The organism is Streptococcus sanguinis (assembly GCF_019928825.1).
Lineage (GTDB): Bacteria > Bacillota > Bacilli > Lactobacillales > Streptococcaceae > Streptococcus > Streptococcus sanguinis_L.
On record NZ_JAHZOP010000003.1, the window covers coordinates 57,672 to 115,342 of the forward strand.

A 57,671-nucleotide genomic window follows, 5' to 3' on the forward strand; every position below is an offset into this window, starting at 1 on the left:
TATTGTTTTGACCACCACCATAGATACCCGTCATAAAGTCGATCGCAATGTAACTAGAGTCGTAGTCAGCAGGGTTATAAGTTCGATTGTCAACCGCACGGTTAGACAGCAAACCTTGGTCAACCAAGTCCTCTACAGATGAAACTGACATGGCCGCTTTCTCTTCTGCCGTCAACTCTCTCACGACATCATATTGAGTCCGAGCATCTACAACCTTCGGCTCAACCTTCTTGAACCATTTAGCAGCTGCTGCATTTCCTTTATCCACAACTGCTTGACCTTCAAGGTAATCCAGCAGCATGAGAGTATCATTATAGCCCTTCATATAGTGGTCGATGTCTGCTCGGTTCTTGAAGAGACTTGGCGAGCTATTGAAAATGAGACTACCATTATTTGGACGATCAAAGGCCATATTGAGACCCAGAGCACCCCAGCCTGGCTGATCAGGAACAGGCGATTGGAGCATCCCTTGGGCATAGCCTTCTGGTCCAATCCCTTGTCGTCTGCCATGTCCGCCCAGATAAATATCTCTGTCATTGACGTGGGTAAGCTCGTGCGTGAAGACGGACACACCATATTCCGTCAAGAGGTCAAAGGCCTCGAAGTTCACACGGATTGAACCAGCAGCATGGGCGCCATAGCCATTTGACTTGTACCAGCCACCAGCTCTGCCACCAACTAGGTTAAAGAACTCGCGGGATGGTGCATAAGGATTGCCCTTATTATCATTTCCGTTGACATCAATCCAGCCACGTCCTTCTACATCAAAACCATCCCATACAGCCGTTACATTTTGCTTGACCATTCTGGACTTGATATCATCTGAGAGCAGTTTGTACCAAGTGTCTACGTGATTTCGATGCTGGGTCGCTACTTCCTTGATGCGCGCATTAAATCGTTCATCAGACCATGACCGGCGCTTGTCTCTGTTGACAAAGGCCATCGTGCTATAGTTTGACAGAATAGCTAAGCGCATATTTTTCAAGGTTAGCAGCGGAAGGATATAGTTGCTGAAATATTCAGAGTTGAGGTTATCAAAGACGCGATACTTAGCAGACTTGATCTCCTCGACTTCTGACTGGCGTTCTTCAAACTGAATAAAGCCTCGGGTTGCATCCTTGAACCATGAATCCATATCCGCAAAGTCAGTCAGCAGGCGACGGTTGTAATCCAAGTAAGCCACCAAATCACTAGACTTGGACTCAGCCTTCAACTGACGTGCAAACATATTGACATTATCTGCCCCTTTCAGTTGATTTTCTGTCGAACGACCAATCTTAATCAAGCGATCCAGCAATGGCACTTTTTCACCATAGAAGTCTGGTTTGAAGAGCACCAGCTCCTTGAGGTTGTAGTCGCCAAACTTGAGATCGTAATAACGGTTGAGATAGGTCAGACCGAGCATGATAGCCGTCTTATTCTCTTCGATTTTAGCTTTCAGAGCTTCGTTGGCTGCTGGATTGTCAGCATGGAATCTTGTCCATTCATTGGCCAGGAGCTTACCAAGCATATCCTGCAAGTTGGCTTTCACCTCAGCCAGAGATTCATCCAAGAAGAGACGCTTCACTTTGTTGACCTTGTCATTATCATTAGGCAAACCAACAGAACGATAGACTTCATCACTGTATAGTTCAAAACTCTTCAAGCTCTCAGTCAGCTGAGTCAGCAAGTCTTCTTTGACTGCGGTTGAGTGATTTGGAGTGTAGACCGTACCAAGCTCTGCAATTTGATATTCCGGCAGAGCAGTCTGTTCAAATCGTGCTTGATTTTGAAGATTGTAGATAGTCTTGCTTCCGTCTTCAAAATGGACTAAGATCTTATCTGCATCCGTTCCGCCAGCAACAAACTGATTGCCCTTCAGTGCTTGAACAGATAGGACTTTCTTGGTCAACAAGTCGCCCGCCTTACCAGCATCCACCAGCTTATTGGCTTCATGAATCAAGAACTCTTGATTGTAGAAAGGCATAAAGCGCTCTAAGTTCTGATAAAGCTGTTCATTTTCTGCCTTGTATCCTGGTTTATCTTGATAAGTACTTGTTCTCAGGATAGCAGCATTTAGCTTCTCAGTTGTTACTTCATTTGCGCTGGTTTGTTCAAGAGCCGTAATCCGATAGCTCTTGACTTTTTGCTCCGCTTCAGCTTCTGTCAAGCGGCGGAACTTGGCATCTTTTCCTGTCTTGGTTCCAGAGCTGTGTCCCTGAACACCAAAAAGGTTTTGGAGTTTTTGCCCCATCCAAGCGTCGGTAATCTCATTATCTGAGCTAAAGAGCTCTTTACCGTTTACTACTGTGGCATAGCTGACTGTGTCATTGATAGTTCCATACGGCCAAATGGAAGCAGCGATACCAGCCGCATTTCTTGAGCCTGCATCCTCCAACTTACCTTTGGCAACTGATTGCATCAATCTGCCCCAATTACCCCAGCCTGAACCTGAATAGTCAGTGAAGTTTTGAGCGACCAGCATACCTGCGTTTTGGCCACTCTTAACCCAAATATCCGCTTCAACGTAGGCACGTTTCACCAAGGACATGGCGTTGGTTCCAGCGATACCAGCTGTTACAGAATTTCCGCCTTTAGACTTAATCTGACCCTTAAAGGAGACATTTTCAACTCGAGATTGGCCTTCTATATTGTTAACCAGACCGGCAATATGGTCTCTTCCTTCCAAGTATCCTTGGACATTGACATTTTCGATTACTCCTTTATTCTTCAAGCGGGCAGCAATTGTCGCAATAGTATCGCCCGCTTGCGAATCTGGATAAACCATATTGACCCGCTTAAAGTCAATATCCTTGACCGTTCCGCCAGTAATCGTATCAAATAAAGGATGCGCCAGGTCTAAAATCGCATGGCGCTCGCCATTTTGACCGCCAATCAGCTGACCTTTGAACTCACCTGGCAGGTAAGACTTGCTGTTGGCCGGTTTGTCAATCAGCTTGGCACTGATACTGCGGCCCAGAATAAAGGTTCCCGAAGGATCTTCCTTGATGCCGTCCAAGAGGTCTTGGAAGTCATAGTAGACATTTCCTTCACGTTTCTTGGCCTTTTCCAGATAGAAATCAAAGCTGTTTTGAAGACCAGTTGCGCTTCTTTGCAGCAAGTCTGGCAGCTGAGCCTGGATCTTAAAGACAGGCTGGTTATCAACGACCACTTCCTCAATAGAGGTAACCGGCAGGACAGTGTCCTTGAACTGGTCGGATGTAAAGTGCAGGTAATATTGGTCCAGATTTGCTGGTTTCTCAGCCAGAGTAGGCATCAATTTTGTCTGGCCATTTTCAACCTTCATCAAAGCGACATTAGTGATGGACTTGAGTTCCACCTTCTTCAGATCAAGCTGGACTGTCTCTTGAGCTAATTCTTGACTTTCAGGGCCATTTCCTAAGTCATAGGACAGAGTCGTCTCAACCTTATACGGAGTATAATAGTCCAAACCACTGAAGCTAGCAGTCAGCTGGCCTGCCGCCAAGTTCTGCTCTGCTATCAGCTGGCCATCCTTCTTCAGACGAACATGAGCACTGGTAAAGGCTTGATCTCTGTCTGTCAGCTGGTATTGGACCTGAACTAACTTCTGCAATTCATCCTTCTTAACCGCTGAAACAGTCAGAGTTGGTGCTGCTTTAAGGGCCAATAAGTCGGCCAAAGCCTGCTTAAGTTGGTTGACACCCGCATCTACTTCATCTTGACTTGACGAAGTTTGATAAACCGTCGCAGCCATATTCTTAATTGCTTGCAGCTGCTGGTAGGATTGATTAGTGTAAACTCCTGGATCAACAGCCGCTGCTAAAGCTAGCTGCTTGCTCAATTCTTCTTTATTGATGCGAGCCTTGCTACCCCGAGTGACCACTGTATCAACTGCTTCATGCAAGATTCTTTCAGTTGTTTGTGGCTCCGATATGCGATTACCGTCCAAGACTTCATAGCTGGTTACAATTTCTTTTTGTCCTGGAGTTCCATCGACAGTGGTCTCTTCATCAAGGTACTTGCTATCATCTGTCTTGTTGACAACTTGAGGTTCAATCGTTTCTAGCTTGATGTCTGTATGCAGACTAGGCAGTTCTGGCTGAACTGTTGACTCACCATTAACGCCACCTGTGTATTCTGGCAATGCTGGCTCAACTGGAGCCACATCACTAACTGTAGCTACTGGAGCATCATAGACTGGATTGTCTGCTTGAACTGCCGATTCGCCGTTAACACCACCCGTGTATTCTGGCAAAGCGGGCTCAACTGGAACCGTGTCACTAACTGTAGCTACTGGAGCATCATAGACTGGATTGTCTGCTTGAACTAGCGATTCGCCGTTAACGCCGCCTGTATATTCTGGCAATGCTGGCTCAACCGGGGCTGTGTCTCCAACTGTACCAACTGGGGCAGTATAGACTGGAGTTTCCGCTTGAACTAGCGACTCACCGTTCACAGCACCGCTGTACTCTGGCGAGGCAGGTTCTTGTAAACTTTCCCCTTTTGACGTTTCTATAGGTGGATTTGACGGTTGAGAAGCTGGACTAGGATTTGGAACTGGAGTTGGGGTTGGAAGATTCCCTATCTGGCCAGAATCACTTTCATCAGGATTCAGCTGATACAGCAACCCTGCTTGAGCAGCTCGATCAATAGAATCAGAATCCTCTTTTGCAGCTTCTGACACTTCTGCTTGCGCTTGAGCTTCTTGACCAGCTGACAAAGAGGTTGGCTTGGTCTCTGTCAAAGTACGCAAATCAGAAGCTGTAAAGTAACCGATATAGTTATAGCCTGCAATAGTCACATCCGCTTCAGAAACTGCTGACGAAACCGCAACTTGACGGTTATAGGAAAGCAATTCCCGATTTTCTAGCGCAAACGCTTGAGGAGACTGTAATAGAGTCTGTCCCAAGCTGCCTAGCAAAAGCACTCCTAGTAACTTACCAGATTTCTTTCGTGAGAATACCAAGACAGCCAAAATAGCCGTTCCCGCAAATAAGCCGAGAAGCGGCTGACCGTTATTTCCTGTACTCGGCAAGACAGTTTGCCCATCTTGCTTCCGATAAATCAAGTAATAATTTTCCCCTGTTTGCAGATTTTCAGGCAGACCTTTCTTAATCAGACCTTTTTCCTGCTCTGTTAGCTCTTGCTCTTCAACATAAGTATAGTGAGCAGTCGCACCGCCTCCAACTTCATCCGCAGCAACAGTCGAACTGGACAAAGAGCTCCCAAAAATCAGAGCTGCAATGGCAACTGAGCCCACACCGACAGACAATTTGCGAATCGAATATTTCTGAATTCGCTCCTGCACTTTTTCAAAACGTTTCACTTTATAAATCCCCTTTTTCCTAAAATGTATAAAGTTAATCTCCCATTATCTTCCTAACCAACTCCCCAGCAGGCTAAAAAGATGCGTTTTATACATATAGTATTATCATATATCTTTTAGGAAATTTTTACAATAGATTTTACTTAAAAAAACAATTAATTTTTGTAAAAGTAAATAGAGAAAATCTCTTTACGCTTTTTATTGTGAATTTCTTTTAATTAAAAGGCTGATTAGAGCTGCTCTCTTACTTGACTACATTTGCCAAATGTCCTTCTAGAAAACATAAAAAGAACAGCATTAGGCTGCTCCTTTTTATATGATTACAAATCTTCCAAGGCATCTTTCATTTTGTCGAAGAAGCCTTTTTTCTTAGGATTGACCGAGATATTGCCAGCATCCGCAAATTCTTTGAGGGCCGCTTTTTGACGGTCGTTGAGGCCAGTCGGTGTCACAACATTGACAGTAACATACTGGTCACCCATGCTTCCACCACGCAGACTCGGTGCTCCCTTGCCACGCAGGCGGAAACGCTTGCCAGTCTGTGTTCCTTCTGGGATATTCAGCTCCACATCCCCGTGAACAGTTGGGATATCCACACTGTCACCAAGAGCCGCTTGGACAAAGTTGAGATTGAGCTTGTAGTAAATGGTAGAGCCATCTCGCTCAAACTTGTCACTCGGCTCAACTTGGACCACGACATAAAGGTCACCATAAGGACCGCCATTAAAGCCTGCTTCACCTTGACCAGACAGACGGACCTGCTGACCAGTTTCCACACCAGCAGGGATCTTCACCTTGACGCTGTGAGCCTGTTTTTCATGACCCGTTCCGTGACAGGTTTCACAAGGACTTTTGATTTCTTTTCCTCGGCCGTGACAGACATCACAGGTCACTTGCCGACGCATCATGCCAAGCGGCGTCTGGGTATCGACGTTGATGACACCTGAGCCATGACAGCGACCACAGGTAACAGGACTAGTTCCTGGCTTAGCACCAGACCCGTCACAGGTACGACAAGTCGCTTCGCGGTTATACTTGATTTCCTTCTCAGCTCCGAAAATCGCTTCTTCAAAGCGGAGATTCACACGATACTGAAGATCATCCCCTTGGCGCGGAGCATTAGGATTACGCGAAGCACCGCCACCAAAGAAGCTAGAGAAGATGTCTTCGAAACCGCCAAAGCCGGAGCCATCAAAGCCACCGAAGCCGCCTGCACCACCGCCAAAGCCACCATTAGCTCCCGCTGCACCGTATTGATCATAGGCTGCCCGCTTTTGCTCGTCGCTCAGCGTTTCATAAGCCTCTTGGACTTCTTTATATTTGTCCTCCGCCCCAACTTCCTTATTAATGTCGGGGTGGTACTTTTTAGATAATTTCCGATAGGCTCTCTTGATCTCATCCTGAGAAGCATTCTTAGAGACACCTAGACGGTCATAATATTCTGTATTGTTCATAATTCAAGATACAAAGGGCGTCAAACGGACACAGCCAAAATAGGAGTTTTGACGACGGACGTTTGCGTCCTAGAAAAAACTATCTTTTTGGCACAGTCCGTAGCCCGTGTTCAGTTGCGAACACTCATGTTCCTTTCTATTAATGTTGTGAAACGAACCTGTGATTTGGATCAGATTCTGTTTCTTTTGTTTTTTGAAAAAATTGAATTTTAGATTTTATCATTCAGATAAGTCAAATTCAATTCTTTAACTCCATAAGCTGATAAATTTATATATTTACCATTTTCACTTTCACAAGAAATAGTATCATTTTTAGATATATAAAAATCATATTGTAGATTTCCATTTTTACTATTACGAACAGGAACCTTTTTTATCAACCTTTTCAATTCTTTACCGCTAATTTCACAACCCTGATACAAAACACCGACTTTCGTAAAAAATATAATTCTATCATCGTCATTAATATCACTAAGCATGTTTTGCCTTAGAGTATACCAAGTTTTCCATTTTATTACTGAACTTGTCGAATGCACCCCATAATTTTTACTATAGCGAACAAATGAAGTACTTGTTTTCTCTTTTGAAGCAATTTTAGTCTTTATATCATAAATAGACGTCGAAGCAATTGCTTCTTTATAATCATCCTCAACTTCAGATTCTACTACATAATTATTTGAATCATCATTCTCAAATTTACTACTAACATACTCTAGATATGTGATTAAAAATTTGTTCGAGGAATTTTCAGTTTTCCCTCTCATATCCTCAATATGCAATTGACATTGCTTAATAATCTCAAGTTCATCCTCCCTATCTATATAAAATTCACGAATTTCATCAATATCCTTTAACATCTGTAAATTTTTTTCATACTCTATTTTCGATTTACTATGGCGCCACGAATAAATTCCCGCAATACCAGCCACTATAGCCACTAAGGTCTCTGAGGAAAAAATAACTTTGATTAAGGTTGGACTAGTTTCATTAATCTCGTTAAAACAGAACGTTAAGCCAATGAATATTATTAGTATAATAATCAGAACAGATAAAAGCAGTAACAAAAAATCTTGTCTTAGCCTTTGTATTGTTTTACAACACCACTTCTTAAACATTTTACTCCTATAAGAAACTAGAACAGCTTAAGCTGCTCTAGTTATTCAACTTTATTTCTCAGTAAACTCTCCGTCTACAACATCGTCGTCTGCTTTAGTTGAGCCTGCGTTTTCAGCTCCTTCCGCTCCTGCTTGGGCTTGTTGAGCCGCAGCAGCTTGTTCGTAGAGTTTCACTGCCAACGCTTGAGCTTTTTCGTTGAGAGCTTCCAATTTCGCTTTCATGTCGTCCAAGTTATTATCTTCTTGCGCTTTCTTAAGTTCATCAAGAGCAGCTTGGGCAGCGTTACGCTCTGCGTCGAAGCCTTTGCCTTCAGTTTCCTTGATAGTCTTTTCAGTCGCAAAGATAGCTTGGTCAACTTCATTACGAAGGTCAACTTCTTCCTTACGTTTCTTATCTGCTTCAGCGTTTGCTTCTGCATCCTTCATCATGCGGTCGATTTCTTCGTCAGTCAAGCCACTGTTAGATTGGATGACAATGTGTTGTTCTTTTTGAGTTCCAAGGTCTTTAGCCTTAACAGATACGATACCGTTCTTATCGATGTCAAAGGTTACTTCGATTTGAGGGATTCCACGAGGAGCAGCTGGGATATCTGTCAATTGGAAACGTCCCAGAGTCTTGTTATCTGCTGCCATTGGACGTTCACCTTGAAGAACATGGATATCAACGGCTGGTTGGTTGTCTGCTGCTGTAGAGAAGACTTGTGATTTAGACGTTGGAATTGTTGTGTTGCGGTCGATCAGCTTAGTGAAGACGCCACCCATTGTTTCGATACCAAGTGACAATGGTGTTACGTCAAGAAGGACAACGTCTTTAACATCACCAGTGATAACACCACCTTGGATAGCAGCACCCATAGCAACTACTTCATCAGGGTTCACTGATTTGTTTGGCTCTTTACCAGTTTCAGCCTTAACAGCTTCTACAACAGCTGGAATACGAGTTGAACCACCAACCAAGATCACTTCGTCGATTTCTGACAAGCTCAAACCTGCGTCAGAAAGAGCACGACGAACTGGTTCTTTAGTGCGCTCTACCAAGTCACGAGTCAAATCGTCGAATTTAGCACGAGTCAAAGTCATTTCCAAGTGGAGAGGTCCAGCGTCACCAGCTGTGATAAACGGCAAGCTGATTTGAGTAGAAGTCACACCTGAAAGGTCTTTCTTAGCCTTTTCAGCTGCATCTTTCAAGCGTTGAAGCGCCATCTTATCATTTGACAAGTCGATGCCGTTTTCTTTCTTGAACTCAGCTACCATGTGGTCGATAATCTTTTGGTCAAAGTCGTCACCACCGAGTTTGTTATCACCAGCAGTTGCCAATACATCAAAGACACCATCACCCAACTCAAGGATTGAAACGTCAAAGGTACCGCCACCTAAGTCAAAGACCAAGATCTTTTCTTCTTTATCTTGTTTGTCAAGACCGTAAGCAAGGGCTGCTGCAGTTGGTTCGTTAACGATACGTTCTACTTCAAGACCAGCGATTTTACCAGCATCTTTAGTCGCTTGACGTTGCGCATCGTTAAAGTAAGCTGGTACTGTGATAACTGCTTTGCTTACTTTTTCACCAAGGTACTCTTCTGCATAACCTTTCAAGTACTGCAGAATCATAGCTGAGATTTCTTGCGGAGTGTATTCTTTACCGTTAGCAGCTACTTTTTCAGATGTTCCCATTTTTGATTTGATGGAAATGATTGTATCTGGGTTTGTCACTGCTTGACGTTTTGCCGCATCACCAACGATGATTTCACCATTTTTGAATGACACTACAGATGGTGTTGTGCGATTTCCTTCTGGATTTGCAATGATTTTGCTTTCAGTTCCTTCAAGAACTGCAACTGCTGAGTTTGTTGTACCTAAGTCAATACCGATAATTTTAGACATATTTTTACCTCTTTTTACTTTAATTTATTTTCAATACTCTTTGGTTCGCTTCGCTCATTAAAAGCAAAGCTGAACGAATGTTTTCTTCCTTCATAGTTTATTGTCGTTTCGGACAAGATTTTTCAAGTTTTCTAGCCTAGTTATAGACCACTACCATTGCTGGGCGCAGGATACGGTCATGAAGTTTGTAGCCTTTTTGGAAGACCTGTGCGATAGTGTCAGCTGGGTGCTCATCGTCAGCTGGAACGGTTTGAATGGCCATGTGATAGTTATGGTCAAAAGCTCCGTCAGCTGGGATTTCTTCGATGCCCTCTTCTTTGAGAGCATGAATCAAACTTTCCTGCACCATTTCCAGTCCTTTTTTGACATCATCTGTCAGACCTTCAACGGCAAGCGCGCGCTCCAGATTATCTATCGAAGGCAAAATAGCTTTTGCCAAGTCCTGACTGCGGTATCTTTGCAGCTGCTGACGTTCTTCATTTGCTCGGCGCTGAATGTTCTGCATTTCTGCATGAGCGCGGAGATATTTGTTTTCAAAATCTTCTGCTCGCTCATTAGCTAGTTCTAATTCTGATTTTTCAGGGCTTGCTGATTCAGCTTGTTCAGCTGTTTCTACAGCTTCCTCTTTTACTTCCACATCTTCTGGATGTTCTTCTTGTTTATGTTTTGCCACAAGGCACCTCCTTTTTAGGAATATTTATACTATATTTAATGGACTTCATAGTGATTGCTGCTCAGATAGCGGTAGAAGTCGGTCAGTTTCATGGTCAGCACTCGGTTGACGACATTCATCTGACTGATCAGCCGTTGATAGTCAAGATTGACCGGACCAACAACTGCCAGAACTCCAAATCCTCGATAAGGAATCAGGAATTTGCTGGAAATCAGTGTCAAATCAGCTAAACAGCTTTCTCTACTGTCTGCCACGCGCACGCTTTGCATCTGATCTTCGGCCAAACTGTCGCGAATCTCAAAGGCTACTTTCTGCGGGTCATCAAAAAACTGATAAGCTGACAGATCTGAAAATTCCAAGAGCTGAACCTTGCCAGACAGAATCACATTTTCCTTGAAAATATCACCAAAGATATGCTCAAAGAGCTGGATGACATTGTCCGTCGTGGTGAAATAGCGCTGGATAATCTGCGGAATTTCCGTCCGAATCTTGTAATGGATATCCAGCACTGTCTGTCCCAAGAACCGCTCCCTTACTAAACCTTTAAGCCTATCCAGATCTTCTTTTAAGAAGTTACGCGGAATCATAAACTGACTGGTAATGGTATTGGACTCATCCAAGGTGAAGACCGCCAGAGCCGTGTGCTGACTGAGCACAACGATATCAAATGCTGTCAAGCGTTGCCGACTGGGTTCTACATCCAGTGCAACAACTGTGCATCCACTGAGCTTGGTCAAAAGATCTGCTGCCTGTTGAAGAATGTCCTCCAAGTTGAAAAACTCATGATCAAAGGCTTTGATAACCTCATAAAGTTCATTCTCAGCGAGACGATCAAAGGACAGAGAATGCTTGACAAAGTACTGAAAACCAGCCACGCTCGGCTTACGGCCGCTGGACGTATGCGCCTTTTCCAGAAGCCCCTGCTTTTCCAAAGCCGCCATATCGTTTCGGATGGTGGCACTGCTGGAATTGATAGAATCCTGCAGGGCTTTGGAGCCTACCGGCTCGTGGGTCTTGGTAAAGATATCAATAATTAAATTCAAAATCTCATTTTGACGCTCCGTGACCACGGCATCACCTCCAATCAAGATTCTGCTGTCGATTAGCACTCAACAACCTCGAGTGCTAACTCATGATTCTATTATACACTCTTCTACTCCAAAGTCAAGACAAAAACTCAAAAAATTAGCACTCTTTTTATCAGAGTGCTAAAAATCAGTCTAGCGACCTAGATTAGTCGTCCAAGATTTGCAAACGGCGCATCAAATAGAAAGAAATTCCTGCAAAAAGAAGCAACCAAACTACAAGAGCCAAAAATTCTCCGCTCCATAAATGGAAATGAGACCAATCTTTCATATAACTAGTAAAGAGGCCCATAAAGCTATAACGCAGCACCTTAAATAAATCCTCGCTCATATTTGAAAACATAGGGATAAATGCCGCCAAGAGCATGGCTGGAACACTAAGGGATTGTGCCATGACTTGATTTTTACAAAACAAGCCAACCATTAAAAAGAAGAAAATTAAGACCAGCATGGTCAATAAGAGAACCAAACCATAGCTGAATACCTGATTAGAAAGCTTAGCTCCTACCAAAATTGGAGTAATGACGATATAAAAAATCCCAATAATCGCTGGCCAGATTAAGGCAGAAAGAATGTATTGACCAGCTGTCACACCAGCCAAGCGTAAACTTTGCAAATTATGTTTTTCTCTCTCCTCAGCTAGGATGATGATAATAGGTGTTCCAACAGACATGGCTAGAGAAAAAGGCAGAGAGATAGTAAGCAACATAGTAGCTAGTTTTTCCGCTCCAATTTCCTTACCAGCTCCATTCAAAGAAAAAATAAATTTATAGAGAAAAATGAGGAAAATTGGCATGAAAACCTGCAATAGAATACTTTTATTAGCTAGCGTCACTTGACCTCTCAGCCAAATCATACCTTTTAATTTATTAGACATTTAAGGTACCTCCTGTCAACGTGATGAAAACATCTTCCAAAGTTGGTTCGCAGGAATGAATACTGATAACATTGGCCAAATCCATGCCTCCTTGCAGTTCTTCAAAAGCCACCGTCTTAGTCGTCAAATCTTCATATTCTAAACGAACCTTCTTATCTGTATTATACTTTTGGATTATCTCATGTGGACTGCCTACTTCGACTAGTTTTCCTTTACTTAGCAAGGCCAAGCGATCACACAAGAGGTTAGCTTCCTGCATATCATGGGTCGTCAGAAAAATAGTTGTCCCCTGCTCTTTTAGTTCCAGCAGCAATTCGTGAATGGTGCGAGAGGTTGACGGATCCAAGCCACTGGTCGGCTCATCCAAGAAGAGCAATTTGGGCTGATTAATCAGGGCGCGAACCAGTAGCATCCGTTGTTTCATACCCGTAGATAGTTTTTCCGCCACCTTGTTGCGACTATCATAGAGTCCCACTTTCCGGAGAAGTTCATCGACTTCTGTCATCTTAACACCAAAGAGCATAGCATAGGCCTTGAGATTCTTATAAAGTGACATCTTTTCATAAAAACCACTGCCATCGCTGACAATCCCAATCTGCTCCAGGACTTCTACCTTTAAATCCTCAACCGGAGCAGACAGCACATGAGCTGTCCCATCATCTGCAGACAGCTGACCAGTCAAGATATTGATAGTCGTCGTTTTACCAGATCCAGATGGTCCTAGGAAGCCAAAAATTTCTCCCTCTCGGATGGAAAAATCGATTCCTGCCAGGGCTTCTTGCTCCTTGAACTTCTTTTTCAAGCCTTGCACTTCAATAATGGTCTTGTTCATTGTTTTCCTCGCTTTCACAACAGTATTTAACAAAACTGCAATCAGTCTTTCAATTCCTGCCTCATTTTCCAAAAACGCAAGGCAATATGGACCAGTTGGCAAAACAGAATGAGCAATATAAGACAGTCTATTGCTAAGATTGATTTGAATAATAGACTTGCTTTCAAACTTTTCTGGGAAATATCTAGAATGAGATAGGTAGTGACACACAAAACCATGATGGCTGGTAAAAACCTCCATACAAGCAAACGCTTGACCATTTCTAGCTTAGACCAAGCATCATTATAGATTTCAAGATCGCTGTCTGCATCAAGCTGAGAAACTGGCTTGCGGAAATAAGAGAACTGATTAAAGTTTGTAATATGCTCCCAGCCACAATCCTCAAACAGTTGATAATAGGATTCTTGCTCCGTCTTCTTTATGGGGCGAAAATCTAATTGATAGGCCACTTCCTGAGGCGGACAGGCTTCAAATGTATAACGAACCGCAACAAGAAAGGGAGAATAACTTACTTTTTTCAATTTCCAGCCTTGGCTGTGCATTTTTTTAAAATAAGCTGCTTCTCTGTCATAGTCTGCAATGGTAAAGATTTTATAGACAATCTTCTTTTCCATCAAACTTCCTCCTTACTATTGCGGTAAAGGCGCTCAATCCGTTGTATTTCCAACTCTAAAATCTGCTTCCCAAGCTCCGTGATAGAATAGAGCTTTCTCTTTTCTTCCTCACGAACAAAGGCAATCAGACCATCTTTTTCCATCTTTGCCAAAGTTCCGTACATGGTTCCCGGGCTGATAGATAGTTGTCCTTCTGTCAGCTCCTTAACTTTTTGAGTAATACTGTAACCATGCCTCTCTTTCTGAAGACAGAAGAGGATATAAAAACCTGTCTCTGTCATTGGCACATAGACTCTCCTAAGCTTTTCTGTCAATCCACTCATCTTTTCATCTCACTTTCACCTCGATATATCGAATCTTGATATAAAAATTATATCGCAGTCCGATATAGTTGTCAAGGATTTATAAATATTTTTTACAGAAAGTGATTCATTTTTATCTATCAATGCTTCAGCTAAAGCTGCTTTAAGTCAGAAGCATAAGTGATTATAGACCTACATCCTGATAAATCAGCATAAAAAAAGCCAGGAACACCTGACTTACTTTTTTATTTCCCCGCTTCCTTGAGTAGGGCGATATATTCTTCCAGAACAAGATTATGCTTCTGCATATACTGGGCATTCTCCACACCGACATAGCGGTAATGCCAGTTCTCAAAGTCAACTCCAGTAATGTCGCTCTTGCCATCTGGATAGCGAAGGACAAAGCCATACTGCGGAGCTAGTTGGGCAATCTTAGCTGCCAATTCATCCTCCTGGCCTTCTGGAGCGCTCATATCAATAGCCAAGCCCGTTTGATGCTCGCTGGCTCCTGGAAGCTGCACCTGCTTCAGCACGATGCTGACTGCTTCTTCATTTGACAAGCCTTTGGCGACTTGCTCAGCAACTTTTTCGTTATAGAGTTCCTCCTGCTCAGCTCGGCTGCGATAGCCAGAGATTAAAGTTTCTTCAGGAGCTATCGCCTGGGCTGCAGCTAGGAATTGCCGAGTATTTTCAGCAATGCGGCTATCGACCTGGACCTCTCCGATCTGAGTCAGATCAGGCGTCTTTTCTTCTTGCTGGTTGTCACGATTGACCAAAATCAAATTCCAGTCAGTAGAAGACACCTTGGGCAAATCAGACTGTGAACTCTCTGAGCTAGAAGAGCCTTTCGTAGCAGAACTGCTAGATGAACCCGAAAACTGAATCTTTGCAAGCAGATCTTGTAACAAGGACGGACGGAAATAAATCGCCGTTCCTCCAGCTGCCAGACACAAGACGATTAACAACAAAAGTGTCACCCCAATCTTCTTAGACTTCGATTTTCTCTTTTCTTTGCGATGTTTAGCGCGCTTCAACTTCTTCCTCCATTACTTTGGCACCGGCCTCTCGATAAGACATGTCTCCGACGCAAGCTACTGTGAATTTACCGTCTTCATAGTCTACAACCGTCACACTACCATTGTCCAAACCATGAGGCCGAGTTCGATTGATTAGATAGACAAAGGTTCCGATGGTCATGCCGTGGCTGACGACCAGAGCATTGCCACCACCAGCATCAGCTATGGCTGAAAAGCCTTCCCAGATTCGGCCGCTGAGCTTTTCCCAGTTTTCCGCCCAGCCAGCTGTATCGACTTCTACAAGACCTTCTGCCAACTCAGCATAGCTAAGCTGATGAACATGCTCAATATTGAAAACCCGGGGCATCACACCCATAAAGAGTTCTCCATCATAACCACCATCAAAACTGCCAAAGCACCATTCGCGAATCCGTTTGTCAAAGGTATAAGGAATCTGTCCTGTCAGACCCAGCTCCTCTAGAATAATGCCCATGGTCTGAATAGTTCGGCCGCTGTCGCTGGAACGGGCCATTTTGAAATCAAGCCCAGCTTCTCTCAAGCCAATGCCCAACTCATGAATGCCACGTTCCCCAACTTCAGTCAATGGGGTATCAGACCAGCCTTGAGCCCGGCCGATAGTATTAAACATGGTTTTGCCATGACGAACCAAGTATAATCTTGTTTTTGCCATTTCATTTCCTCCGTTGTTCTTTTCATATTATACCATTTTATGAAGAAATTGGCGCCATCTGGCTTTCAAAGCAAAAAGCAGGAGTTTCAAAACTCCTACTCATTCTTGGTTTTCTCGGTCTAAGATGGCTGCGCCGACCTGACGGTAAGACACATCACCCAAGGCCTGGATGCTAAAGCGACCATCTTCATACTCCAGCACTGTGACACTGCCATTTTCGACATTAGGATTTTTCGTGATATTCTCATCAACCAGATAAGCCAAAGTACCAATGGTCATGCTGTGACTGACGACCAGAGCATTGCCACCACCTGAGGACTCTACTTCTCTAGCAATGGCTTCAAATCCTTCTAAAATCCGACCGCTAAGCTTATCCCAAGGCTCAGCCCAACCTGCCGAATCCACTTCTACCAGACCATTCGCCAAATCTGGCCAACTGAGTTCTTTGTAATTATCCGTCTTAAGAACTCGTGGGATAACACCATGAAAGAGCTCACCACCATAAGCACCATCAAAACTGCCAAAGCACCACTCCCGGATGCGCTTGTCATAGCGATAGGGAATCTGGCCAGTCAGGCCCAGCTCCTCTAGGATAATCCCCATGGTCTGAATGGTCCGGCCGCTATCACTAGAAAAAGCCTTGACAAAAGGCAAACCCGACTCTCGCAATCCGATACCCAGCTCACGAATACCGCGCTCACCTTTAGCAGTCAGCGGAGTATCAGACCAGCCCTGAGCCCGGCCGATAGTATTGAACATGGTCTTGCCATGACGGATAACATAGAGTCTTGTTTTTGACATAGTTTACCTCTTTTATTTTTGTTTGTTATAGTATATTTTGAAAAAGGCCTTCGAATTCTTTATGATAAAGAAGAGGGAGAACTCAGTTCTCCGCTATGATAGACAGCGGCTCGCTGTGAAGTTAGCATCTAATCAACTATAGAGACTTAATATGAACTTTGACGGCACTGACACATCCAAGAACAATGAACAGATAATGGAGCCAATAATTAATGCCAAACTGTCCGGATAAAGCGGCTTTATTAATAGCGATAACGGCTTGCAAAATATGGCCTTCCCCTTGGTAAAAAGAATTGACATAACCGATTTGAACAGCTACAAAGCTCATTGCTAAAGTAAAAAAGAAACTTGCTACAATTCCCAAAACAGAAATGCCTTTGACAAACTTTTCATAGCAAGCAATGCTAAATAGCAGTGTAAAACTTGATATAAAGCCCATGGCCAAGGATGCACCTGTCAGGAAGAAGACAAGGCATGCGCCAAGCAAGCTAGTCAAAAATGCTCCGAAAATCCCCAGGAAATAATGTATTTTCTGCGGACTTTGATGAGGAAGGGAGCGCTTTGTCACCTTATCCTGTGAGATGGAAACCATCCGCTCATAGCTAGATGGCGTGAGAAAGAGCCAATCTCCTTTGAACTGATACAGGTCGACCTCTCCGGTTTCACCGGTTTTCTCACAGGCGCTAACCAGCCCTTGTTCCTTAAAGTAGCGGGTGCAGTCTTCGATAGCCTCCTCCAAAATATCCGGCAGCAGATCTCGATCCTGATCAGCCAAAATCTGACAAGCCAGACAATAGCCTGCTCTCTCAAAATCAATCAAAACCTCAGAATCGTTAATCAACGCTTCCAAGGTATCTCGACCGATATAGCCCTGCTCACATTTGACTGAAAAGAAAATCGCAAATTCGTCGCCATCTGTTATGGTCTCTAGATAAAAAGCATAATCCCTTCTACGGCCATATATAATGCCGCTCTCCTTATCAAAATCCAAACCTAAATCAAGGGCCAGCTCAGCTAGCTCTCTTTTATTCATAACCTAAACAATCTCCTTATAATCCCCTATATTTCAAGCATCCAGCTAGATTCAATCCCGCAAACTCCTACTCAGAAACTGAATAGCTGTCCTTTACGATGCTTTCTTAAAAGCTGTTTCAAATCTAGCTTTTTAGTTTTTAAAACTGTGAATGGGTGCTGGAATTTGACCGCCCCGCGCGATAAAGGCGGCTGACGAAGCCTGATTGACCTTCATGACTGGAGCTGTTCCCAAGAGCCCGCCAAATTCAATCATATCGCCTTCCTTGCCTTTCGGAATAATCCGCACAGCTGTCGTCTTTTGATTGATGACGCCAATCGCCGCTTCATCCGCAATCATGGCCGCGATGGTTTCAGCCGGCGTCGCCTCTGGGATGGCAATCATATCCAAACCTACCGAGCAGATAGCCGTCATAGCTTCTAACTTTTCTAGATTGAGCGAGCCATTTTGCACAGCCGCAATCATGCCCTCGTCTTCAGAAACAGGAATGAATGCACCAGATAGTCCGCCCACCTGATTGCAGGCCATGACACCACCTTTTTTGACTTGGTCATTGAGCAGAGCAAGCGCCGCTGTCGTGCCATGAGTACCAACTGTTTCCAAGCCCATTTCTTCCAAGACACGAGCCACTGAATCCCCGACTGCCGGCGTTGGAGCCAGACTCAAGTCAACAATCCCGAACTTGACACCCAGACGCTCGCTAGCCATCTGACCGACCAACTGACCAATACGGGTGATTTTGAAAGCTGTTTTCTTGACCGTTTCAGCCACCACGTCAAAGCTCTCACCACGGACCTTTTCCAAGGCCCGTTTAACAACACCAGGCCCAGAAACTCCGACATTGATGACCACATCTGCTTCACCAACACCATGGAAGGCGCCTGCCATAAAAGGATTGTCCTCTACTGCATTAGCAAAGACGACCAGCTTGGCCGCCCCCATGTCAGAAAGCTGGGCTGTTTCCTTGACAATCCGCCCCATATCCGCAACTGCCGTCATATTGATGCCAGTCTTGGTTGAGCCGATATTGACAGAGGAGCAGACCTTGTCTGTCTCAGCCAAAGCACGTGGAATAGAATTAATGAGGATTTCATCGCCTTTTTGATAGCCCTTTTGAACCAAGGCCGAGAAACCACCGATAAAGTCAACACCGATTTCCTTGGCTGCCTTGTCTAAAGCCTTAGCCAGAGGCACGTAGTCTCTGCTATCTGTCGCTGCCCCAATCAGGGAAATCGGAGTCACGGAGACCCGCTTGTTGACGATAGGAATCCCGAGCTCTGCTGCAATTTCGTCCCCAACTGTCACCAGATCTTTCGCTTTGGTCGTGATTTTTTTGTAAATCTTCTCCGCTGCCCGATCAATATCTGTGTCGATACAGTCTAAGAGTGAAATACCCATGGTGATGGTCCGAATATCAAAATTCTGCTCCTCAATCATGGCAATGGTTTCTGTTACTTGTCTAATATCCATCCTTCACTCCTTAGATATTGTACATGGCATCAAAAATGGCTGCGCTTTGAATGTTGATTTTGACGTTGAGCTCTTGGCCGAAAGCTTCAAACTCATTGCGAAGGGCCGTAAAATCTTGCTTTTCATCACTGGACACCAAGGCCATCATGGTAAAATATTCCTCCAAAACGGTTTGGGAAATATCGTCAATATTCAGCCCCAGCTCCGCAATCTTAGTAGAAACTCCGGCTACAATCCCTGTTTTATCTTTTCCGACAACGGTAATAATTGCTTTCATGCTTGGCTCCAATCATTTTTAGTTTGTCTCATTGTAGCATAAATTCGAGGATTTTGTATACTATTTCAGAAAATAAAGACAGAAGGTTCGGATATTGCAAATAGCATTCGGAACAAGGAAGATCCCCCTATGCTCGGCAGAGAAACTATATTTATTTTTTGTATGTTTTTTCTACTTTTATTTGAAAGCGCTTTCGATATTTGTTATGCTAAATATAGAATATTTTACACAAAGGAGATTTCCTAATGAACGATTCATACAAGAAGCGTCTCTATACTCAGGCTTTGAGTTTATCAGCCGCTGTATTGATGGCTGTCTTAGCTCAGGGCAAGGCCGCAGCTGACCAGCAGAACAGCACTGAGTCACAGCCAGCTGCCAATCAGGTAGAGGCTGTCACTCCTGCGACAGAAGCTGCTCAAGCTGCTCCAAATCAGACAGGAGAAAAAGAACAGACTCCTGCTCCTGCAGCGGACAATCCAGCTGTCTCTGCAGCTGCTCAAACAAGAGCAGCTGCTTCTGAAGAAGCCAAGACACAGCTGGCTGACAGTACCGTTTATATGTCCGAGCCTGCAGAGCTCAAGGAAACAGTCCAGGGACAGGCTTCTCAGGCGAGCCAGCTGACCTGGACTCTGGACAATAAACCGATTGTTGACTGGAAAACCTGGAACATGGACACCGGCACCTTTACTGGGCAACCCTTTCTCACTATCGAGGAAAAAGCCGACGGAAATGACCTTCATCTGAATCTGCAGTTTAAGGAACTTTTCGGACAAGATCTCAGCCTGCGCTCTCCCAACAATATCCGCCGCACTTATCGGAACTTCATCGGCAGCCATGAACTGGTTGGTACGAGCCAGGACTTGAGCCTGACTATTCGCAAAAATATCGTCTTGCGCCCTTATGAAGACTTCCACAGCCATGAGGAGATGCTGGCATCTATTGAAAAGAGCAGACAGGATGCTAAAACGGACCGCTTGGTTCAGATTGAGAACATCGGAAAGAGCGCTCAGGGGCGTGATATCAAGCTAGGTATCATTAGTTCCGACCAAAAGAGCATTGACGACTACCTCAGCACAACTAATCCGCAGGCCTTGACCAAACCAGCAGAAATGCTAGCAGCTCTCAAAAATGGCAATCTGGACTACAAACTGCCTGTCCTCATCAACAATACCCACGCTGATGAACAGCCTGGGATTGATATTATCACAGGTCTCTTTAAAACTTTTGCAACTAAAGACCAAGTCAGCTTCAAAACAACCGCTGCCGATGGTTCTGAAAAACTTGTCACTCTCAACATCCAAGACTTGCTGAAGAAATTTATCTTCCTCTTTGACTTTACGGAAAACCCTGACGGCGATGTCCTCAACACACGGGCTCTGGCCAATGGCCTTGACCCTAACCGTGATACTGGCTACCAAGCCAATCCTGAAACCCGCACCGTTGCTGGATTGATTAACAAATGGAATCCGATTGCCCTCTATGATATTCACGGCTTTGTCAAAGAATTCCTGATTGAACCGGCAACCCCGCCTCACGATCCTAACTTTGAATATGACCTTTTAGCTGATCTCATGCTGGACAATGCCCATCATATGGGGCGGGCCGGCGTTGCGAACTCTGGCTACGACAAATACATCATTCCAAAACTGGACTGGGGAGACGGATGGGACGATTCCTTCTCAGGCTACACAGCTGTTTATGCCATGTACCATGGTATCCTGGGGCATACTATCGAAATCCCAGAGGGCAATCAAGAATCCTACAAGGCTGGATATTATGCAGTTCTAGGAGGCCTTGACTATCTAGCTCAGAACCCCGACAAGCTCATGGAGATGCGTCTCAACTTCTACCTGCGTGGCATCAATAAAGTCGAAGATCCTAAGGCAGAAAATGAACTTGTCGGACCTGATGGTCAGGTCGTAGGCCGGATAAAAAAAGGCCAAGAAAAATTCTTCCCAGACTACTATGTCATCCCAATGGGAGTGGACAAGGACAATGATTCCCAAGAAGCCTTTAATATGATTGACTATTTCAAGCGCAACGGTATCCTTGTCAAAGAACTCAAGGAAGACAGCGGCAACTATAAAAAAGGTGATCTGGTTGTCGATATGGCGCAAGCTAAGCGTGGCTATGCCAATCATGTCCTCTACAAAGGCTCAGATGAATCCAAGTGGGCAGCTATGTATGCAGAGTTAGTCGTCAATTTCCCTGATATGAAAGGCTTTAAAGCTCAGCCAGTCTTTGGCGACAAGCTCTTTGAAGGCAAGCTAGGAGAGGTGACAGCCCTCCGTGCTGCACGTACCAGTCAGGTTGACGAGAAAGCGCCTTATTACGTCATTGCCAATACGTCTGAAAGTGCCGTTAAGGCCGTCAATCAAGCTCTTGCAGAAGGCAAAAAGGTTTATCTGACAGACGACGGCTACATCGTTGATACGCCGACCTTTACCAGCCTCCTAGATCGTTATGCTATTTACGGTGACGCCCTTTATAAGATTCCACAGGGACCAACTCTGAAGCCTCTCAAGATCTACGCACCACCGCATCAATTTTCATGGGCAGGCGTGGACGCACCAGCTCATACTGCCTTAGCTCTGAAGAATATGGGCTTTGAAATCGTCAATCGTCCAGAAGATGCGGATGTCATCGTCCTTGAAAGCAACAACTATGACAAGTCTCTTGTCGGACTCAAGCCAAGCATCGTCGTCGGAGGCTCTGCTATGCAGCGCTTGGAAAAACTAGGAATCCTAGACGGCTTTGATGCTGAGCGCTTCAAGAACGGCAGTGACTATGAAGGACTGATGAAGGCTGTCATCCAAGACCAAGATCCGCTGACCAGCGGCTACAAGAAGGATGGACTCTTTTACTCCAACTCTGGTAACTGGATTGCTAAGATTCCTGCCAACTTTAGAACTCTTGCCAGCATTGCCGGAAGTGACTTCTATATCGCTGGCTGGTGGCCTGGCAATGAGCAACTAGCCAACAAAGTCGTAGCCATTGCTGGTACCTATAACGAGAAGCCTCTCTTTGTCTACGCTGGCAATCCGACTAACCGACTTCACCCTGTTTATTTCTACCGCTGGATTTCCAATGCTATCTTTGGCAGCCAGTTGGCCGAGCTGACTGACCTCCCGAGTCCTACGACACCTGATCCAACCTATCAAGCGCCAAGTCAGACTGTCCTTGACTGGAAACCTGCCACTGTCAATCCGCCGGCTCGGACAGTAGCCCTGACCTACAACAATCAGACTCTGCCAGAGACCGGAAGCCAAGAAACACGTGCTAGCTTCGTGCTAGCTGGACTTCTGGTTGCAGGAGCAGCTGGACTCTTCCTCTTAAAGAAAAAGGAAGACTAATACTTAAAAATACACCTCCCAATTGATGTGGGAGGTGTATTTTTAGTTATAAGCTCTGCTATTTTTCCACATAGGTATGAAGTGGATAGGTCGGATAGGCTAAGTCACGCGCCAACTCAGAGGTCACATAACCTGCCGGTGCGTCTAACACAGATGGGATACGATTGACAATGGTAGCACAGGTCAAGGCTACAGTATCAGGCTTGCTGACCGAGAAGACTAGATTTGGCTCACCAGTAATTTCCCAATCACACATGTCTCCGTCATTTTCACGATAGACCTTGCCAATGCACTCTACTTCTAACTCAATTCCCTGATGGGTATGAATGGTTGTCACAGCTGACATACCCGTTACTTGTCCCGCCGGAACTGTACGTCCCAGCGTTTCAGAATAAACATCTTCATCCAAAATGTAAGGAACGCTCTTTTGCGAAATATCCTGAATGGTCCAGTTCATCTTAGAGCAAATAGCTTCAGCAGCATTCCACATATAGGACGGCAGACTCTCAGCACTGGCAATTTCCTTTTCAAATCGCTCTGAATCGTAACCAGCACCATGCGCTTCTGCCAAAGCCAGACCATAATCTTCTACATTATAGCTGACAATCCCTTTCACCTTTTGAATGCGATTAAGGCCAGACATAGCCAAGCAAGGCATATTAATCCAGTAAATATCCTGCATGCCTGAGCCCATTACAGTGACACCATATTCTTTGGCCAGCTTGTCCAAGCGGTTTGTTTCAGATGGCGATGTCGTCCAAGGGTAGATAGCTTCCTCACAGGTCGTGATGATATTAACTCCATGCTTGATAGCTGTTTCAAAAAAATCATACATTTCCGGCATATAGGAAGCAATGGTGACAATGGCAATGTCTGCGTCACACTCTCCAAAGACACGTTCAGCATTATCAGAAATCAGGACACCAGTCTTATAGCCTAGCTCTGCAAAATCGCCAACATCCTGCCCTACAACAGCTGGATTGTTATCAATAGCTCCTACGATTTCTACACCGTGATCCAGTAGGTACTTGAAAATCACTTTAGACATCTTGCCGCAGCCATACTGGACAGCACGAATTTTTGTATTTCTCATGGCAAACCCTCCATTAATTGTTATTATTTTCACAATTATAGTATAATATCTCTAGTAACTAGAGAGTCAATAGAGGGTTTTAAAAAATGAAAAAAATTTTGCGCATCGGAGAGTTTTCCCAAATAAATCAGATTTCCATCCAAACTCTACGATTCTATGACCAAATCGGACTTTTAAAGCCCTATAAAGTCGATCCAGAAACCAACTATCGCTACTATCACATCAATCAATCTTCTCTGGTTGACTCCATCCAGTACCTGCGTCAACTGAATTTTTCTCTAGAAGACATCAAAGAAATCCTATCTGACAAGGACCATTTTCAACTGCACCAGCTTATCGAGGAACGCTATCAGCGCCTTCTAGAGGAAAAAGAGAATTTAGAAAAACAAATCCAAGAAATCGAAATCTTTCGGTCTGGTGCCCGTATCTATGGCGAAAAGCAGAGCGAGCAAGAGCTGGAAATCCTAACTTTTCCTGAACGGCAGCTGCTTACTTTTGAAATTAATCAAAATATTTATCAAATGAAAAGCGAGGAATACGAACTTGCTCTCCTCTGCTTCAAGCAAGAAATCCTGCGTTACAGTCCTTTTTTCACTCATTTCAGCCGTGTTGGCTCCATTATGAAACAAGAAGATTTCCAAAAAGAAAGATGGATTTCCAAACAACTCTGTCTCTTCCATCATACTCCCAATGAACTCCCTCACTTAAATCGAATGTTGCTGCCAGCAGGAAATTATGCTGTTGCTTACTGCTCTTCCTTTACAGATGAACTTAAAGCCCTGCCGCATTTTTACCAGGCTCTGACCCAAGCTGGATATACTCCTGTGGGCGATTATATCTGCGAGGTCATTCATGAACAACCACAAATTCAGGAGCAGCACCGCGATATGTTCATCCGGATGCAAGTTCGGATAGAGAATTAAAAAGCAAGCAGATGGATGTAGCGGAATTTCTTGCCAGATACTGCAGCATGCTCAGCTAAGAACTAATCACTTCACAAGCCTTATCTATATCAAAAAAGGATGGGAAAACACCCATCCTTTTTATGTGCAAATAACCATTGCTTAGCACCTTAGTCTTCTTGCTTCTTTCTTCCAGCTAGAAGCCCCATTCCCAGAAAAGCTAAACCAGCCAGAGTCAGAAACTTATCTTCTTGAGTGCCAGTCTTAGGCAGAGCTGAATCTGAATTTGGCTGCAATCTTGGCGACGGAATAACTTTCCCTTCCTCACCTTGCTTCAGAGTTTGAGGCTGGGTCCTTGTCAAAGGCTGTTTAGCACTTTCAGCCACCACCTTGCTTCCAACTTCTACTAGTTCGTCAACTGCTAGAGAGAGCACTTCCTGACCGAGGATGGTTCGCTGACCCTTCAAGACTTCTACAAAGACTCGCTTTTGACCTTTTTGGCCAGCTACAAGTATCCTCCTCTGTCCTCTTTCCAGTTCTGGATTTTCCTGTTCTCGAGTCTGATATGCAATCTCTTCCATTATGACTTCTAAGAAAGGCTTTTCTTCCACTAGGTCCTTTATCCCTTCTTCCGGAGTGACCTGATGACTTGGTTTCACAGCCAGAGCAGCAAGAGCTGTCTTCAGTTCCTGCTCTACTCTATCTAAATCCGCCTGCTCCGCTTTTTCATCTGCCAAGAGAGACTGGGCTCGAGCCAAGGCTGACTGGTAAGCCTGAACTGTCTCATCTGTGTAGAGGCTTGGATCTAGACTAGATGTACTGTCTACCACTTTCTGCAGAGAAGCCTTATTAACTGCTGGGGCATGAAGATTGGTCACAAAGAAATTGCGCGCTTCCAAGTCTCCATCCCAGAGTCCTAGACCGACGTAGGCATCATTATAATAAGGCTCAACCGTATCAAATTGGTGGTTCAGGTATTCTACACCGTCCACAGATACACTGACACCATTTTTAGTTTTCACTAGCTTAACATGGTGGAACTGTCCGTCATTAAGATGCTTGCCATTCATGCTACTTTCTGCAATCGTCTCTCCCATAAAGCGGTAAAGTCGAATCTTATCATTATCGCCAAATTGAATAGAATAAGCATTGCGAGGGTCAACATTTTCAGACGCATAGAAAATATTAATCAAGCCTTTTTGATACTTGAGATCCACATCCAAGTTATACTCAGGGAAAGGAATCTTCTGACCTCCCATATAATAATCATTGGCACTGGTATTCTGATTATAGAGACTTTCACCGTCGACATACCACTTACCAGAGACAGCTTTTAGATCTGGAACATTGGTCTTAAAGTCATTACGGCTGATATTGATGGTGAAGACCTTGGAAAGGCTTGGATTTTCCTTAGAGGTCGCCGTTACCTTGACCACACCCCTTTGCAGAGCAGTCACTCGCAGCTTATTGCCATCTTCCGTGACAGAGACCAAGTCTGGCTGATCCACACTCCAGCTGACCGCTTGAGAGACACTTGCTGGCATGATATATGCTTTCAAATCCAAAGTATCACCGACATAAATATTATTTGTTACAGGAGAAGCCTGCACTAGTTCCAGTGGTTTGGTCACTGCCTGCTTGTCTTCCCAGATGCCCTTCAGCGGATAAAGAGCAATGTCAGCCTTAGCAGCACCACCTTCTACAAAAACACTAGCCGCAAGGCTATTTGGCGCAGGGAAAATCTGATTGGCACCCGCTACAGTATATCCTTTGGCAAAGACTTCTAGACTGGAGCGATCTACGTAGAGATGCAGATCTATGCTGCCATCCGCATTGCGCTTGACAGACTGACTATCCACCTGAGCAAATTTATTACTGAGAATAATGCCGGACCGGCTGCGGTCAATAGAGAGAGTTTCCTTTTCTAAATCATAGGTAACTCTAGTCACTTCTCCATCTCCAACCCGTAGGTTAAAACCGACTTTCTTGGTCGTTTCACTCGGCCGGAAAGTAGAGACAATTTCATACTGATCACCGGAAAAATCTTTCAACAGCTCATTCTTCTCACTAACTTCCACGTCTTTATACAACACAGCCTTGTCTTCCTGACGCAGAGACTGATAAGCTGTAATTGGCGTCTGAGTCAGCCGATAGCTTCTGTCTTGCTTGATAAGGCCTAGTTTGAGGTTAAGATTGAAGGTGCCGTTGAACTTCTGACCGACGGTATCGGCTACCAGATTACAGTAATCTTCCCAGGTATTCATCCAGTTAGACGCGATAATGTCGGGTAGGGTTGGATTAGCCTTGCTGCCAAAGTCCTGAACGTAGTAAGTCATGGCCGCATAAGAGTCTTTACCAAAGTTCATGACCTGATCAGCCTGAGCAAACTCAGCATCTGGGACGAAAGTCCACTTGCCCGCCACCTGTCTAAAATCACCGACCTTATAGGAGCGCCCGCCACGAGACAGGACCCACTTAAGGCTGCCATCGTCTGCCAGTAGAGGATAGAGATCTGGGCACTCCGTATGGAGATCCGCATAAGTTGACTCCACCTTCCAATTACGCAGATTATCAGACGAATAAATTCTCAGCGGTCCGCCTGCAACGACCATAAACCATTTGCCCTCCCAACGGAAGACCTTGGGGTCACGGAAATCCTGAGACTGCAGTGGATCATCCGTCCAGTCAGCTGCAATTTGATCAAGCTTCGTCCAAGTCCGACCCTCATCCTTACTGTAGGCTAACTTGATGCGCTGACCGTTTCCATCGGCAGTAATCAGCGCGATTAAACCGCCCTGGTCATTGTCAAACAAACCAGAGGAATTAGTGGTATCTGCTACGATAGAGCCTGAGAACATAGCCCCATTAGCATCCGGATAAAAGGCAATCGGCTGTTCTTCCCAATGAATCAAATCCTTGCTGGTCGCATGGCCCCAGTGCATAGGCCCCCACTTGGTATCGTCATAAAACTGATAGAAGAAATGATAGACTCCCTTGTAATAAACCAGCCCGTTGGGATCATTGGCCCAACCGTCCTTGACCGAATAATGATACTGACCGCGATAGAGCTCATTGTAGTATACCTCATCTGCCTGCCGACGATGGACATTGAGCCGGTAAGTTAGGCTGACCTCCTGCCCATCCGCATCCGTCACAGTGCTGGTTACAGTCAGATAGTTTGCCCCCACTGCCAGCGGAATATTCTTCAAATCACTATAAACCCTACCTGCAGCATCGGTCACGCTTACCTTGGCAGCAGGATTTTTCGCTACGACAGTCAAGTTTACAGTCTCAGCATCATGCTTGACATACTGGATGGTAATAGGAGCACTAAACTGACCTTTCTGTTCCACTTTCCCAACCGAAGAAGTCACCCTTATATCCTCCAACTCGGGATTAGACTGAGGAGTGATTTCTTTATAAAAGGTATTTTGAAAAAGCAGCTCGCTGTTCCAGTTTAGTAAGCCAAAATAACCTTCTGACAGATAAGTATTCTGCCCCTTATCATCTCTCTGGAGCGTGTAATCTCCTGAGCTGGCTACTAGAATATCATTGACATAGTAGGATACCCAAGAGCCAATAGAAACGACCTTGAGTCGATATTTATTATCATCCGTAGGCTCGATATGCTTTTCATTGATAAACTGATAGTCACGTCCACCTTGCCAACGCCAAAACTTCACATTGTTGCTGCCACCATCAATATTAACTGCATAGCTGCTCTTGTCATCCGGATTATTATTACTGCGGAAAATGAGGGCTGCCGCCCCTTCCTTACTGAGGAAGGTTACATCCGTTGAGTAAACAAAATCCTTGCCCTGACTTTGAGAGTAAAGGAAACTATCACCTTTGCCTCTGGCATCACTATAAAGTCCTTGCTCTCGGACTTCCCAAACTCCATTTTTGTCTCCCTTGGCTTCTGCCAAATTAGTATTGAAGCCTGTCTGCTTATCCACAGTCTCTACGGCAGGGAGTTTTTCCGAAGCAACTTCCTTCGCTGCTGGCTGTTCGTCTTCTTCCTGTTTGGTCTCTTTAGCATTTGCTGTGACTTGATCTTCCTTATCAGACTTTTGGTTGGCTGACCCCACTGCTGCATCCTGACCACCCGCTTCCGTCGCTGCAGTTGCAGCAGTCTCCCCAGCTACAATGTTCTCTGTCTTATCGGCATTCCTTGTAGGAGCAGCTGTTTGCCCGCTCTCAGGCTCCGAGACAGCTGATGAATCAGCCTGCAAGACCTGAGTAGGAGCTGGATTAGCCTTACCCTCATCCGCATAAACCACTCCGCCGCCATCTAACAAGAAAGCTCCAAAAGCTAGCAAGGCACACCCAAAAACCCAACGCTTGCCGCTTTTTCTCATAAACCAATTTTTACACACTTTTTCCTGATGATTTTTCATGACACACCTCAATATTCTAAAAATAAAGTCAGACTCCTCACAACCAAATTACTGCTACATAACGCACTCCTTTCACCTTTTCTTGTTCAAAATGAACACCTCGTTTAGCACCTAACTCCTTTATAAAAAAGAAGCAATCTCAATAATCTAAATATAACAAATTTTTGTAAGCGCTTCACCTAACGTTTGTCACAAAAACAAAATGACAGATGTCATATTTTGGAAACGAAGTAAAAACAAAAAGCCTCCTAAACGGAAAGCTTTTGTTTGTTTTAAATTTATTCTGGATAGGATGCTGCCAGCTCGTTCTTTAGATATTCTGCCAAGTGCTGATGGGCAAAAATTCCTGCTTTTTCTTCTGCTGTCGGATTATAGTTGGTATTGGTGTTCACATCATAGACATAGATCTGACCTGCCTCCGACTCTACCCACTCAATAGCCGCCACATCAATACCAGCCTGAGCTAGAAATGTCTCGTAAGCCTGCCTTTGACTAGCAGGCAGCGGCTCCGTGATTTGAAACTTATCCGAGGTCTCTAGCTGAGCAGGCCTTTGTGCAATCTGACACCCATCTGCCGGGTAAAGCTGAAAGCCACATAACTACTTTTCTATCTTCAATATCTTTGCCCCCTCTTCATTACAACTAATAGATCTCTGCTAACATTACTTCAATTTCTATCGAAGAACTTGTTCTAAAAGCTTTAAAACAAAGAGATAAACAAAATCATTAAATTGACTCTTTTAATTTCTTATATGATATAATTATTTTAAATATCATATTAGTGAGAAATATTATGTCAAAGACAAAAGGTAACAAAAAAAGAAATTCTTCTAAAGTCAAATATATCTTAGGAAGCGGAGCTTTAATTTTAGCCTCTACAGTTCTTCTGCCTAGAGTATTGAAAAAAACTAGGAATTATGTATATAAAAAACAAGTAACACTAACCAATCATCTAAAAACTAGTTTTGATGGGAAGGACACGTTAGTTAAAAAATCTGACTATAACAAAGGTAGAAGATAATGCAAATCAATACAGATAATATTGCGCAGCAATGTCTCAACGCGATTAATGATAAAATTAATAATTTAAAAAGATTAAACATCATCGTCATTGGCAAATCAGGTGTTGGCAAAAGCACACTAATTAACAGTTTGTTTAGAGGGAATTTTGCTGATACTGGACTAGGCCGACCAGTAACTCAGGAAATTCGCAAAATTGAAAAAACCGGATATCCTTTGGCTATTTACGATACACCTGGCTTTGAATTGTCATATACCCAACAGGAGGGTGTCAAAGATGAAGTCATTAAACTAATTAACAACGGTTACTCTTCTAATGATATCAATGAGGCCATTCACTGCATTTGGTATTGTATTAACGTCGGTTCAAACCGTACTTTCGATAGTTCGGAAGTGGAATGGCTCAGAGAGTTTTCTGAGAAGAATAAACAGTCTAAGGTCCCAATCATCGTTGTCCTTACTCAATCTGTACCTAAGAAGAAAGCACTAGAAATGAAAGCTCATGTTGAGCAGGAAAACTTAGATGTTTGTAAAGTTGTGCCAATTTTAGCTCAAGATATGGATTTTGATGAGGAATATGTCGCTAAAGCTTTTGGATTAGATACTCTGATTGATGTTATGTCTGAAGTCTTGCCAACTGAACTACAGGATACACTGCAAAATATCCAAAAAGTATCTCTGGAATCTAAAAAAAAACATGCTAGGGCAGTCATTGCAACTGCAGTAGCAGCAAGTTTTGGTGAAGGTTTCGCACCAGTTCCATTTGCGGATGCCTTCATGCTTGTGCCGACCCAGATAAGCATGATTACTGGCATTACTGTAATATTTGGGCTTGATATAAATAAAACTTTTCTAACCGCCTTTGTATCCTCAACTTTAGGATCTGGGGGAGCAACATTCCTTGGAAAAACAATTGTCTCCAATATACTCAAATTTATTCCCGGAGTAGGAACAGCAGTTGGCGGAACGATTTCTGGAACTACTGCTGGATTAATTACAACTGCTTTAGGCGAGGCTTACCTATTTTTAATGGAACAAATATTTAAAGGAGAAATAAGCAAAGAAGCTCTAGGTACTGCTGCCGGACAAAAACAAATGACAAAACTTTTTAGAGAACAATTGTCTAAAAAAAGATAATACACCAAGATTTTGAATCTTGGTGTATTTTTAGATTAAATGACTTTTTACATCAAAAAAGACATCCAAGAGAAAATTCTTGAATGTCTGTAAAGGTTGATAACTCCATCAGTCCTATCAACAAACTGGGAATGATGATGTTATTGATTCGTTATCTCAAATACTGCTGTATGCACCCACTCATTATTAATCTGTAAATCATTTTCTATGATCCTAATAAAAGTGAAACCATTTTTCAAAAGCACTCTCTTAGAGGCCAGATTATCCGTTGCTGTTCCCGCAATGATTCTATTTAAACCATAAGTATGAAACGCCCTTTCTAAAACGAGTTTAACCGCTTCGCTTGCATAGCCTAAATTGGTGTAATTTTCTCCAATCCTATATCCAAGTTCTACTGTTTTTCTATCATTCCCTAAAACACTTAAATTGATTCTTCCGACCATAGCACCTTGCGAATCTCTAATAAGATGCATGTAGATGTCATGATTTGCTTGTTCCGTTAACAATTCCCTTGTAATTTCCTTAAAACTTTCTGGATCAAAATAGTTACCTGGTCTAGGAGGTAAATTCTGCTCAAAATACTCTTGATTTTCTTTTTCAAAAGTATATACATCTATACTATTTTCTTCAGACATCAACTCTAAACTTATCATTGCAAAACATCTCCCATCATTATCTACATTCAAATTTTCTCATCTTTACACAAAGTGAAATTTACAGAATTTAAACCAATACTTTTGTTTTGTCATATCTTTTCTACATTATAACACAAAAGAATATTAACAAAAGAATATTCAAGATTAAGGTAAAACTAAGGTGGATTTTGAGGTGAACTTTTTCAAAAAACACGAAAAAAGCACCCATGAGGTAAACTCTTGAGTGCTTTGAAATATCGATATAATCGTATTGATTAACGTTTTGAGAATTGTGACGCTTTACGAGCTTTCTTAAGACCTGGTTTGGAAAGTATGAATTTCAGTTGGACTAAAAACAGCGTAATATCAAGACTTTTCTCCGCTTTTATAAAAGCTTTTTTCCAATCAAATTCAACTAATTTTATCCGAATGGTGTGGATTTTACCCCCAAAATTACAGAGAATGGAGCTGATAAACACTAAACGTTCACACCATTAGTTAAATGATTTTTTGTTCATCATTTTTCTTAGATGATAGAACTTCTAATTTATTTCTTATTCAAGCAAAAACAACCTGCTATAAGTAAGAAAGAGGAAGATACAAGAAAAACACGGCGTAAAAACCGATTCAGTTCATTGTCCTCAATCCTTGTCTGCTTCATTTTCTTTTACGAGATCGTTTTGTGAATCTTTTTCAGAGAGTTTTTGATCAATATACTTGTCAATGTTTTCATAAAATTCCTTGGTCGCTTCACTATCTAATGTTGGCGAGTTCTGAACTTGATTCACTTTCAATTGAACAGATTGAATACCGTAAGAGGCTTGTTTTTGGTGGAGTGTTTCTAATTCTTCTTCTGAAATCGGATCTCCAACAACCGTCAAGACCAATTCATTGTTACTTGACTTGTAGACTTGATTAATAACCGTATAATTGGCGAACTCTTTTCCTACAAACTGTTTGATCCCTTCTTTGCGCGCTTGTTCTATTGTCAGAGTAACTGCCGAATAGCTAGCTGGAAGAATCAACAATACAATCAAAGATATCAAGCCAATTCTCATTTTAATGCTCAGCTCTTTAAATGAAGTTAAAGGAGATTTTCTCATCAAAATTCTTGTTCCAACAATGTTGGCTAGCATGATAAAGACACAGTTGATCAAGAAAAGATAGAGAGCCCCCAATAAAAATCGTACATTCCCATTAGCTAAACCATAGCCAGCAGTACAGATAGGCGGCATCAGAGCTGTAGCAATGGCTACTCCTGGCACGATATTGTTTGCTTCTTTTTTCCTTGAACCGATCACACCAGCAATCCCACCAGCAATAGCAATGAGGACATCCCAAATGGTTGGAGAGGTTCGTGCAATCAACTCGCTACTTGCATAAGACAAGGGAGAAATCCAGAAATACAGAGTCGAGACAAGCAAACTGACCAACACTTGAGTCAATAAAACCTCTAGAGATTGCTTGATTAAACGCGTATCAAAAATAGCTAAACCGAATCCCAGTCCAACAATCGGTGTCATGAGAGGTGAAATCAACATGGCTCCTATAATGACAGCTGTTGAATTCATATTTAGTCCGATAGAGGCAATAAAAATTGCACACATCAAAATCGCTGTATCTCTCAATCGAACATGAAGGTCATCGTATAATTTCTCACGGTATTCCCGTGTTGAATAATTGGCAGTCATTTGTCCTCTCCTCTTTCCTTATTTAAATTGGTATAATAATTAAAAATAACAGCTGATAAACAGCCAAAAAATATGAGCCCATAAATCGTCAAGAAGACACTGGTAATCCTTCCAATCAAGGTCACAGCTAGGAGATCCCCGTAGCCGACAGTCGTCGAAGTCACAAAAGCATACCAAAGACCGTCTCCGTAATTTGTGATAGCAGGTTCAACTAGGAAAAGCACGCCTCCTGACCCAAAAACAAAGGTCACAAAACTCAGAGCAAACCGAGTAAAACCCGTAACCTGCATAATATGCCATAACATTTTTAAACGTTTCATTTGTTCTCCTTATTCATACTAGCTCCTGACCGAGCCGTTTTTTTCCAATAATCAAAGTGAAGATAGGACATGATCTCCATCAGAGAAAGATAGACAAACTGATAGATCTGATTTAAGCTGATTATCAACTGATATTGTTTGAAAAATGACTGGAAGAAAGACCAGATATGACTGTCTTGAATCAGTCCCTTCTTAATATCAGACAGGATATTAGCTAAAGCTCCCAAGGACTGAAACGGTAAATCCTTGACATTTATATAGATCCGGTCCACCACATCATTCAGACTGGTATCTTGGATGGCATGAAATTCTCCAAAGAGAACTCCTGCCGCTCCAAGAGTAGAAACAAATTCCACCAAATAATTTCTGAGGAAATTTTCTCAACCTTTTCCCATAATGTGTTTAGTGCCATCCATAACGATCCCAACCAGAAAAAGGAAAGAAAACAAGCAAAGAAATTTTGCCGTAAATCCCAAAAAGCTTGAAGACTTGGTGTCGTTGGTTTTTCTAACTCTAAAATCAAAATGGTCATAATAATTGCTAGAACAGCATCTGTCAATGCAATTAATCTATCTTTCTTCATCGGATTACATTGCCTTTCATTTTGTAGTATTCTATCTCATCGTATAATATTTATTAATCTTAAATATTGGATAGTCACTTCATATTTTGAGTACAAACAAGATACACTAAAAAGCATGTATCTGTCATATTTTATTTAACTTTAGAAATATTCATCCATCTAATCAATAAATATATCATATTTCACAATAAATGACTACTATCAAAGATACATTTTCTTTCAGATTTCTCCCTTTTCAACTTGGCTAACTTGACCTGCATTACCTAGGTCGCTTTGCTTTAAATTATACTTTTTTCTTAAACATTTGCTACGAGTAGTCTTTTTTGTGAGTAATTTTCATCAAAAAATTTCATAGATAAGTCCTATATATAATCATGATAAAGTAGTAAAAATAGTTGTTATCCTAGTTGATTAAAAAAGTCTTTGATTTCCTCATCTTTTATAAAATAATATATAATTTTCCCCTCTCTTCTAGTATCCAAGATGTTTTGATTGGCTAGTTTACGAAGATGGTGGGAGGCAGATGCCATACTGAGATTTAGTAAATAGGCTATATCACAGACACAGAGTTCTTCAACAGCAAGGAGATAAAAGATGATATTTATCTGTTTATTATCGGTAAATTTTGATAAAATGCGAAGTGATTTTTGGACTTTTTCCTTTTCAAGGTAGTTCGTTGCGGTTGTAACATTTTGTTGATTAATAACATCCACTTGACAGATACTATCTTTTTTCATAATTTTTTCTCCTAGCCTAACACAGCCCTTAGCATGTCAAAGCTGTTGTTTTCAATCAGGATATACATCCCCAATCCTAAATAGACAACGGCAATAAACCATCTGCTATATTTTTCCAAAGTTTCTCCAACAGAAGGGACTTGTGCCAATTTTTGGGCAGAAAAAACCAAGAGATAAATCATGACTAGAAAGGTAAGTAAAGCCACTATCAAATTCGCTAAATTTAAGGTAATAAAATATGGGACAAAAACACCAATATTGTCAGCACCACAACTTGCAAAAGTAATCATAGCGACTAGAAAAATCAGGTTTTTATTATCTTTGCGCAAACCATCTTTTGCAATAGCTTCTCCATCAGAATCTCCTAAAAGCAAAACTTTGAGTCCTAGGAAAATTGGAATCAAACCGAGCAAACCTAAAATCTCTTTACTAGGAATATAATTTAAGACAAATGCAAAAAGTAAACTTAGCAATATTAGACTAACAGAGCCTAGAAATTGTCCTAAATAGATGTTAATGATGTCTTTTCTGCTTTTTCTTTTGGCAAAAAATAACATTAGGATAATAAGTAAGTCTACGGCTGTCCCAGAATACAGGATTATTGAAGTAACAACATTTTGAACCATAAAGCACCTCATTCAAATATATTTTTGAATGTATTTTAACATTAACCTTTGTAGATGTCAACTTAAAATCCACCAATTAATAATTGCATGTCAATATTTGTATTGTGAAACTAGTTTCAGAAATATATAGTCTTAAAGTATGTCCACTGCCAATGGTTTTTTCAATATTTAAAAGGAGAGAACCAATTTGGTCCTCTCCAGGGTATAATTTTCCACCAACCCACTACAGTTGACAAAGAGCCGTTATTCTCAAATGAGACAACTCCTTTTAGTTTTTATAACCTCAGCTTCTCGGTCTCTTACCTACTTTTAATAGAAAGACTACGAAGGACGATTCTTAAAGTAGTCAGATTGTGCAATATCGAAAGATTAGATGGGCTTAACCAATTTAACAACCCAAATCCAATTAAACTTCCATTTATTACAACTGTTTCTTGAATATTTCTTTGAATTAATTTCTGCAACGATTCAGATAAAGAATTCAATTCCTCGAAGAAATCTAAACGATTATCTAATAATAAAATATCACTCATCTGCTTAGAAATATCAGCACTTTCATTCATCACAACCCCAATATCTGCAAGCGTCAAGGCAGCAGAGTCGTTTAACCCGTCTCCAACCATCAAAATAGTTCGGCCAGCTTTCTGTAATTCCTGAACCAACTGAAACTTACCATCTGGTTTTAAATCAGTATAAACGTTGTCAAATGGCAGATCTTTAACCAACTCTTCTGTTCTAGCCAACGTATCACCAGTTGCCAGAATCAGTTTTTTCCCTTGGCGCTTTAGCTTTTTCAATGCAACTTTCGCCTCGCTTCTCAAGGGAGTGTGGATACAAAACATCCCAATTAATTCTTTCTTATAAGCCAAAAACAATAAATTGTAATGAGTCTTATATTGCTCAATCAAGGCCAGCTGCTCAGAACTAATTCTTACCTGTTCGTCTTGCATTAGTACATAATTTCCAATGACAACCGATTGACCATCAATTTGCGATTTAATCCCTTTGCTTGCAACATACTGAAGCTTGCCATGCATTTCTTCGTGTTCAATGCCTTCAATTTCAGCTTGTTTAACAATTGCATTGGCAATAGGATGATAGATATGTTCCTCCAAACATGCACTTATTCTTAAAATATCTTTCTCAGTATAATCTCCGAAAGGAAGAACCTTTTCAACCAAAGGATAACTCGTCGTGATGGTACCCGTTTTATCAAACAAGAAAGTATCCACTTCCAGATATTTTTCTAATACATCACCATCTTTAATAACCATTTCTCGATTTAGACCTTCCTTTATGGCCGTAAGGTAGGCTACAGGTGTGGATATTTTTAGAGCACATGAAAAATCCACCAATAAAAAGGAAATGGCTTTTGAAAACGAACCTGTTAACAGATAAGTCAAACCAGCACCTAAGAAGTTATATTTTACAACCTTGTCTGCCATCCTAATAAAATGACGTTGTTTTGTCTTCTTACTCTCTTCAGATTTTTTCATCAGATTGATGAGTTGCAAAATACGACTGTTTATCTGATTATCAGTCACACGAATTCTTAACTCTCCTGTTTCCAAAACAGTATTCGCACATACAGAATCTCCCTCTTTCTTTTCAACAGGGAAGCTCTCTCCAGTCAAGGAACTCTCATTGACCATGCCTAATCCTGAAACCACTTGGCCGTCAAACAAGATTTCATTACCTTGGGAGACAACTAATACATCACCTACTTGAACATCAGAACTCTTGATGCTGATGACCATGTCTCCCCGCACTAAGAAAACATCACTTTCTTTAGCAAGAAGGCTTTGTTCCAAATCTGTTGCTGTTTTTTTTAAAGACCACTGATCCAGATGATTACCCAAATCAAGCATAAACATGATGTTGCTAGCTGTCTTGGATTGGTTCATAAACAAGGACAACAAAATGGCCGAACAGTCCAAGACCTCCATGGTTAGTTCCTTGCGCGCTAAAGTTTGATAGGCTTCTTTGACATAACCCAAAGCCTGATAACAAGTCCAAATATAACGAATAGGGTAGGGTACAAAACTTCGAAACAGCAAACGCTTAATCGCTGCACCCGATACAATTGAATAAGCACTCTCTTCTCTACGAATGGGAAGAGTCATCAAGTCCGAAACTTTCCCCTTGTCAATTTTTTTTAAAAAGGCCTCTGCATTTTCTAATACAGAGAAGCCTTCTTTCATACGTAGAGTAAAGTGCTGCTGATCCATATAAAACTGAATAGAGTCGATCCCTTTTTCATCTTTAGCCAAGGAACGAAGATAATCTTGAATATCCAAGGTCAGTGAAAACGAGGACGATAATCGGATATGTTGATATCCTCTGTGTAGCACTTTAAAAGACATATTATTCACCTGTCAGGCTATCTAATTGTTCTTCTTTCTTTTCCTGTTCGTATAAATATTTAGCGTCTTGTAAAACATCATCACCGTGTTGTTTTACAACAGAAACAGATGCATCCAGTCCATCTTTCAATTTGTAAGCTTTAGCCAAGGCCTTAGAATAGCCTTTCTTAGCTTCTTTACTTGCTAAGACTTTCAAGCCAAGCGTCCCAAATGCTACCCCTCCTAAGAAGAGAGATGATTTTTTCGCAACTTTTGCGACGTTTAATACTTCTTTTAACATGTTTATTTCCTCCTTGTAACTATTGTAGCGAAAAATGACAGCAAAAGCAATTGCTGATATCTGATATATAGATAAAATTCTCTATACTGATATTTAATTATATTATGATGAAAACAATATACTTTATTTTTTGATACTGTAAATAATTATGTGTAAACACTTAAGTAGAGTTACGGAGTGTTAATTAAATAAGCTTTCAAGTGTATCAGAACATTGACCAAACCCTTTATGGATTCGTTGACTTTGCTTGAAATTATAATCTTCAAACAACGTAACTAAGTAACGTTCCAGAGCCTCCTCATTAGGAAAAAGAACCTTCTTTTTCGTTTGATGTTTGATTTCTTTGTTAAGAGACTCAATGAGGTTTGTCGAATACATGCTGTGCCAAATCTGGTAGGGAAACTGATAAAAAGTTAAAAGATTATCCGTCTTCTCCAGACTTTCCATGACTTTCCTATACTTTGGTTTCCATTCGGCGAGAAAGTCCTCTAAAGCTTGTCCTGCCATTTCTAAATTTTCAGCACGATAAATCATTATAAATTGCCCCAGAATAACCGCTCTATCTGCTCGTTTCACTTTACTAGCTAGATTTCGACTAATATGAATTAAGCAACATTGTTGTTTAGCTAATGGGTGAGCCTGACTGATAATCTGCTCAAGCCCCTTAAAGCCATCTGTAACTACAAGAGAAATCTGTTGGATTCCTTGGTTTTGAAGCTTGTCTAACAGGGTGGACCAAGAAGCATTGTTTTCTTGAGGCAACTGTGCATAGCATATCTCTATGCGACTAAAGTCGCTAGAGCTATCCTAATTGCGCACCGCCAGTTCTCATAGAAAAAAACACCTTGCAAGATGCAAAGTGTTTTCGTTTGTATTCTGCTGTCCAGCAACGAATTAACGTTTAGAGAACTGGCTAGCTTTACGAGCCTTTTTCAAGCCTGTTTTCTAGTATTTTTATATCTATTGGCAGATTATCCGACTTATCCCCATCAACATCTGACTCTAACTCAACCTCTGAAGAAATCCTAATATTGCGTACTTTGATATATTCGATATTATTGTTACCTACTAGATCCCCTTTTTAATAAATCTGGGATAGCCGATAATTTAGAAATGATGGATGAATCCTTTAAAATCAAGATATTTCCATATTCATCTGTATTTTCATCAAATAGTTTTTTGTCTGCATAGTAATTGGATAGAAGAACTAAGACCTGAGTAGCTTCACCTTCATAATTGCCATTTTTGCTTTCAAAAGGTAATAATTGCTTGTTCATAGCTTGGCGAATCAGTTGCACCAGCCAAATTAATTGTCTTGACCGACGAATAAAGCGACTTCTTTCAAGGATTCGACCATAAGGAAACAGTTGGCAGATTCTATAAAAGTGTCGATGTGATTCGGCACGCTCATCAGACTCGCTACACAGAGCTGGTACATAATATCTGCTATAATTTTCTGGAAGATTTGGTCAAGCGGTCTTTTAGCCGTGTGACAGGCATACAGGAAAAACACTATTTATTTACTTTTTGCACGGGAGGCTTTAAGATGTTGCTGGACGCCTTTCTTGATAATCACTCAGAGTCGCCAGAGTGTCTGGGCTGGGATATGGCAAAGATATACCGCTGCCTGAAACTGTTCTTTGACGCTGATAAACGCGACATATCAATTAAAATGTCGCACTAAAATGATTGAAAAGTGATTGAAATTGTATTATAATGAACGTATATATTTAGAAAAGAGGTACTAACTATGGAAAACCTAGTAGTTTCAGTCTTTAACACTGAAAGCGAAGCTTATCAGTCCTTTGCGGATTTGAAGGCTTTCCGCCAAACTCAGACGACCAAGGTTGCTCAAATCGCCTTGGTCAAAAATGAAAACGGTCACATCGTTGAAAAAGAACGCTATGACTTTGAAGATTCAACGACGGATGCAACCCTAGAAGGTGGCTTGCTCGGTGCAGTTATCGGGCTTTTGGGTGGTCCTATCGGCGTCTTGTTTGGTTATGGTATTGGCAGCCTCTATGGTTTGGCTGCTGGTGATACCGTTGATACGGCAGAAGCTGGCTTGATTGACGTTGTGTCTCAAAAATTGATCGACGGCGAAACAGCCGTTGTCGCCTTGGTGCAAGAAAACAACGAAGCAGTCATCGATGCTTACTTCACCAAGTACGACACCCAAATCGTGCGTTGGGATGTAGCAACCGTCGTAGCCGAAATCGAAGCAGCTCTGCAAGTCCAAGAAGACCTCTACAACCAGGCACGTGCACAAATGAAGGCTGAACGTAAAGCCGAACGCAAGGCTAAACTTGAAGAATTCAAGGCAAATGTCAAAGCAAAATTTGACAAATTGAAAGCCTAACGTCTAAGCGTCTCATAAATTTAAATGTGACTGAGACGCCATTTAAAATTTATGTGCGTCGGATTCTCACAGTTAAATAATTGCGTTGACAAAGCCGTTACAGCCGTTCTTCCATTCTTTGAAAAGAATGTTTAATAGACAAGAAATCTGGACTAGTATTGGTCTGGATTTTTTTGTGAATATAGAGGTCATAGCTTTTTGACTATGCTTCGTTATAATTAGAAAAATTTTAAGTTTTATCAAGATGAAATCAGTCAGACGAAGACATCCCGAATTAGCACCAGCATCACCACACAAACTAAGACATACTGGTGCTACTCTTGCTAAACAAGCAGGTGTTTCTCTTGAAGCCTTCTCAGAAGCTCTTACTCATAGTGATAAAGAGATTACAAAAACTTACGTTAATATCAAAGATAAAGTCAATCAGACTGTAGGTGATATTGCTTTTCGTAGTTTAAAAAATTGATGGGGTGAATATGGGGTGAATTTTGGGGTGAACTTTGATTTTTTGAAACAAAAAAGACATCCAAGAAATAATTCTTGAATGTCTGTAAACGTTGATATAATCGTATTGATTAACGTTTTGAGAATTGTGATGCTTTACGAGCTTTCTTAAGACCTGGTTTCTTACGCTCAACTTTACGTGAGTCACGTGTAAGAAGTCCTGCGCGTTTCAATGAATCGCGGAAGTCTGGGTCTACTTGAAGAAGAGCACGAGCGATACCGTGACGGATAGCTCCTGCTTGACCAGCGTAACCACCACCTACAACGTTAACGAAAACGTCGTATGAACCTGCAGTTGAAGTAACTGCGAATGGTTGGTTGATAACCAAGCGAAGGTCAGCGTGTGGGATGTACTCTTCAACATCTTTTTTGTTTACAGTGATTTTACCAGTTCCTGGAACAAGGCGAACGCGTGCAACAGCGTTTTTACGACGTCCAGTACCTGCATATTGTGCTTGTGACATAGCTTATTTGTTCCTTTCCTTAGATAAGTCCTGAAATATCAAGAACTTCTGGTTGTTGTGCAGCGTGAGTGTGCTCAGCGCCTACAAATACTTTCAGCTTCATACCTTGAGCGCGGCCAAGAGTATTGTGCGGAAGCATACCTTTAACAGATTTTTCGATCAAACGAACAGCATTCTTAGAGCGAAGCTCACCTGCTGAGATTTGTTTCAATCCACCTGGGTACATAGAGTGAGTGTAGTAGATCTTATCAGTCGCTTTTTTACCAGTCAATTTTACTTTTTCAGCGTTGATAACGATTACGAAGTCACCTGTATCAGTGTGTGGTGTAAAGGTTGGTTTGTTTTTTCCGCGAAGTACGCTTGCTACAACAGCAGAAAGGCGTCCAAGAGGGACATCAGTAGCGTCCACTACATACCATTTGCGTTCAACTTCACCTGGCTTAGCCATGTATGTTGTTTTGTTCATGATTTCTCCTATGAATATCGTTTTTGTTTACAGGGCGGATGTTCCGGTCCGCGAGTTATTTGAAAGGTTCCGGGGCCTTACAAATGGGGTAAACAATACCGCCTACTATCATATCAAAAATAGTAGGCAAAAGCAATAGATTTGAAGCAATTATTTATGAAATAGCGATTTCATGTTTTCTTAGTCTTGAATGTCTTGGGCAATACTAAAGAGTCCCAAAGTTCCAGGACCAGTATGGGTAGAAATGACAGGTCCCAGAGGCATGAGGAGAACTTCCTCTACTTGGTCGCTTTCCAGCAGCTGGGCTTTTAGACTCTCAGCAACTTCTTTGGCACCTGCATAGGCAATAACCACCCGCGGGTCAGCAACTCCTTCCAGAGTCATGCGGACTACTTCTGCCTGCGCCTTCTTCTTGCCGCGAACCTTAGCGACCGAGTCCAGAGTCCCATCTCCCCTGACAGCGATAATCGGCTTGATATTGACCAAACTCCCCATAAGCGCAGCAGTTTTGGAAATCCGACCTCCCCGCATGAGGTGATTGAGGTCATCAACCAGAAAATATGTCTTGACCTTAGGCACCAAGCTCTCAATCAGGTCCGCTGTCTGCTCCAAGGTCTGGCCTGCCGCTCTAGCTTCTGCCGCCTTCATGACTAAAAGTCCTTCACCCATAGAAGCCGCCTTGGTATCAATGATACGAATCAGTGCATCTGGAAAATCTTCTAAGACTATCTCCCGTGCCATGACAGCACTCTGATAAGTACCTGATAGAGCCGAAGCAAAGGCTACATAGAGAACTGGTGTCTCTTCCTTGGCATAGCTTCGAAAGACATCTTCAAACTGGCCGACATTAATCTGGCTGGTAGTCGGCTTGCTGCCGGACTCCATCTTGTCCAGAAGTTCTTGGCTGGTCAGCTTGTCCGCACCAACTGTCTCATAAGTTTGGCCATCCAGCTGAATGGTCAGGCCTAGGACCTGCACATCATTTTCCTGGATCCAGTTTTCTGGCAGGTCTGCTGTTGAATCGGTTAAAATTTTAAAGGTCATCTTTTTTCTCCATCATTTTTTGTAAATCGCGCAAAGATTGGCTGTCCATCGGTCGCAAGGGCGGTCTTTGCAGGTTGATTTGTCCGCTCAGCTTATTGAGGTCTGATTTGGTAACAGCCACTCGCTTCTCTAGCTCTCTAGCGGAAACTCTCAAAGCCCCTTGGGCAAAGACAGTCCACTGCTCATTGAGATCGCTGGTCGCAACCGACACCTGATTTTTGGGTGTATTGAGTTCAGCTGCCAAGCGCTCGATATAGTCATCCGCCGTTTCCTCCTCTTCAGTGAAAACGACCGTTACATTAAACTCCTCATAAGTCTGCCGGACTCCCGGCATATACTGGGCATCAAAGACGCAGATAACTTCCAGTCCTTCAAAACTGGCATAATTACTGAGCTTCTGAAGCAGAATCGTTCGTGCGGCATCTAGTTCTCCGCGGTTAAAGTAAGGACGAGTCTCCCGCCAAAAGGCCGTCATATTGTAGCCGTCCACCAGTAAGATTTTTCTTTTCATAGGCGATTGCGAAAGACTTCATACATGAGAATAGCCGCTGCGACACTAGCATTAAGGCTCTGGACATGGCCATTCATGGGAATGGAAATCATCTCGTCCACCTGCTTTTTAATATTGCTTGAAATCCCCTTGCCTTCGTTGCCGATGATGAGGGCCAGCTTTCCAGTTGTATTCCACTTATGAGAAGGCGTCCCCTGCATATCTGTACCGAAAATCCAGAAACCAGCTTCCTTGAGCTTGTCCAGAGTCTGGCTGAGATTGGTCACACGGGCAATGGGAATATGCTCAATGGCACCCGTTGAAGTCTTGGCTACGACTGGTGTCACACCGACTGCCCGGTGCTTGGGAATGATGACTCCCGCTACATTGGTCGCGTCAGCCGTCCGCAAGATAGAACCCAGATTATGCGGGTCAGTCAGTCCGTCCAAAATCAATAAGAGTGGATTGTCTTCCTGCTCTGCTTTTTTCAACAGCACCTCGAAGTCAGTATAGGCGAACTCCGCCACTCGCATGACAAAGCCTTGGTGAACTGCCCCATCAGTCATCTCCTGCAAGGTTTTCTTAGGCGTCCATGAGATGGAGACCTTCTTTTCTGCTGCTAAATCTTTGATTTTGTCGACCTTTTTACCACGCAGGTCATCTTGAATGTAGAGTTTATTTCCAGTGTTAGCTGCGAGAGCCTCTGTCACCGCATGCACACCGTAGACAATATCGTTTTTTTCCATAGGACTAGTATAACACAAAGGCGAAAAAATGGCGGCAGGATTTACTCGGGCGAGACAGAATTCTGCTCTGATAAAAAGCAATCAGCAGTCCCCAAGATTCCCCATTAGTCGTGCTATAATAAAAAGAAGTCTAAAAAAGGAAACTCTTACTCATGTCTCTTCTCCAACGCACCATCAAGCTGGTACTGGCTACCTGTTTAGCTGCTTGGCTGGCTGACTTTTTAGGTCTGGCCTACTCAACTTCAGCCGGAATTATTGCCATCCTCAGCGTGACCGATACCCGCCGCAGTACTGCAAAGCTAGCTGGCAATCGCTTTTTATCTACCCTGCTGGCTCTGGCTATCGGAAGCCTGGCTTTTCACTTTCTAGGTTTTCATCTCGGAGCATTGGCCATCTATATCGCGCTCTATGTACCTCTGGCCTTTCGGCTTGGCTGGGAAATCGGCATTACCCCCAGTACCGTCCTGGTCACCCATCTGCTCTTAGAAAAATCCACCTCCTGGTCACTGCTTGGAAATGAGCTAGCTCTATTTCTTATTGGAACTGGCTTTGCTCTGCTAGCCAATCTCTATATGCCCTCGCGCCAGCAAGAAATTGACAGCTACCATGAGCAAGTGGAGGAACAGCTGAAAAAGATTTTGCTACGCTTTGAATATTTCTTAAAAGCTGGAGACGGCCGAAATGATGCAGCTCTGATTAAGGAGCTGGACAAGATTTTGCAGCAGGCCTTGCAGCTGGTCTATCTGGACCACTCCAACCACCTCTTTCACCAGACCAACTACCATATCCACTATTTTGAAATGCGGCAGGCCCAAAACCACATCCTGCAAGACATGGCCAGCAATATTAATAACTGCCATCTAGCAGCCAGTGAAAGCTTGATTTTAGCCCGCCTCTTCTCCCAGACCGCTAAGCAGCTGAGCCAAGAAAATCCCGCCCGAGACCTCTTGGACGAGATTGACAACTATTTGACCGTATTTCGCGAGCGGCCGCTCCCTAAGACCCGCCAGGAATTTGAAACCCGCGCCATACTCCTGCAGCTCCTGCGAGACTTGGAAACCTTTATTAGGATTAAGGTAGAATTTTACGAGAATTACCAAAAGGTGCAAGCAAATTAGCTCTGCGCTATTTCCAATAAATAATAAAAGGAGTTGAAAAATCTTCAACTCTTTTTCTCATTAATCAAAAGCGATCGCTCATTCTTTTAAGTGATAAGAATAGCTTGCAACCACAACATCCTCATACCATTTCAGATAGTATTTCAATTTCAAGCTCATCTGGTTATGCAGGACATTTTGCCATCTCTTTTTAGGTATAAACTGAGGTACTAGGACCGTCACTGTTTGGCCTTCTTTTTTGGCTCGCTTGGCCACCTTAATCACATACTGGACTGTGGGACTGATGATATTGCGGTAGCTAGTCGTGACTGTCTCAAAGCGAATATCTGGGAAGTAGTCAGCAAACTCCTCGGCGACTTCGGCATCCTTTTCAGCAGTCTCCGCTGTTGAAACGTGCATTGCTACGACTTCATCCCCGATACTGCGAGCATAGCTCATCGCACCAACACTGACTCGGGTGACATTCCCGACTAGGACAATTACTGTATTGCCAGTGTAGTTCTGACGCTCGATGTGATCCTGCAATCTCAGCTGTTTTGCAACTCTATTATAGTGCTGTTTAATAGATAAGAACAGCCAAGTCAAGACGATGATAATAGGGAAGAAGGGCCAGATATCTCTGAGACGAAATAAGAGCAAAATAAGAACAATCCCGTAGCAAATGATCGCACCAAGGATATTTGCAATCGAATGACCCAAGAAATTATTTCCATATTTTTTCTTCCAATGGACAACCATACCAGTCTGTGAGAGAGCAAAGGGTACGAATACACCAATGGTGTACAGGGGAATCAAGCGCTCTGTATTTCCTTCAAAGATACACAAAAGAGCAATCGCTCCAAACGCCAAAGTGAAAATGCCATTAGAATAGCTCAGACGATCTCCTTTTTCCATGTACATATGTGGCATATATTTGTTCTTAGCCATATTATAGGAGAGCATAGGAAAGGCTGAGAAGCCTGTATTGGCTGCCACTGCTAAGATCAAAGCTGTTGACAATTGGAAAGCATAGAACAAGATGCGACCAAGGGGAGAGTTTCCCAAAATCGCTTGTGCCATCTGAGCCAATATCGTTACACCTTTGACAGGCACGATGCCAATCCAATAATTCAAGAAGGTAATGCCCGCAAACATGATTCCTAGGATTAAAGCCATAATCGATAAGGTGGTTGCAGCATTATGAGCCTTCGGTTTCTTGAAAAAGGGGACCGAATTGGAAATAGCTTCCACTCCTGTCAAGGAAGCAGAGCCGCTGGTGAAGGCACGGAGCAATAAGATCAAACTCACTCCAGTAATCGGCGTACCAATCTGCGCGGTTGCATGATAGTCTAGGTTTCCTGTCAGGATTTGCACAAAACCAAAAGCAATCAATAGCAAGGTGCTGACAATAAAAAGATAGACAGGAATCATCAAGGAAGTAGCCGACTCTTTTAGTCCTCGAAGATTCATTAGCATCAACAAGAGAACTAAGAAAATGGAAATATGTAAATTGTAAGGATGTAAAATGGGAATTGCAGAGGTAATCGCATCCGCTCCAGAAGCGACCGAAACAGCCACTGTCAACATGTAGTCTACCAATAAACTTCCGCCGGCAATCAAACCTGCCGTTGGAGATAGATTTTCTGTCGTCACCATATAGGCTCCACCTCCTTGAGGGTAAGCATGGATAACCTGACGATAGGAAACCGTTAAGCTCGCTAGTAGCACCAATACGACAATTCCTATGGGAAGCGACCACCAAATGGCGCCAATAGAAACAGAAGTTAAGACCAAAACAACCTGTTCTGGTCCATAAGCAATAGAAGATAAGGCGTCACTGGAGAGCATAGCCAAGGCTTGCATCTTGGTCAATAAATGACCATCCTCTCCTTCTTTACCGGATTTTAATGGGCGCCCAATAAAAAATCCTTTTAACTTGGAAAACATAAGTTCCTCCTTTAAAAACATGAGCCATTCTACTCCTTTTCAGAAAACATGTCAACACTTTTCTGAAAATAAGTTTTTAGAAATTTCAATCTCCCGCTTTTTACTAAAATGTTTGACGAACGCTATCTCAGTAGATATCAACTTCATTCCCCAATCTTACTAGCAAAAATTAAGTTGAAGTCTGGGTGCTCATAGCCTTAACTCAAGCATCTATTGAATGCTTTCCCACAATCGAGCAGAATACCATGCATGATTTAACTAGCAGGTCAGGAACCACGAAAACGGAGATGAGCTAATCCCGAGCAAGGTAGCTGGAAAGAACTCAAACAATATATTTAAAGTTTTAAACACACTCTTCTACAAAATTTACCTGTTTTCTGGAGACATCGTGCTTGTGTATATGGGAATTACCAAGCCAATATACGTATCAAAAAACGGCTCTATAATTCCTACAATGGTTTTACCCACTACAGAAATTATAGAGCCCTTCTTACTATCTGTAATTTATATATTTATAAGGAAACTTTACTCAGATGATGGTTTCGTGAAATTTATAGTAGGTAAAACAACCGCATTTTCATTATCCAATGATGTGATTATAGATACAACGCTTCGTACATAAGGAAAAAGAATAGCTACTCCATTTACGCTCAAGAACTCTTCGGCACGTTCTATATCATGAACAGTAAAAAATCCTGACAATTCTATTATCAATTTCCTGTTATTATTCTCATCATTTACTGTTGTTTTTATAATTAATTGTGCATTTTTTCTATCTTCTGTCAACAAAGACTTAACTTGTAACTTCCCCTTATCTTTGTCTTCACTTAACCCTTCTTCATATACAGAATAATCAATACTATTAATTCTATATCCTTCAAATTCGATAGGTACCCGTTCCATTATTAATCCCTTCATTTTCTATTACTATGCGGCCAAACCAGTATTATGATCTCTCATTTCACAATGTGTCTCAAATTCAGTAACTTGAACAAATTCCGCTTCTAATTTACGATGATTAATTTGGATAGAATTTTCGTACTCCAGAACAGAACCCCCAAGCTCAACAAATGATTTATCAAAAGTATAATCTTGACCAGTGGATGTTTTAAATGTAAGATTTTTTTCAAAACATTCAATTTCTTCATACTGCTCCTCAGAGTATTCCTTAATAAGGCCATCAACGTACTCTTCCGTTATTAAGTCATCCAAGAAGCTTTTATAAGCCTCTTTATCTATAATTTTACTCAATTTTATCATCTTTACCTCTCCACTACATCAACGAGACCGTCTTTAATACCTGATTGTCTCTAATACAATATTCAAAACCATTTGCAACATATGAACGATTTGATCCTTTTATTTGCGAAACAGTCATTGCTTTAACCAATATAGCATGTTGCGAAGTGCTTTGCGCATTGATAACATCCTTAATAAAATGTTCAACAAGCGCCCCTTCTAAGGAAGACTGATTATCATTACGAAAAACTTTTTCTAAATCTTGATAATTAGGCTGAGAAACTATTCTCTCCTTATATTCTAAAAAATAGTCAAGTGTTTCTTCATCAGTTAAATCAAGAACGCACTTTTCCTGATTATCATCCAATACCAAAGAAACGGTCAATATACAAGAACCCTCTACCAATATTTTTTCTTTTCTATATAATTCTGTAAGAACTTTTGAAGAAAAAAAATAGGAACCATAGCCTAAGCTTCCGGGCTTCTTTTTAACCCTAGAAACCATTCTTGGGTTTGCACCTTCTCTTTTTACCAATGGAAATCGAATTTCTGGCTTAGGACAAAATCCTTCATCCTTTATTTTATCAGCATTCACTTTATTTGTTGCATGATACAAAAGATACTTCATATATACTCCTAGCTAAATATAATTTTAGCGTAAAAAAACTTTTTTTACAAGTAGTACACCGTTAAGATTTAAAAATTTGCTAAATATTAAAACTTTCATAGTAATTTTTAAAAAATTTAGCATAGGAAAATTTAGAAATTATTCTTCAATCCCAATTCCTTTGGATTCAAATAAATCACGTACTTCTTTAGAAAATGGAAAGATCGTTCCGTCGATGGTTTTTAAATTCGAAAACTGTGATAGCTCTTTTTCACTCACATTTCCCAAATCAAATTGATCATCTTCACCATCCCATAAAGGGATTAATTGCGCATAGATATCATTGCCTCCATCAAAGAAGAGACTTTCCACATTCTGCGCATACTCTTTAGGTATTTCCAACTGTTTGAAATAAGTCTCTACTTCAGGAATTGGTGTCTCATCAAAGTCTTCTGGATCTACAGATAATTTCTCAGATTAACAAAAACTGTAAACGTTAAATCGTGGCTCAAGCACGTTTTGTTCATACATTAACTCCTGAATAATAGCCAACTTGAAATTAAAATTATCAAATTGTAAGAAATCACTCATAAATTAGTTCCTTTCAGAATCAGAACGAAGCCTCTATCTTCCGAATACACCAACCAATCAACTCTTCCAGTCGCTCAATAGATTCAGTCATATGCAGATAGCCCATGACTGCCTCAAAGCCGGTTGACATACGGTATGTGACGATGTCCGTATTCTTAGCCTTGGTGTGGCTGTTGGCATTGCGGCCACGCTTGTAAATATCCTCTTCCTTTTCCGTCAGAATCCCTTCTTCCAGCATGAGAGAGATGAGATTAGCCTGAGCCTTGGCAGAGACGTACTTGGTCGCTTCCCTGTGCAGCTGATTGGGCTTAGTGAGCCCCTGAAAAATCAGGTGACGCCGGATATACATGGAGTAGACAGCATCTCCCTCAAAGGCGAGGGCAATACCGTTAATCAGGTTGACATCAGTCACGTGTCCACCTCACTCCGTCCTTAGAATCCAAAAGCTTGATGCCCTGAGCGGCCAATTCATCCCGAATACGGTCTGCAGTCGCAAAGTCTCGATTAGCCCGCGCTGCTTGGCGCTCCTCAATCAAACGCTCAATGTCCGCATCCAAGACTTCTTCTACGAAGACGATACCAAAAACTTCTAAGAGCTTGGCAAAGGCTGCCTTGACTTCAGAGGTGTAATTGCCAGAGTTGATCCACTTAGCTAACTCGAAGACAACCGTGATACCGTTAGCCGCATTGAAGTCTTCGTCCATAGCGGCGGTAAACTTGTCCAGAAAGGCCTGAAGCTGATCAGAGTCAGCCTGACCCGTGAAAGGCTGCTCATAGGTATTCTTCAAATACTTGAGATTAGTCGCTGCATCATGAACAGCTTTTTCTGTGAAATTAATCGGCTTGCGATAATGCTGGGTAGCAAAGAAGAAACGCAGCACCTGACCATCAATTGTCTTGAGGGCATCGTGAACAGTGATAAAATTGCCTAGAGACTTGGACATCTTAACATCGTCAATGTTGACAAAGCCATTATGCATCCAGTAGTTGGCAAAAGTCTGACCAGTCTTGGCCTCTGACTGGGCGATTTCATTGGTATGGTGAGGAAACTCTAGGTCTGCCCCACCACCGTGGATATCAATAGTATCACCCAAAATCTCCGTCGACATGACCGAACACTCGATGTGCCAGCCCGGACGACCTGCTCCCCAAGGGCTGTCCCAAGAAATCTCGCCCGGCTTAGCTGCCTTCCAGAGAGCAAAATCCACCGGATTTTCCTTACGAGCAGTCTCCTCATCTGTCCGACCAGAAGCACCCAACTCCAAGTCTGCCAAGGTTTTGTTGGCTAGTTTGGCATAATTGTGAGATTTTTCCACTCGGAAATAGACATCGCCTTCTGACTCATAGGCGTAGCCCTTGTCCACCAAAGTCCGCACAAAGTCAATGATTGCCTCCATAAAGTCAATCACGCGCGGATGCTGAGTAGCCGGCTTAACACCCAAAGCTGATACATCCTCACGAAAAGCCGCGATATACTTGTCCGCCACTTCTTTTGGTGTGATGCCTTCTTCCTTGGCGCGATGGATAATCTTATCATCTACATCTGTAAAATTGGAAATATAATTGACCTCAAATCCCCGATACTCAAAATAGCGACGAACTGTGTCAAAAGCTACTGTTGAGCGGGCATTGCCGACATGGATATAGTTATAAACCGTCGGACCGCAGACATACATGCGAACCTTGCCCTCTTCAATGGGCACAAATTCACGTAGGCTGCGGGTCATGGTGTCGTAAATTTTAATCATGCGGTCCACTCCCTTCTCTATTTCTGACTTTTTCGGCTGAAAACCAGCTCTGCAAAAGGGCCAAATTGTCTGAGGCTATCCAGTTGGTAAAAGCGCTGCCCTTCCTCTTGGGTAAAGAGGGGAACCCCCTTTCCTAGGATAAGGGGCGCTATCTGAATAATGAGGTGGTCGAAAAGATCCGCATCCAAGAGCGGTCCTACCAAGGAATTACCACCAATCACAAAGACATTTTTGCCTTTGTCAATCTGGTGAACAAAGTCCACCACATCCCCAGCTACTGGCTGGTAATTGCTGACAGGCAGGTGCCTATCATGCGTAAAGACATAGTTTTCCGTAGCTTGATAAAAACTTTCTACATCTTGCAAATCTTGGATTTCCTCAAAGGTCCGCTTGCCCATGATGGTGATATCCATTTGCCTGTAAAAGTCATCATAGCCTGTATCCTCTACAGAACCAAGCTGATGCAGCCAGTCTATCCTGTGCTGGCTGTCTGCCAAGTAGCCATCCATGGTGATACAGCCGTAAAAATATACTGCCATTCTTGTAGTTACCTTTCTAGTTCCTTTGCTATTGTCAAAGCGATAGTGAAAAAAGTCATGGCATCAGCTGTCCGCTCTTCATGGCGGGCATCCCAGATTCGGTTATGATGATCCACATAGTCAGCTGTGTAGAAGAATTGATAGACCTTGGTCTTGCGAAATTGGCTCCAAGCCATGATAGCTGAAGCTTCCATGTCCACCACTTTGGCTCCAGCAGCCAAGCGACGCTTGACCTTATCAGGCGTTTCTCGATAAAAGGCATCAGTCGTCCAAGACTTGGTGCGGATATGCTCAATATCGTGCTTGTCAAAGATAGCTTCCAGCTCGATCAGCAGAGACTCGTCATAGGCTACTTCGTCACCCGGTGGGGCATAGTGATAGCTAGTTCCTTCATCTCGTAAAGCAGCAGACGGCAAGATAATCTTATCCGCCTCAATTGAGCGATCCAAAACGCCACAGGAACCTAGAATGATGAAATTCTTGAAGCCTCTGGCCGCCAACTCCTCCAGCTGGCCGACTATCATGGGAGCCCCAATCGGAGCCAACATAACTGCTAGCTTGCTAGGACCTTGGCGGTAAATATACCATGAATGCTGTCCGTTGATGCTTTTCAAATAGCCTCCTTGATAGACATCTTCTGACTCAATCAAACGTTTCAGAATTTCTCCATTAAAGGACAGGATGATGGTTTCGCACACCTCACCCTTGTCATGGACTGGCTTTTCAGTTGGCTCAATGACTGCTGCTACATCTTCAAATTCCTCTAATAGCATAACTTCTCTTTCTTTAAGGCTTCAGCAAATCCACCTTCATCTTTTCTATGCGGCGCAGCTTGGTCTCATCTTTTTTAGCTTCACTGATATAGCGAGCCCATTCGCGCTGGTGGCTAGGCGGCAGTTTGGCAAAGCGCTCCTTGGCAGGACCGTCCAAGCGCTCTTTCAGTTCAAGGACTACCTGCTTTAAAATAGCATCTGATAAATCTGACATGTCGGTTCCTCCCGTCATATTTTACTTAGATAACTTTGCTAACCTTTTCTATAGACTTGATGAATGGTGGCTGGCTTCACGGGCATGCTCTAGCTTGTCTAGATAGTATTCCCGTTTTTCCTCTACCTCGTGAATGGTTGGCTCGTCTTTCTCACCGTGAACACGGACAATCTTGGCTGGAACGCCAACCACCGTCACATCACTTGGAACATCAGCTACAACAACTGCACCAGCTCCGACCTTGGCCTTCTCGCCAATCTCAATTGGTCCGATAACTTGGGCATGGGCAGAGACCAAGGCACCCCGACGGACGGTCGGATGGCGTTTGCCTGTATCCTTGCCCGTACCGCCTAGGGTCACACCGTGGTAAAGCATGGCTCCCTTCTCCACAATGGCCGTTTCTCCAATCACCAGTCCACTGCCATGGTCAATGAAGACACCTGACTCAATCTGAGCGCCAGGATGAATCTCAATCTGGGTCCAGAAACGCCAGAATTGACTGTGCATGCGCGCCAGCAGCTTAAAGCCGTGCCGCCACAAAAAATGCGAGAGGCGGTGGGCCGCCAAAGCTTTGATGCCTGGATAGGTTAGCAAGACTTCCAGCGACGTCCGTGCCGCCGGGTCATTTTCTTTTACAATATCAATGGATTCCTTCCACCAACCCATGCTGGCCTCCTTCCTTCTCTAAACAAGGAGAGACGAGAACTAGGCTCGCCTCTGCCGATTTTTGATGAGGTCTACAGGGATAAGCAACCTCTTATTCTTCTGTTTTAGGGCTTTCTTGATGGTCCTTATGACCCTTGTGCTCCTTGCGCGGATGATGCCCCTTGTCATGATGATGTTTTGGCTTATCAGACTTTGGCGGACGCGGCAGCAATACTTTCATGGAAGCATCTACCCGGCCTTTGGCATCAATCTTGATCACCTTGACATCCACTTCATCACCGATTTGTACGACATCTTCGACGTTGTTGGTCCGAGTCCAAGCCAGCTCTGAAATGTGAACCAGAGCATCCGTCTTGTCAAAGAGATTGACAAAGGCACCGAATTTCTCAATTCGAACAACCTTGGCATGGTAAACTTCGTCCACTTTTGCTTCGCGAACCAAGCCAGCAATGATTTCCTTAGCACGATTAATCGCATCTTGATCACTGGAGTAGATGGATACATTTCCTTCTTCATCAATGTCAATCTTAACGCCGGTCTCAGCGATGATCTTATCGATGGTTTCCCCGCCTTTTCCGATGACAATCTTAATCTTGTCCACATCAATCTTGATAGTGTCGATTTTCGGAGCAGTTGGAGCTAGCTCAGGACGAGGAGCTGGAATTGTCGCTTCAATCAAGTCCAGAATTTCAAAGCGGGCTTTCTTAGCCTGAGCCAGAGCTTCTGTCAGGATTTCCGCTGTAATTCCTTCAATCTTAATATCCATCTGCAGGGCGGTAATCCCTTCGCGGGTACCAGCTACCTTAAAGTCCATGTCGCCAAAATGGTCTTCCAAACCTTGAATGTCCGTCAGAACTGTGTAGTTGCTGCCATCTGAAATCAAGCCCATAGCAATTCCGGCAACCGGTGCCTTAATCGGCACACCACCTGCCATCAGAGCCAAAGTCCCCGCACAGATAGAGGCCTGTGAGGAAGAACCGTTTGACTCCAAGACTTCTGCCACCAAGCGGATAGCGTAAGGAAACTCTTCCAAGCTAGGCAAAACTTGCTCCAAGGCACGTTCCCCAAGAGCACCGTGTCCAATTTCACGACGGCCAGGAGCCCCATAACGGCCTGTCTCACCGACAGAGTATTGTGGGAAATTATAGTGGTGCATGAAGCGTTTTTTGTATTCCGGATCCAAGCCGTCAACGATTTGCGTTTCGCCCATTGGTGCTAAGGTCAGGACCGACAAGGCTTGAGTTTGCCCGCGAGTAAAGAGACCAGAACCATGAACGCGCGGCAGATAATCCACTTCCGCATCCAGCGGACGGATTTCATCAACCTTACGACCGTCAGGACGGACCTTATCTTCGGTAATCAAACGACGCACTTCTGCATGCTCCATTTGTTCCAAGATTTCAGCCACATCACGCATGATACGGTCGAATTCTTCATGGTCCGCGTATTTCTCTTCATAAACTGCTGTGACTTGGTCTTTGACAGCCTGAGTTGCGGCTTCACGCGCCAGCTTTTCTTCTACCTGAACAGCTTTTTGCAAATCGCTGTTATATGCTGCGACAATCTCTGCCTGCAACTCTTCATCAACATGTAGCAATTCTACTTCTGCTTTTTCCTTGCCGACTGCCACAACGATTTCTTCTTGGAAGGCAATCAATTCTTTGACCGCTTCGTGACCTTTGAGAAGAGCTTCCAGCATGATATCTTCAGATAGTTCCTTGGCTCCAGACTCCACCATGTTGATAGCCTCTTTGGTACCAGCCACTGTCAGTTCCAAAAGCGAAACTTCCTTTTGTTCCTTGCTAGGATTGATGATAAATTCACCATCTATATAGCCGACCTGAACTCCTGCGATAGGGCCGTTAAAAGGAATATCTGAGATAGAAAGAGCCAGAGAGCTACCGAACATAGCAGCCATTTGAGGCGAAGCATCTTCGTCATAAGAAAGAACGGTATTGATAACCTGAACTTCATTGCGGAAACCTTCCGCAAACATGGGACGAATCGGGCGGTCAATCAAGCGGGCAGTCAAAGTCGCATCTGTTGACGGACGGCCTTCGCGCTTGTTAAAACCACCAGGATATTTCCCAGCTGCATACATTTTTTCCTCATAGTTGACCTGCAACGGGAAAAAGTCACCAGTAGCCATCTTTTTGGACATAGTTGCCGCAGTTAAAACGGTACTTTCTCCATATCGAACAACGGCGCTGCCATTTGCCTGCTTTGCAACCTGACCGGTTTCAACTACCAGCTCACGACCTGCAAAAACGGTTTTAAAAACTTGTTTTGTCATAAAGACTCCTTGCCGAGCACATGCTCAAATTTTTTCATACGCCTTGGCTACAAAGATCAAGATACTAAGACCGTTAGAAGCAAAGTAAAAATAGGAAACTGACGAAGTCTTCGATGAAGACAAGACAGTTTATCTTTTTTACACAGCTTTTAGGGCGTGTTCAATTCATCAAGATACTAAGCCCTTAAGCAACCCATAGGACGTGTTCAGTTAGCACTGTGACTTTAATATCATGGCCTTAGTAGCTTATTATATCCTCATCTTTGTATCAAGCACGTATAGACCTTATTTTACCACAATTTCAGGCAAAAGAAAAAGGCTGGAAATGGCTTTTTTCTATAAAAGTACTGAAAATCTATTTTTCTTTTCTATAGCTGATTATAGTTGGCTGGCTGAGTTCGTTTTTCCCCTTTCGATTCGTCAAATAAGATGGCGGTATAGCCATTATTCACTTTTCAAAGAGAACTTCTTGCTTTATAATAAATACAGTGACTCATTTCAAACATATAAAGGAGACAATCGTGCCAGAACATCAAACAGTTGAAAAGAAAGATTTTTTCTCGCTCCTTGCGACAGCCTTAGTCAGCTTTGCAGGCATCTTATCTGAAACCAGTATGAATGTAACCTTCCCGCATCTAAGTAAGGTCTTTGGGTTAGGATTGGGAACACTGCAATGGATTACGACAGGGTATCTATTAGCAGTGGCCATTACGATTACTTTAGGAGCGACCTTGGCCCACAATTGGAAAGAGCGAACCATCCTCTTTACTGCTTTGGCTAACTTTTGCTTGGGAACTCTGATTGCCATGTTGGCTCCAAGCTTTACCATCTTGATGGTAGGGAGAATCCTACAAGGAGGAGCTACTGGATTAGCCATTCCTTTGCTCTTTAACTTGATTGTTGAGCGTGTTCCTAAGCAAAAAATCGGAACCTACATGGGCTTATCTGGGATGGTGGTCAGCCTAGCACCAGCAATTGGGCCGACTTACGGTGGTTTTATGATTAGTCGTTTTGACTGGCATATGATTTATACCTTTATTCTTCCTGTCCCAATCATTTCCTTTATTCTTGGTTTTTTCTTTTTAAGAAATTCCGAACAGTCGAGGAAACGCGCCTTTGATCTTCTCTCATTTCTCCTCTTAGCAAGCTCACTCGTCTTTGCCATTGTAGCCATCTCCAGCTTAGAAGAAGGACATATCGATTGGCTCTATCTTATTCTCTGTCTACTACCACTAGCTTGCTTCATCTATCGGAGCTTAAAGATTGATCATCCATTCCTAGATATTCGGATTTTAAAGCAACCGACGGTCTTATTGGCTATTTTACCCTTCTTCATTTT

52 protein-coding genes and 5 pseudogenes (2 of these 57 cut by a window edge) are annotated in these 57,671 nt (G+C 42.7%); 9 read left to right on the plus strand and 48 right to left on the minus strand.

Annotation, left to right across the window (positions count from 1 at the left end):
• From K1J09_RS06375 to K1J09_RS06450, 16 genes are all read right to left on the minus strand, one after another.
• Positions 1–5,287 carry the 5' portion of a ZmpA/ZmpB/ZmpC family metallo-endopeptidase gene (locus K1J09_RS06375; protein WP_223323552.1) on the minus strand. 446 nt of this gene lie to the left of the window's left edge, so only the first 5,287 of its 5,733 coding nucleotides appear in the window; it begins with the start codon at positions 5,285–5,287; the stop codon falls past the left edge of the window.
• Between the two features lie 320 nt (positions 5,288–5,607).
• On the minus strand, positions 5,608–6,741 hold the full coding sequence (gene dnaJ, locus K1J09_RS06380; protein WP_002902364.1) for a molecular chaperone DnaJ: 1,134 nt from the start codon (positions 6,739–6,741) through the stop codon (positions 5,608–5,610).
• A gap of 209 nt (positions 6,742–6,950) precedes the next feature.
• The gene (locus K1J09_RS06385; protein ID WP_002902362.1) at positions 6,951–7,856 is read right to left on the minus strand and encodes a hypothetical protein; all 906 of its coding nucleotides are present in this window, start codon (positions 7,854–7,856) and stop codon (positions 6,951–6,953) included.
• 51 nt (positions 7,857–7,907) lie between these two features.
• Positions 7,908–9,737, minus strand: a complete 1,830-nt coding sequence (gene dnaK / locus K1J09_RS06390; RefSeq protein ID WP_002902361.1) for a molecular chaperone DnaK — start codon at positions 9,735–9,737, stop codon at positions 7,908–7,910.
• A gap of 136 nt (positions 9,738–9,873) precedes the next feature.
• The gene (gene grpE, locus K1J09_RS06395) at positions 9,874–10,410 is read right to left on the minus strand and encodes a nucleotide exchange factor GrpE (RefSeq protein ID WP_002905347.1); all 537 of its coding nucleotides are present in this window, start codon (positions 10,408–10,410) and stop codon (positions 9,874–9,876) included.
• A 35-nt stretch (positions 10,411–10,445) separates the two neighbouring features.
• Positions 10,446–11,480 carry a heat-inducible transcriptional repressor HrcA gene (gene hrcA / locus K1J09_RS06400; RefSeq protein ID WP_223323793.1) on the minus strand — a complete coding sequence of 345 codons (1,035 nt, stop codon included), beginning with the start codon at positions 11,478–11,480 and terminating at the stop codon, positions 10,446–10,448.
• 163 nt (positions 11,481–11,643) lie between these two features.
• Positions 11,644–12,372 carry an ABC transporter permease gene (locus tag K1J09_RS06405; protein ID WP_223323554.1) on the minus strand — a complete coding sequence of 243 codons (729 nt, stop codon included), beginning with the start codon at positions 12,370–12,372 and terminating at the stop codon, positions 11,644–11,646.
• Positions 12,365–13,204: an ABC transporter ATP-binding protein gene (locus K1J09_RS06410; RefSeq protein ID WP_223323556.1), complete on the minus strand. Its 840-nt coding sequence runs from the start codon at positions 13,202–13,204 to the stop codon at positions 12,365–12,367. Before K1J09_RS06410 ends, K1J09_RS06405 begins: the two co-directional genes overlap by 8 nt.
• A gap of 41 nt (positions 13,205–13,245) precedes the next feature.
• Positions 13,246–13,818: a DUF2812 domain-containing protein gene (locus tag K1J09_RS06415; protein WP_124765454.1), complete on the minus strand. Its 573-nt coding sequence runs from the start codon at positions 13,816–13,818 to the stop codon at positions 13,246–13,248.
• Entirely contained in the window at positions 13,818–14,141 is a 324-nt protein-coding gene (locus K1J09_RS06420) for a PadR family transcriptional regulator (RefSeq protein ID WP_002911709.1), read from the minus strand. The genes K1J09_RS06415 and K1J09_RS06420 overlap by 1 nt, the downstream gene beginning before the upstream one ends.
• Before the next feature lie 224 nt (positions 14,142–14,365).
• The gene (locus K1J09_RS06425; protein ID WP_223323557.1) at positions 14,366–15,154 is read right to left on the minus strand and encodes a M15 family metallopeptidase; all 789 of its coding nucleotides are present in this window, start codon (positions 15,152–15,154) and stop codon (positions 14,366–14,368) included.
• Positions 15,141–15,827 carry a histidine phosphatase family protein gene (locus tag K1J09_RS06430; RefSeq protein WP_223323560.1) on the minus strand — a complete coding sequence of 229 codons (687 nt, stop codon included), beginning with the start codon at positions 15,825–15,827 and terminating at the stop codon, positions 15,141–15,143. The genes K1J09_RS06425 and K1J09_RS06430 overlap by 14 nt, the downstream gene beginning before the upstream one ends.
• Positions 15,828–15,926: 99 nt before the next feature.
• Positions 15,927–16,628 carry a histidine phosphatase family protein gene (locus tag K1J09_RS06435; RefSeq protein WP_223323562.1) on the minus strand — a complete coding sequence of 234 codons (702 nt, stop codon included), beginning with the start codon at positions 16,626–16,628 and terminating at the stop codon, positions 15,927–15,929.
• Between the two features lie 136 nt (positions 16,629–16,764).
• Positions 16,765–17,661, minus strand: coding sequence for a hypothetical protein (locus K1J09_RS06440; protein ID WP_223323564.1), 897 nt, complete (start codon positions 17,659–17,661; stop codon positions 16,765–16,767).
• 132 nt (positions 17,662–17,793) lie between these two features.
• Positions 17,794–19,131: a PFL family protein gene (locus tag K1J09_RS06445; RefSeq protein WP_223323566.1), complete on the minus strand. Its 1,338-nt coding sequence runs from the start codon at positions 19,129–19,131 to the stop codon at positions 17,794–17,796.
• Between the two features lie 10 nt (positions 19,132–19,141).
• Positions 19,142–19,408: an ACT domain-containing protein gene (locus K1J09_RS06450; protein WP_002893729.1), complete on the minus strand. Its 267-nt coding sequence runs from the start codon at positions 19,406–19,408 to the stop codon at positions 19,142–19,144.
• A gap of 245 nt (positions 19,409–19,653) precedes the next feature.
• On the opposite strand from K1J09_RS06450, the gene K1J09_RS06455 reads away from it, so the two are divergent.
• Positions 19,654–22,761, plus strand: coding sequence for an LPXTG-anchored zinc carboxypeptidase (locus tag K1J09_RS06455; RefSeq protein ID WP_223323568.1), 3,108 nt, complete (start codon positions 19,654–19,656; stop codon positions 22,759–22,761).
• A 58-nt stretch (positions 22,762–22,819) separates the two neighbouring features.
• On the opposite strand, the gene K1J09_RS06460 is transcribed toward K1J09_RS06455, so the two are convergent.
• A complete protein-coding gene (locus K1J09_RS06460) occupies positions 22,820–23,854 on the minus strand; it encodes an NAD(P)H-dependent amine dehydrogenase family protein (RefSeq protein WP_011837500.1) in 1,035 nt (344 codons plus the stop codon).
• 86 nt (positions 23,855–23,940) lie between these two features.
• Here K1J09_RS06460 and K1J09_RS06465 point away from each other — a divergent pair, with 86 nt between their 5' ends.
• A complete protein-coding gene (locus tag K1J09_RS06465) occupies positions 23,941–24,777 on the plus strand; it encodes a MerR family transcriptional regulator (RefSeq protein WP_223323569.1) in 837 nt (278 codons plus the stop codon).
• 149 nt (positions 24,778–24,926) lie between these two features.
• On the opposite strand, the gene K1J09_RS06470 is transcribed toward K1J09_RS06465, so the two are convergent.
• Positions 24,927–29,153 (minus strand): GH32 C-terminal domain-containing protein, encoded by a 4,227-nt coding sequence (locus tag K1J09_RS06470; RefSeq protein ID WP_223323571.1) that lies wholly within the window; start codon positions 29,151–29,153, stop codon positions 24,927–24,929.
• A gap of 278 nt (positions 29,154–29,431) precedes the next feature.
• Positions 29,432–29,746: pseudogene (locus tag K1J09_RS06475) on the minus strand (ATP-grasp domain-containing protein); the annotation flags it as partial.
• Positions 29,747–29,946: 200 nt separating this feature from the next.
• On the opposite strand from K1J09_RS06475, the gene K1J09_RS06480 reads away from it, so the two are divergent.
• The gene (locus tag K1J09_RS06480) at positions 29,947–30,174 is read left to right on the plus strand and encodes a hypothetical protein (protein ID WP_223323573.1); all 228 of its coding nucleotides are present in this window, start codon (positions 29,947–29,949) and stop codon (positions 30,172–30,174) included.
• Positions 30,174–31,310 (plus strand): YcjF family protein, encoded by a 1,137-nt coding sequence (locus tag K1J09_RS06485; RefSeq protein ID WP_002920214.1) that lies wholly within the window; start codon positions 30,174–30,176, stop codon positions 31,308–31,310. The genes K1J09_RS06480 and K1J09_RS06485 overlap by 1 nt, the downstream gene beginning before the upstream one ends.
• A 140-nt stretch (positions 31,311–31,450) precedes the next feature.
• Here K1J09_RS06485 and K1J09_RS06490 read toward each other — a convergent pair whose 3' ends face one another.
• From K1J09_RS06490 to K1J09_RS06545, 12 genes and pseudogenes are all read right to left on the minus strand, one after another.
• Complete coding sequence (locus K1J09_RS06490) at positions 31,451–31,963, minus strand: GNAT family N-acetyltransferase (RefSeq protein ID WP_002916458.1); 513 nt, start codon at positions 31,961–31,963, stop codon at positions 31,451–31,453.
• A 623-nt stretch (positions 31,964–32,586) separates the two neighbouring features.
• Positions 32,587–33,636, minus strand: coding sequence for a DUF389 domain-containing protein (locus tag K1J09_RS06495; protein ID WP_000126416.1), 1,050 nt, complete (start codon positions 33,634–33,636; stop codon positions 32,587–32,589).
• Complete coding sequence (locus K1J09_RS06500; RefSeq protein ID WP_000825751.1) at positions 33,633–33,956, minus strand: potassium channel family protein; 324 nt, start codon at positions 33,954–33,956, stop codon at positions 33,633–33,635. The genes K1J09_RS06495 and K1J09_RS06500 overlap by 4 nt, the downstream gene beginning before the upstream one ends.
• Entirely contained in the window at positions 33,953–34,312 is a 360-nt protein-coding gene (locus K1J09_RS06505) for a hypothetical protein (RefSeq protein ID WP_000397555.1), read from the minus strand. Before K1J09_RS06505 ends, K1J09_RS06500 begins: the two co-directional genes overlap by 4 nt.
• Entirely contained in the window at positions 34,237–34,539 is a 303-nt protein-coding gene (locus tag K1J09_RS06510; protein ID WP_002916459.1) for a TMEM175 family protein, read from the minus strand. Before K1J09_RS06510 ends, K1J09_RS06505 begins: the two co-directional genes overlap by 76 nt.
• A gap of 398 nt (positions 34,540–34,937) precedes the next feature.
• Positions 34,938–35,276 (minus strand): Cd(II)/Zn(II)-sensing metalloregulatory transcriptional regulator CadX, encoded by a 339-nt coding sequence (gene cadX, locus K1J09_RS06515; RefSeq protein WP_002908713.1) that lies wholly within the window; start codon positions 35,274–35,276, stop codon positions 34,938–34,940.
• A gap of 11 nt (positions 35,277–35,287) precedes the next feature.
• Positions 35,288–35,902, minus strand: coding sequence for a CadD family cadmium resistance transporter (locus tag K1J09_RS06520; RefSeq protein WP_002908712.1), 615 nt, complete (start codon positions 35,900–35,902; stop codon positions 35,288–35,290).
• Between the two features lie 299 nt (positions 35,903–36,201).
• Complete coding sequence (locus tag K1J09_RS06525) at positions 36,202–38,265, minus strand: heavy metal translocating P-type ATPase (protein ID WP_002893754.1); 2,064 nt, start codon at positions 38,263–38,265, stop codon at positions 36,202–36,204.
• Position 38,266: 1 nt separating this feature from the next.
• On the minus strand, positions 38,267–38,545 hold the full coding sequence (locus K1J09_RS06530) for a DUF6110 family protein (RefSeq protein ID WP_002893755.1): 279 nt from the start codon (positions 38,543–38,545) through the stop codon (positions 38,267–38,269).
• A 180-nt stretch (positions 38,546–38,725) separates the two neighbouring features.
• Positions 38,726–39,316, minus strand: a pseudogene (locus K1J09_RS06535) (IS256 family transposase); the annotation flags it as partial.
• Between the two features lie 148 nt (positions 39,317–39,464).
• Positions 39,465–39,798: pseudogene (locus tag K1J09_RS06540) on the minus strand (diacylglycerol/lipid kinase family protein); the annotation flags it as partial.
• A 3-nt stretch (positions 39,799–39,801) separates the two neighbouring features.
• Positions 39,802–39,945 (minus strand): annotated as a pseudogene (locus tag K1J09_RS06545) (IS982 family transposase); the annotation flags it as partial.
• On the opposite strand from K1J09_RS06545, the gene K1J09_RS06550 reads away from it, so the two are divergent.
• The 3 genes from K1J09_RS06550 to K1J09_RS06560 all read left to right on the plus strand — a co-directional run bounded on the left by K1J09_RS06550 (position 39,939) and on the right by K1J09_RS06560 (position 41,370).
• A complete protein-coding gene (locus K1J09_RS06550) occupies positions 39,939–40,229 on the plus strand; it encodes a hypothetical protein (RefSeq protein ID WP_037614148.1) in 291 nt (96 codons plus the stop codon). The pseudogene K1J09_RS06545 and the gene K1J09_RS06550 overlap by 7 nt on opposite strands.
• 66 nt (positions 40,230–40,295) lie before the next feature.
• Positions 40,296–40,904, plus strand: coding sequence for a DUF1269 domain-containing protein (locus K1J09_RS06555; protein WP_002893760.1), 609 nt, complete (start codon positions 40,296–40,298; stop codon positions 40,902–40,904).
• Between the two features lie 244 nt (positions 40,905–41,148).
• Complete coding sequence (locus K1J09_RS06560) at positions 41,149–41,370, plus strand: tyrosine-type recombinase/integrase (RefSeq protein ID WP_002893762.1); 222 nt, start codon at positions 41,149–41,151, stop codon at positions 41,368–41,370.
• Between the two features lie 109 nt (positions 41,371–41,479).
• On the opposite strand, the gene rpsI is transcribed toward K1J09_RS06560, so the two are convergent.
• The 5 genes from rpsI to rlmB all read right to left on the minus strand — a co-directional run bounded on the left by rpsI (position 41,480) and on the right by rlmB (position 44,618).
• Positions 41,480–41,872 carry a 30S ribosomal protein S9 gene (rpsI, locus tag K1J09_RS06565; RefSeq protein WP_002893764.1) on the minus strand — a complete coding sequence of 131 codons (393 nt, stop codon included), beginning with the start codon at positions 41,870–41,872 and terminating at the stop codon, positions 41,480–41,482.
• A 19-nt stretch (positions 41,873–41,891) separates the two neighbouring features.
• Positions 41,892–42,338 carry a 50S ribosomal protein L13 gene (gene rplM, locus K1J09_RS06570; RefSeq protein ID WP_002893769.1) on the minus strand — a complete coding sequence of 149 codons (447 nt, stop codon included), beginning with the start codon at positions 42,336–42,338 and terminating at the stop codon, positions 41,892–41,894.
• 180 nt (positions 42,339–42,518) lie between these two features.
• Positions 42,519–43,382 (minus strand): DegV family protein, encoded by an 864-nt coding sequence (locus K1J09_RS06575; RefSeq protein ID WP_002922382.1) that lies wholly within the window; start codon positions 43,380–43,382, stop codon positions 42,519–42,521.
• A complete protein-coding gene (locus K1J09_RS06580) occupies positions 43,372–43,893 on the minus strand; it encodes an NYN domain-containing protein (RefSeq protein ID WP_002902298.1) in 522 nt (173 codons plus the stop codon). The genes K1J09_RS06575 and K1J09_RS06580 overlap by 11 nt, the downstream gene beginning before the upstream one ends.
• A complete protein-coding gene (gene rlmB, locus K1J09_RS06585; RefSeq protein WP_061592508.1) occupies positions 43,890–44,618 on the minus strand; it encodes a 23S rRNA (guanosine(2251)-2'-O)-methyltransferase RlmB in 729 nt (242 codons plus the stop codon). The genes K1J09_RS06580 and rlmB overlap by 4 nt, the downstream gene beginning before the upstream one ends.
• Positions 44,619–44,770: 152 nt before the next feature.
• Between rlmB and K1J09_RS06590 the strand changes: the two genes are divergently transcribed.
• Positions 44,771–45,736, plus strand: a complete 966-nt coding sequence (locus tag K1J09_RS06590; protein ID WP_223323575.1) for an aromatic acid exporter family protein — start codon at positions 44,771–44,773, stop codon at positions 45,734–45,736.
• A 78-nt stretch (positions 45,737–45,814) separates the two neighbouring features.
• On the opposite strand, the gene K1J09_RS06595 is transcribed toward K1J09_RS06590, so the two are convergent.
• The 12 genes and pseudogenes from K1J09_RS06595 to pnp form a co-directional block, all read right to left on the minus strand.
• Positions 45,815–47,662, minus strand: coding sequence for an APC family permease (locus tag K1J09_RS06595; protein ID WP_125332112.1), 1,848 nt, complete (start codon positions 47,660–47,662; stop codon positions 45,815–45,817).
• A gap of 525 nt (positions 47,663–48,187) precedes the next feature.
• Complete coding sequence (locus K1J09_RS06600) at positions 48,188–48,580, minus strand: protein-export chaperone SecB (protein ID WP_002916469.1); 393 nt, start codon at positions 48,578–48,580, stop codon at positions 48,188–48,190.
• Positions 48,581–48,589: 9 nt separating this feature from the next.
• Complete coding sequence (locus K1J09_RS06605; RefSeq protein WP_002916470.1) at positions 48,590–48,922, minus strand: hypothetical protein; 333 nt, start codon at positions 48,920–48,922, stop codon at positions 48,590–48,592.
• Positions 48,923–48,935: 13 nt separating this feature from the next.
• Entirely contained in the window at positions 48,936–49,529 is a 594-nt protein-coding gene (locus K1J09_RS06610) for a hypothetical protein (RefSeq protein ID WP_002916471.1), read from the minus strand.
• 138 nt (positions 49,530–49,667) lie between these two features.
• Positions 49,668–50,099 (minus strand): annotated as a pseudogene (locus K1J09_RS06615) (DUF6892 domain-containing protein).
• Between the two features lie 19 nt (positions 50,100–50,118).
• Positions 50,119–50,511, minus strand: a complete 393-nt coding sequence (locus tag K1J09_RS06620) for a Mini-ribonuclease 3 (protein ID WP_062201056.1) — start codon at positions 50,509–50,511, stop codon at positions 50,119–50,121.
• On the minus strand, positions 50,504–51,847 hold the full coding sequence (gene cysS, locus K1J09_RS06625) for a cysteine--tRNA ligase (protein WP_223323581.1): 1,344 nt from the start codon (positions 51,845–51,847) through the stop codon (positions 50,504–50,506). Before cysS ends, K1J09_RS06620 begins: the two co-directional genes overlap by 8 nt.
• 17 nt (positions 51,848–51,864) lie before the next feature.
• Positions 51,865–52,386, minus strand: coding sequence for a dihydrofolate reductase family protein (locus K1J09_RS06630; RefSeq protein ID WP_000301974.1), 522 nt, complete (start codon positions 52,384–52,386; stop codon positions 51,865–51,867).
• Between the two features lie 8 nt (positions 52,387–52,394).
• Entirely contained in the window at positions 52,395–53,159 is a 765-nt protein-coding gene (locus K1J09_RS06635) for a nucleoside phosphorylase (RefSeq protein ID WP_223323582.1), read from the minus strand.
• Positions 53,160–53,172: 13 nt separating this feature from the next.
• Positions 53,173–53,391 carry a YdeI/OmpD-associated family protein gene (locus K1J09_RS06640; protein WP_223323584.1) on the minus strand — a complete coding sequence of 73 codons (219 nt, stop codon included), beginning with the start codon at positions 53,389–53,391 and terminating at the stop codon, positions 53,173–53,175.
• A 30-nt stretch (positions 53,392–53,421) separates the two neighbouring features.
• Positions 53,422–54,039, minus strand: coding sequence for a serine O-acetyltransferase (gene cysE / locus K1J09_RS06645; protein ID WP_002899011.1), 618 nt, complete (start codon positions 54,037–54,039; stop codon positions 53,422–53,424).
• A 91-nt stretch (positions 54,040–54,130) separates the two neighbouring features.
• Positions 54,131–56,332 (minus strand): polyribonucleotide nucleotidyltransferase, encoded by a 2,202-nt coding sequence (gene pnp / locus K1J09_RS06650; RefSeq protein ID WP_223323586.1) that lies wholly within the window; start codon positions 56,330–56,332, stop codon positions 54,131–54,133.
• Positions 56,333–56,853: 521 nt separating this feature from the next.
• Between pnp and K1J09_RS06655 the strand changes: the two genes are divergently transcribed.
• Positions 56,854–57,671 carry the 5' portion of an MFS transporter gene (locus K1J09_RS06655; RefSeq protein ID WP_223323588.1) on the plus strand. It continues 544 nt past the right edge of the window, so only the first 818 of its 1,362 coding nucleotides appear in the window; its start codon is at positions 56,854–56,856; its stop codon lies off the right edge, out of view.

Bases quoted from the DNA above. Each gene is read 5' to 3' on its own strand.
- dnaJ (WP_002902364.1), bottom strand. From the start codon at position 6,741: ATGAACAATACAGAATATTATGACCGTCTAGGTGTCTCTAAGAATGCT.
- K1J09_RS06385 (WP_002902362.1), bottom strand. From the start codon at position 7,856: ATGTTTAAGAAGTGGTGTTGTAAAACAATACAAAGGCTAAGACAAGAT.
- dnaK (WP_002902361.1), bottom strand. From the start codon at position 9,737: ATGTCTAAAATTATCGGTATTGACTTAGGTACAACAAACTCAGCAGTT.
- K1J09_RS06405 (WP_223323554.1), bottom strand. From the start codon at position 12,372: ATGTCTAATAAATTAAAAGGTATGATTTGGCTGAGAGGTCAAGTGACG.
- K1J09_RS06410 (WP_223323556.1), bottom strand. From the start codon at position 13,204: ATGAACAAGACCATTATTGAAGTGCAAGGCTTGAAAAAGAAGTTCAAG.
- K1J09_RS06415 (WP_124765454.1), bottom strand. From the start codon at position 13,818: ATGGAAAAGAAGATTGTCTATAAAATCTTTACCATTGCAGACTATGAC.
- K1J09_RS06420 (WP_002911709.1), bottom strand. From the start codon at position 14,141: ATGAGTGGATTGACAGAAAAGCTTAGGAGAGTCTATGTGCCAATGACA.
- K1J09_RS06430 (WP_223323560.1), bottom strand. From the start codon at position 15,827: ATGGCAAAAACAAGATTATACTTGGTTCGTCATGGCAAAACCATGTTT.
- K1J09_RS06435 (WP_223323562.1), bottom strand. From the start codon at position 16,628: ATGTCAAAAACAAGACTCTATGTTATCCGTCATGGCAAGACCATGTTC.
- K1J09_RS06440 (WP_223323564.1), bottom strand. From the start codon at position 17,661: ATGAATAAAAGAGAGCTAGCTGAGCTGGCCCTTGATTTAGGTTTGGAT.
- K1J09_RS06445 (WP_223323566.1), bottom strand. From the start codon at position 19,131: ATGGATATTAGACAAGTAACAGAAACCATTGCCATGATTGAGGAGCAG.
- K1J09_RS06450 (WP_002893729.1), bottom strand. From the start codon at position 19,408: ATGAAAGCAATTATTACCGTTGTCGGAAAAGATAAAACAGGGATTGTA.
- K1J09_RS06455 (WP_223323568.1), top strand. From the start codon at position 19,654: ATGAACGATTCATACAAGAAGCGTCTCTATACTCAGGCTTTGAGTTTA.
- K1J09_RS06460 (WP_011837500.1), bottom strand. From the start codon at position 23,854: ATGAGAAATACAAAAATTCGTGCTGTCCAGTATGGCTGCGGCAAGATG.
- K1J09_RS06465 (WP_223323569.1), top strand. From the start codon at position 23,941: ATGAAAAAAATTTTGCGCATCGGAGAGTTTTCCCAAATAAATCAGATT.
- K1J09_RS06470 (WP_223323571.1), bottom strand. From the start codon at position 29,153: ATGAAAAATCATCAGGAAAAAGTGTGTAAAAATTGGTTTATGAGAAAA.
- K1J09_RS06480 (WP_223323573.1), top strand. From the start codon at position 29,947: ATGTCAAAGACAAAAGGTAACAAAAAAAGAAATTCTTCTAAAGTCAAA.
- K1J09_RS06485 (WP_002920214.1), top strand. From the start codon at position 30,174: ATGCAAATCAATACAGATAATATTGCGCAGCAATGTCTCAACGCGATT.
- K1J09_RS06490 (WP_002916458.1), bottom strand. From the start codon at position 31,963: ATGATAAGTTTAGAGTTGATGTCTGAAGAAAATAGTATAGATGTATAT.
- K1J09_RS06495 (WP_000126416.1), bottom strand. From the start codon at position 33,636: ATGACTGCCAATTATTCAACACGGGAATACCGTGAGAAATTATACGAT.
- K1J09_RS06500 (WP_000825751.1), bottom strand. From the start codon at position 33,956: ATGAAACGTTTAAAAATGTTATGGCATATTATGCAGGTTACGGGTTTT.
- K1J09_RS06510 (WP_002916459.1), bottom strand. From the start codon at position 34,539: ATGAAGAAAGATAGATTAATTGCATTGACAGATGCTGTTCTAGCAATT.
- cadX (WP_002908713.1), bottom strand. From the start codon at position 35,276: ATGAAAAAAGATAGTATCTGTCAAGTGGATGTTATTAATCAACAAAAT.
- K1J09_RS06520 (WP_002908712.1), bottom strand. From the start codon at position 35,902: ATGGTTCAAAATGTTGTTACTTCAATAATCCTGTATTCTGGGACAGCC.
- K1J09_RS06525 (WP_002893754.1), bottom strand. From the start codon at position 38,265: ATGTCTTTTAAAGTGCTACACAGAGGATATCAACATATCCGATTATCG.
- K1J09_RS06530 (WP_002893755.1), bottom strand. From the start codon at position 38,545: ATGTTAAAAGAAGTATTAAACGTCGCAAAAGTTGCGAAAAAATCATCT.
- K1J09_RS06555 (WP_002893760.1), top strand. From the start codon at position 40,296: ATGGAAAACCTAGTAGTTTCAGTCTTTAACACTGAAAGCGAAGCTTAT.
- K1J09_RS06560 (WP_002893762.1), top strand. From the start codon at position 41,149: ATGAAATCAGTCAGACGAAGACATCCCGAATTAGCACCAGCATCACCA.
- rpsI (WP_002893764.1), bottom strand. From the start codon at position 41,872: ATGTCACAAGCACAATATGCAGGTACTGGACGTCGTAAAAACGCTGTT.
- rplM (WP_002893769.1), bottom strand. From the start codon at position 42,338: ATGAACAAAACAACATACATGGCTAAGCCAGGTGAAGTTGAACGCAAA.
- K1J09_RS06575 (WP_002922382.1), bottom strand. From the start codon at position 43,382: ATGACCTTTAAAATTTTAACCGATTCAACAGCAGACCTGCCAGAAAAC.
- K1J09_RS06580 (WP_002902298.1), bottom strand. From the start codon at position 43,893: ATGAAAAGAAAAATCTTACTGGTGGACGGCTACAATATGACGGCCTTT.
- rlmB (WP_061592508.1), bottom strand. From the start codon at position 44,618: ATGGAAAAAAACGATATTGTCTACGGTGTGCATGCGGTGACAGAGGCT.
- K1J09_RS06590 (WP_223323575.1), top strand. From the start codon at position 44,771: ATGTCTCTTCTCCAACGCACCATCAAGCTGGTACTGGCTACCTGTTTA.
- K1J09_RS06595 (WP_125332112.1), bottom strand. From the start codon at position 47,662: ATGTTTTCCAAGTTAAAAGGATTTTTTATTGGGCGCCCATTAAAATCC.
- K1J09_RS06600 (WP_002916469.1), bottom strand. From the start codon at position 48,580: ATGAAGGGATTAATAATGGAACGGGTACCTATCGAATTTGAAGGATAT.
- K1J09_RS06605 (WP_002916470.1), bottom strand. From the start codon at position 48,922: ATGATAAAATTGAGTAAAATTATAGATAAAGAGGCTTATAAAAGCTTC.
- K1J09_RS06610 (WP_002916471.1), bottom strand. From the start codon at position 49,529: ATGAAGTATCTTTTGTATCATGCAACAAATAAAGTGAATGCTGATAAA.
- cysS (WP_223323581.1), bottom strand. From the start codon at position 51,847: ATGATTAAAATTTACGACACCATGACCCGCAGCCTACGTGAATTTGTG.
- K1J09_RS06630 (WP_000301974.1), bottom strand. From the start codon at position 52,386: ATGGCAGTATATTTTTACGGCTGTATCACCATGGATGGCTACTTGGCA.
- K1J09_RS06635 (WP_223323582.1), bottom strand. From the start codon at position 53,159: ATGCTATTAGAGGAATTTGAAGATGTAGCAGCAGTCATTGAGCCAACT.
- K1J09_RS06640 (WP_223323584.1), bottom strand. From the start codon at position 53,391: ATGACGGGAGGAACCGACATGTCAGATTTATCAGATGCTATTTTAAAG.
- cysE (WP_002899011.1), bottom strand. From the start codon at position 54,039: ATGGGTTGGTGGAAGGAATCCATTGATATTGTAAAAGAAAATGACCCG.
- pnp (WP_223323586.1), bottom strand. From the start codon at position 56,332: ATGACAAAACAAGTTTTTAAAACCGTTTTTGCAGGTCGTGAGCTGGTA.